Annotated in this window: 48 protein-coding genes and 2 tRNA genes (1 of these 50 cut by a window edge); 25 read left to right on the top strand and 25 right to left on the bottom strand. The window is 72.0% G+C overall.

Annotation, left to right across the window (positions count from 1 at the left end; genetic code table 11):
* The first annotated feature begins 39 nt into the window (after nt 1-39).
* The 16 genes from bchF (at nt 40) to P9K36_RS11140 (ending at nt 18,685) form a co-directional block, all read left to right on the top strand.
* A complete protein-coding gene (gene bchF, locus P9K36_RS11215; protein WP_043757056.1) occupies nt 40-546 on the top strand; it encodes a 2-vinyl bacteriochlorophyllide hydratase in 507 nt (168 codons plus the stop codon).
* The gene (locus P9K36_RS11210; protein ID WP_043757053.1) at nt 543-1,817 is read left to right on the top strand and encodes a ferredoxin:protochlorophyllide reductase (ATP-dependent) subunit N; all 1,275 of its coding nucleotides are present in this window, start codon (nt 543-545) and stop codon (nt 1,815-1,817) included. The genes bchF and P9K36_RS11210 overlap by 4 nt, the downstream gene beginning before the upstream one ends.
* Nucleotides 1,818-1,821: 4 nt before the next feature.
* Nucleotides 1,822-3,420, top strand: coding sequence for a ferredoxin:protochlorophyllide reductase (ATP-dependent) subunit B (gene bchB / locus P9K36_RS11205; RefSeq protein ID WP_111473997.1), 1,599 nt, complete (start codon nt 1,822-1,824; stop codon nt 3,418-3,420).
* On the top strand, nt 3,395-7,099 hold the full coding sequence (locus P9K36_RS11200; protein WP_111473998.1) for a magnesium chelatase subunit H: 3,705 nt from the start codon (nt 3,395-3,397) through the stop codon (nt 7,097-7,099). The genes bchB and P9K36_RS11200 overlap by 26 nt, the downstream gene beginning before the upstream one ends.
* Nucleotides 7,096-7,989: a ferredoxin:protochlorophyllide reductase (ATP-dependent) iron-sulfur ATP-binding protein gene (bchL, locus tag P9K36_RS11195; RefSeq protein ID WP_043346558.1), complete on the top strand. Its 894-nt coding sequence runs from the start codon at nt 7,096-7,098 to the stop codon at nt 7,987-7,989. The genes P9K36_RS11200 and bchL overlap by 4 nt, the downstream gene beginning before the upstream one ends.
* A 16-nt stretch (nt 7,990-8,005) precedes the next feature.
* Nucleotides 8,006-8,758 (top strand): magnesium protoporphyrin IX methyltransferase, encoded by a 753-nt coding sequence (bchM, locus tag P9K36_RS11190; protein WP_043757049.1) that lies wholly within the window; start codon nt 8,006-8,008, stop codon nt 8,756-8,758.
* The gene (locus P9K36_RS11185) at nt 8,755-10,185 is read left to right on the top strand and encodes a BCD family MFS transporter (RefSeq protein WP_043383090.1); all 1,431 of its coding nucleotides are present in this window, start codon (nt 8,755-8,757) and stop codon (nt 10,183-10,185) included. The genes bchM and P9K36_RS11185 overlap by 4 nt, the downstream gene beginning before the upstream one ends.
* 18 nt (nt 10,186-10,203) lie before the next feature.
* Complete coding sequence (gene puhA, locus P9K36_RS11180; RefSeq protein ID WP_043757045.1) at nt 10,204-10,983, top strand: photosynthetic reaction center subunit H; 780 nt, start codon at nt 10,204-10,206, stop codon at nt 10,981-10,983.
* A complete protein-coding gene (gene puhB / locus P9K36_RS11175; protein WP_043757042.1) occupies nt 10,980-11,630 on the top strand; it encodes a photosynthetic complex putative assembly protein PuhB in 651 nt (216 codons plus the stop codon). The genes puhA and puhB overlap by 4 nt, the downstream gene beginning before the upstream one ends.
* An 11-nt stretch (nt 11,631-11,641) precedes the next feature.
* A complete protein-coding gene (gene puhC, locus P9K36_RS11170; protein ID WP_052083600.1) occupies nt 11,642-12,136 on the top strand; it encodes a photosynthetic complex assembly protein PuhC in 495 nt (164 codons plus the stop codon).
* The gene (locus tag P9K36_RS11165) at nt 12,136-12,432 is read left to right on the top strand and encodes a hypothetical protein (RefSeq protein ID WP_020095258.1); all 297 of its coding nucleotides are present in this window, start codon (nt 12,136-12,138) and stop codon (nt 12,430-12,432) included. Before puhC ends, P9K36_RS11165 begins: the two co-directional genes overlap by 1 nt.
* A complete protein-coding gene (gene acsF / locus P9K36_RS11160; protein WP_043383098.1) occupies nt 12,429-13,517 on the top strand; it encodes a magnesium-protoporphyrin IX monomethyl ester (oxidative) cyclase in 1,089 nt (362 codons plus the stop codon). The genes P9K36_RS11165 and acsF overlap by 4 nt, the downstream gene beginning before the upstream one ends.
* Before the next feature lies 1 nt (nt 13,518).
* Nucleotides 13,519-14,313, top strand: a complete 795-nt coding sequence (gene puhE / locus P9K36_RS11155) for a putative photosynthetic complex assembly protein PuhE (protein WP_043383101.1) — start codon at nt 13,519-13,521, stop codon at nt 14,311-14,313.
* 112 nt (nt 14,314-14,425) lie between these two features.
* Nucleotides 14,426-15,643, top strand: coding sequence for a 5-aminolevulinate synthase (gene hemA / locus P9K36_RS11150; protein WP_043383104.1), 1,218 nt, complete (start codon nt 14,426-14,428; stop codon nt 15,641-15,643).
* A gap of 134 nt (nt 15,644-15,777) precedes the next feature.
* Complete coding sequence (gene bchI / locus P9K36_RS11145; protein WP_053608298.1) at nt 15,778-16,788, top strand: magnesium chelatase ATPase subunit I; 1,011 nt, start codon at nt 15,778-15,780, stop codon at nt 16,786-16,788.
* Between the two features lie 226 nt (nt 16,789-17,014).
* Nucleotides 17,015-18,685, top strand: coding sequence for a magnesium chelatase subunit D (locus P9K36_RS11140; RefSeq protein ID WP_278307281.1), 1,671 nt, complete (start codon nt 17,015-17,017; stop codon nt 18,683-18,685).
* 32 nt (nt 18,686-18,717) lie between these two features.
* On the opposite strand, the gene P9K36_RS11135 is transcribed toward P9K36_RS11140, so the two are convergent.
* A complete protein-coding gene (locus P9K36_RS11135) occupies nt 18,718-18,864 on the bottom strand; it encodes a hypothetical protein (RefSeq protein WP_164706391.1) in 147 nt (48 codons plus the stop codon).
* Nucleotides 18,865-19,083: 219 nt separating this feature from the next.
* Here P9K36_RS11135 and bchO point away from each other — a divergent pair, with 219 nt between their 5' ends.
* The 5 genes from bchO (at nt 19,084) to P9K36_RS11110 (ending at nt 23,876) form a co-directional block, all read left to right on the top strand.
* A complete protein-coding gene (bchO, locus tag P9K36_RS11130) occupies nt 19,084-19,992 on the top strand; it encodes an alpha/beta fold hydrolase BchO (protein WP_043383113.1) in 909 nt (302 codons plus the stop codon).
* 109 nt (nt 19,993-20,101) lie between these two features.
* Complete coding sequence (locus P9K36_RS11125) at nt 20,102-20,887, top strand: gamma-glutamyl-gamma-aminobutyrate hydrolase family protein (RefSeq protein ID WP_043757034.1); 786 nt, start codon at nt 20,102-20,104, stop codon at nt 20,885-20,887.
* 209 nt (nt 20,888-21,096) lie between these two features.
* Nucleotides 21,097-21,342, top strand: coding sequence for a ferredoxin (locus P9K36_RS11120; protein ID WP_111474000.1), 246 nt, complete (start codon nt 21,097-21,099; stop codon nt 21,340-21,342).
* Complete coding sequence (locus P9K36_RS11115; protein ID WP_111474001.1) at nt 21,342-22,613, top strand: FAD/NAD(P)-binding oxidoreductase; 1,272 nt, start codon at nt 21,342-21,344, stop codon at nt 22,611-22,613. Before P9K36_RS11120 ends, P9K36_RS11115 begins: the two co-directional genes overlap by 1 nt.
* A 9-nt stretch (nt 22,614-22,622) precedes the next feature.
* Nucleotides 22,623-23,876 carry a cytochrome P450 gene (locus tag P9K36_RS11110; RefSeq protein ID WP_111474002.1) on the top strand — a complete coding sequence of 418 codons (1,254 nt, stop codon included), beginning with the start codon at nt 22,623-22,625 and terminating at the stop codon, nt 23,874-23,876.
* A 40-nt stretch (nt 23,877-23,916) separates the two neighbouring features.
* Here P9K36_RS11110 and P9K36_RS11105 read toward each other — a convergent pair whose 3' ends face one another.
* Nucleotides 23,917-25,614 carry a methyl-accepting chemotaxis protein gene (locus P9K36_RS11105; RefSeq protein WP_278307096.1) on the bottom strand — a complete coding sequence of 566 codons (1,698 nt, stop codon included), beginning with the start codon at nt 25,612-25,614 and terminating at the stop codon, nt 23,917-23,919.
* A gap of 658 nt (nt 25,615-26,272) precedes the next feature.
* Between P9K36_RS11105 and P9K36_RS11100 the strand changes: the two genes are divergently transcribed.
* A complete protein-coding gene (locus P9K36_RS11100) occupies nt 26,273-26,863 on the top strand; it encodes a hypothetical protein (protein WP_043757028.1) in 591 nt (196 codons plus the stop codon).
* Here P9K36_RS11100 and P9K36_RS11095 read toward each other — a convergent pair.
* The 9 genes from P9K36_RS11095 to P9K36_RS11055 all read right to left on the bottom strand — a co-directional run bounded on the left by P9K36_RS11095 (nt 26,830) and on the right by P9K36_RS11055 (nt 37,850).
* On the bottom strand, nt 26,830-28,602 hold the full coding sequence (locus P9K36_RS11095) for a class I adenylate-forming enzyme family protein (protein ID WP_043757023.1): 1,773 nt from the start codon (nt 28,600-28,602) through the stop codon (nt 26,830-26,832). The genes P9K36_RS11100 and P9K36_RS11095 overlap by 34 nt on opposite strands.
* Nucleotides 28,599-29,369, bottom strand: coding sequence for an SDR family oxidoreductase (locus P9K36_RS11090; RefSeq protein WP_043757020.1), 771 nt, complete (start codon nt 29,367-29,369; stop codon nt 28,599-28,601). The genes P9K36_RS11095 and P9K36_RS11090 overlap by 4 nt, the downstream gene beginning before the upstream one ends.
* Nucleotides 29,370-29,589: 220 nt before the next feature.
* A complete protein-coding gene (locus P9K36_RS11085) occupies nt 29,590-30,366 on the bottom strand; it encodes an SDR family NAD(P)-dependent oxidoreductase (protein ID WP_043757017.1) in 777 nt (258 codons plus the stop codon).
* Between the two features lie 2 nt (nt 30,367-30,368).
* Complete coding sequence (locus tag P9K36_RS11080; RefSeq protein ID WP_043353020.1) at nt 30,369-31,427, bottom strand: phosphotransferase family protein; 1,059 nt, start codon at nt 31,425-31,427, stop codon at nt 30,369-30,371.
* The gene (locus P9K36_RS11075; RefSeq protein WP_043383145.1) at nt 31,424-32,659 is read right to left on the bottom strand and encodes an acyl-CoA dehydrogenase family protein; all 1,236 of its coding nucleotides are present in this window, start codon (nt 32,657-32,659) and stop codon (nt 31,424-31,426) included. Before P9K36_RS11075 ends, P9K36_RS11080 begins: the two co-directional genes overlap by 4 nt.
* Before the next feature lie 295 nt (nt 32,660-32,954).
* Nucleotides 32,955-34,460 (bottom strand): ATP-binding cassette domain-containing protein, encoded by a 1,506-nt coding sequence (locus P9K36_RS11070; RefSeq protein ID WP_043386826.1) that lies wholly within the window; start codon nt 34,458-34,460, stop codon nt 32,955-32,957.
* Nucleotides 34,457-35,377, bottom strand: a complete 921-nt coding sequence (locus P9K36_RS11065) for a branched-chain amino acid ABC transporter permease (RefSeq protein ID WP_043345981.1) — start codon at nt 35,375-35,377, stop codon at nt 34,457-34,459. The genes P9K36_RS11070 and P9K36_RS11065 overlap by 4 nt, the downstream gene beginning before the upstream one ends.
* Nucleotides 35,378-35,696: 319 nt before the next feature.
* The gene (locus tag P9K36_RS11060; protein WP_043386828.1) at nt 35,697-36,572 is read right to left on the bottom strand and encodes a branched-chain amino acid ABC transporter permease; all 876 of its coding nucleotides are present in this window, start codon (nt 36,570-36,572) and stop codon (nt 35,697-35,699) included.
* Nucleotides 36,573-36,590: 18 nt separating this feature from the next.
* Nucleotides 36,591-37,850, bottom strand: coding sequence for an ABC transporter substrate-binding protein (locus P9K36_RS11055; protein ID WP_043386830.1), 1,260 nt, complete (start codon nt 37,848-37,850; stop codon nt 36,591-36,593).
* A 314-nt stretch (nt 37,851-38,164) separates the two neighbouring features.
* On the opposite strand from P9K36_RS11055, the gene P9K36_RS11050 reads away from it, so the two are divergent.
* Nucleotides 38,165-39,190 carry a cyclase family protein gene (locus P9K36_RS11050; protein WP_043757012.1) on the top strand — a complete coding sequence of 342 codons (1,026 nt, stop codon included), beginning with the start codon at nt 38,165-38,167 and terminating at the stop codon, nt 39,188-39,190.
* Nucleotides 39,191-39,219: 29 nt separating this feature from the next.
* Here P9K36_RS11050 and P9K36_RS11045 read toward each other — a convergent pair whose 3' ends face one another.
* The 7 genes from P9K36_RS11045 to P9K36_RS11015 all read right to left on the bottom strand — a co-directional run bounded on the left by P9K36_RS11045 (nt 39,220) and on the right by P9K36_RS11015 (nt 45,677).
* The gene (locus P9K36_RS11045; RefSeq protein WP_043757009.1) at nt 39,220-41,232 is read right to left on the bottom strand and encodes an SDR family NAD(P)-dependent oxidoreductase; all 2,013 of its coding nucleotides are present in this window, start codon (nt 41,230-41,232) and stop codon (nt 39,220-39,222) included.
* A 101-nt stretch (nt 41,233-41,333) separates the two neighbouring features.
* Entirely contained in the window at nt 41,334-41,492 is a 159-nt protein-coding gene (locus P9K36_RS11040) for a hypothetical protein (protein WP_164706392.1), read from the bottom strand.
* Between the two features lie 106 nt (nt 41,493-41,598).
* Complete coding sequence (locus P9K36_RS11035; RefSeq protein ID WP_043757007.1) at nt 41,599-42,450, bottom strand: DUF1206 domain-containing protein; 852 nt, start codon at nt 42,448-42,450, stop codon at nt 41,599-41,601.
* A gap of 144 nt (nt 42,451-42,594) precedes the next feature.
* On the bottom strand, nt 42,595-42,936 hold the full coding sequence (locus P9K36_RS11030) for a hypothetical protein (protein WP_043345965.1): 342 nt from the start codon (nt 42,934-42,936) through the stop codon (nt 42,595-42,597).
* Nucleotides 42,937-42,985: 49 nt separating this feature from the next.
* Nucleotides 42,986-43,549: a Uma2 family endonuclease gene (locus P9K36_RS11025; RefSeq protein WP_043757005.1), complete on the bottom strand. Its 564-nt coding sequence runs from the start codon at nt 43,547-43,549 to the stop codon at nt 42,986-42,988.
* 371 nt (nt 43,550-43,920) lie between these two features.
* Entirely contained in the window at nt 43,921-45,111 is a 1,191-nt protein-coding gene (locus tag P9K36_RS11020) for a M23 family metallopeptidase (RefSeq protein ID WP_236961444.1), read from the bottom strand.
* 98 nt (nt 45,112-45,209) lie between these two features.
* Nucleotides 45,210-45,677, bottom strand: coding sequence for a peroxiredoxin (locus P9K36_RS11015; RefSeq protein WP_043386844.1), 468 nt, complete (start codon nt 45,675-45,677; stop codon nt 45,210-45,212).
* A 252-nt stretch (nt 45,678-45,929) separates the two neighbouring features.
* Between P9K36_RS11015 and P9K36_RS11010 the strand changes: the two genes are divergently transcribed.
* Nucleotides 45,930-49,310, top strand: a complete 3,381-nt coding sequence (locus tag P9K36_RS11010) for a DUF3971 domain-containing protein (RefSeq protein ID WP_100794085.1) — start codon at nt 45,930-45,932, stop codon at nt 49,308-49,310.
* 34 nt (nt 49,311-49,344) lie between these two features.
* On the opposite strand, the gene P9K36_RS11005 is transcribed toward P9K36_RS11010, so the two are convergent.
* The 3 genes from P9K36_RS11005 to P9K36_RS10995 form a co-directional block, all read right to left on the bottom strand.
* Complete coding sequence (locus P9K36_RS11005) at nt 49,345-50,919, bottom strand: TROVE domain-containing protein (protein ID WP_043756994.1); 1,575 nt, start codon at nt 50,917-50,919, stop codon at nt 49,345-49,347.
* Nucleotides 50,920-51,140: 221 nt separating this feature from the next.
* Nucleotides 51,141-51,272 (bottom strand) — tRNA-OTHER (locus P9K36_RS11000).
* Nucleotides 51,273-51,340 (bottom strand) — tRNA-Ser (locus P9K36_RS10995).
* Between the two features lie 646 nt (nt 51,341-51,986).
* Here P9K36_RS10995 and P9K36_RS10990 point away from each other — a divergent pair.
* On the top strand, nt 51,987-52,280 hold the full coding sequence (locus P9K36_RS10990) for a helix-turn-helix transcriptional regulator (RefSeq protein WP_043756991.1): 294 nt from the start codon (nt 51,987-51,989) through the stop codon (nt 52,278-52,280).
* A gap of 25 nt (nt 52,281-52,305) precedes the next feature.
* Here P9K36_RS10990 and P9K36_RS10985 read toward each other — a convergent pair whose 3' ends face one another.
* The 4 genes from P9K36_RS10985 to P9K36_RS10970 all read right to left on the bottom strand — a co-directional run.
* Entirely contained in the window at nt 52,306-53,079 is a 774-nt protein-coding gene (locus P9K36_RS10985) for a ferredoxin--NADP reductase (protein WP_043346916.1), read from the bottom strand.
* A gap of 314 nt (nt 53,080-53,393) precedes the next feature.
* The gene (locus P9K36_RS10980; RefSeq protein ID WP_043756987.1) at nt 53,394-54,344 is read right to left on the bottom strand and encodes a ring-cleaving dioxygenase; all 951 of its coding nucleotides are present in this window, start codon (nt 54,342-54,344) and stop codon (nt 53,394-53,396) included.
* A 291-nt stretch (nt 54,345-54,635) separates the two neighbouring features.
* A complete protein-coding gene (locus P9K36_RS10975) occupies nt 54,636-55,931 on the bottom strand; it encodes a pitrilysin family protein (protein WP_043756983.1) in 1,296 nt (431 codons plus the stop codon).
* 106 nt (nt 55,932-56,037) lie between these two features.
* Nucleotides 56,038-57,305, bottom strand: partial view of a pitrilysin family protein gene (locus P9K36_RS10970; protein ID WP_043346924.1) — the 3' portion only. The gene runs 142 nt beyond the window's last position; only the last 1,268 of its 1,410 coding nucleotides appear in the window; the start codon falls outside the window, past its right edge — the gene reads right to left on this strand; it ends in the stop codon at nt 56,038-56,040.

The raw sequence follows: 57,305 nt of genomic DNA, 5'->3' as shown, positions 1-57,305 counted from the left end.
CGGAGCCTTTGGCGCCGCCGAGCACCAGGGAGCGGATGCATGGGTCCCGAGGACCGGCCGGCACGACCGCTCTACACGCCTGCCGAACGGCGAAAGCGCGACTCTTCGCCCTGGACCCTGGTTCAGGGCGTGCTGGCGCCTCTGCAATTCGCGATCTTCCTGATCAGTCTCGTCCTGGTGCTGCGCACCCTCGCCACCGGTGCAGGTCAGTTCGCCGCTGAGATCTCGGTCGTCGTGAAGACCCTGGCGCTCTATGCGATCATGGTCACCGGCTCGATCTGGGAAAAGGCGGTGTTCGGGCGGTGGCTCTTCGCACCGGCGTTCTTCTGGGAGGACGTGGTCAGCATGCTCGTGCTGGCCCTCCACACAGCCTATCTCGCGGCTCTCATCACGGGCGCACTCAGCGGGCAGGCGCTGCTGCTGCTCGCGCTGGCGGCCTACGCGACCTACGTGGTCAATGCCGGCCAGTTCCTCATGAAGCTCCGCGCCGCCCGTCTCGAGGGCACCGGCAGCCGCGCACCGCGCCTCGCGGAGGCGCTGTCATGAACGCTCCCCTGATCCACCAGCCTCCCTGCGGCGGCATCGACCTGCACCAAGAGCAGGGGCAGAGGGCGGTGTTCTGCGGCCTCACCGGCATCGTCTGGCTCCACCGGAAGATCCAGGACGCCTTCTTCCTCGTGGTCGGCTCACGGACCTGCGCGCATCTGATTCAGTCCGCCGCCGGGGTGATGATCTTCGCCGAGCCGCGCTTCGCGACCGCGATCATCGACGAGCGCGACCTCGCCGGGATCGCCGACGCGAACGAGGAACTCGACCGGGTCGTGACCCGGTTGATCGAGCGGCGGCCGGATATCAAGCTCCTGTTCCTGGTGGGCTCCTGCCCGTCGGAGGTGATCAAGCTCGACCTGTCCCGGGCGGCGCAACGGCTGTCGGGGCGCCTCGCCCCCGTGCGGGTCCTGAACTACTCCGGCTCCGGCATCGAGACGACGTTCACGCAGGGCGAGGATGCCTGCCTCGCCGCCCTGGTGCCGGACCTGCCCCGCGAGGTCGAGACGGCCGCGCCGTCGCTCCTGGTCGTCGGGGCGCTGGCCGACGTGGTGGAGGACCAGTTTCTTCGGATTTTTGCCGCGATGGGGATCGGCGACGTCCGGTTCCTGCCCGCCCGCCGGGCCGACACGATGCCCTCGGTCGGGCGCAACACGCGCTACCTCCTGGCCCAACCGTTCCTGGCCGACACGGCCCGCGCCCTCGAAGAGCGCGGCGCCCGCCGGCTCCCGGCGCCGTTCCCGCTCGGTGCCGAGGGCACGACCGGATGGCTGCGGGCGGCGGCTGAGGCGTTCGGCGTCGCCGAGGCCGTCTTCGACCGGGCGACGGCCCCGGGCCGCACCCGTGCCGAGACCGCCCTCGCGCCCCATCGCGAAAAGCTCGCGGGCAAGCGCGTGTTCTTCTTCCCTGATTCGCAGCTCGAAGTGCCGCTCGCCCGCTTCCTCGCCCGGGAACTCGGCGCGGATCTCGTGGAGGTCGGGACGCCTTACCTGCACCGGGCGCATCTCGCCGCCGAGATCGAGCTGCTGCCCCAGGGTACGCGGGTGACCGAGGGCCAGAGCCTCGACGACCAGATGGACCGCTGCCGAGCGGCGCGCCCGGACCTCACGGTCTGCGGCCTCGGCCTCGCCAACCCGCTGGAGGCGGAGGGTCTGTCGACCAAGTGGTCGATCGAGCTGCTGTTCACGCCGGTACAGGGCTACGAGCAGGCCGGCGACCTCGCCGAGCTGTTCGTGCGCCCGCTCCGGCGCCGCGCCCTGCTGGAGGTGTAGCGCCATGCAGCTCACCCTCTGGACCTACGAGGGTCCCCCGCATATCGGCGCCATGCGCGTCGCAACGGCGATGTCCGGCCTGCACTACGTGCTTCACGCGCCGCAGGGCGACACCTACGCGGACCTGCTGTTCACGATGATCGAGCGGCGGGACGCCCGCCCGCCCGTCACCTACACCACCTTCCGCGCGCAGGATCTCGGCCGCGACACCGCCGAGCTGTTCAAGGAGGCGGTCGCCGCCGCGCACGCACGCTTCCAACCCCAGGCGATGATCGTCGGCGCCTCCTGCACCGCCGAGCTGATCCAGGACGATCCGGGTGGCCTCGCCAAGGCCCTCAACCTGCCGATCCCGGTGATCCCGCTGGAGCTGCCCGCCTACCAGAAGAAGGAGAACTGGGGCGCCTCGGAGACCTTCTATCGCCTCGTCCGGGCGCTCGCCGGTCCGCCGGCCCCGCGTCCGGCGCGCGAGCGCGGTCGGCGGCCGCTCTGCAACATCCTCGGGCCGACGGCTTTGGGCTTCCGCCACCGGGACGATCTGATCGAGATCCGACGTCTGCTCGACTCCCTCGGGATCGCCGTCAACATTGTCGCGCCGCTGGGAGCCTCTCCGGCCGACCTCGGCCGCCTCGGGGACGCCGATTTCAACGTCGTGCTCTACCCCGAAACCGCTCGGTCGGCCGCGGAGTACCTGAAGAAGAGCTTCGGGCAGCCATTCACGCAGACACTGCCGATCGGCGTCGGCGGCACCCGCCGGTTCGTCGCCGAGGTGGCGGAGATCGCGGGAATCGATCCGGCACCCGTGCTCGACGGCCCGGGCTCGCGCCTGCCCTGGTACTCGCGGTCGGTCGATTCGACCTACCTGACGGCCAAGCGCGTCTTCGTGTTCGGGGACGCGACGCATGCCATTGGCATCGCCCGGGTCGCGGCGCGCGAACTCGGCTTCACGGTGGTCGGTCTCGGGACCTACAGCCGCGAATTCGCCCGCGAGGTCCGCGCCGAAGCGGCCGAGCACGGGATCGAGGCGCTGATCACCGACGACTACCTCGACGTCGAGGCGGCGATCCGCGCGGCGGCACCGGAACTGGTGCTCGGCACCCAGATGGAGCGCCACGTCGCCAAGCGGCTCGGCATCCCCTGCGCGGTGATCTCGGCGCCGGTCCACGTCCAGGACTTCCCGGCCCGCTACGCGCCGCAGATGGGGTTCGAGGGCGCCAACGTCCTGTTCGACACCCTGGTCCATCCGCTGATGATGGGCCTCGAAGAGCACCTCCTCGGCATGTTCCGGGAGGATCCCGAATTCCACGACGGCGTCGGCCCCTCGCATCTCGGCGGCAAGTCCTTCGGGACTCCGGCGGACGGGGCGCTCGAGGCCGGAGAACGGGCGCCGGCCGACACCCCTCCGACGTCGGCGCCCGTTCCGATCCTGCTGGACAGGCCGGTCGCGACCGCGTGGTCGCCGGAAGCCGAGAAGGAACTGAGAAAGATCCCGTTCTTCGTGCGCGGCAAGGCCCGCAGCAACACCGAGACCTTCGCCCGGGAGCGGCACCTGCCGCTCATCACGATCGAGACCCTCTACGATGCCAAAGCGCATTACGGCCGCTAGGCCGCCGATCCGCGTCGTCATCGTCACGCTCGACAATCATTTGGCGAGCGCGGTGGAACGGGCGCGCCTGCGCCTCCGGTCCGAGATGCCGGGGCTGGTGCTGGGCTTCCACGCGGCAGCCGAGTGGGAGACCGATCCTGCGACGCTAGAGGCCTGCCGGGCCGACATCGCGCAGGCCGACATCGTGCTCTCGGCCATGCTGTTCATGGACGAGCATGTCCGGGCGATCCTGCCGGCGCTCGCGGCCCGGCGCGAGGCCTGCGACGCGATGATTGGCTGCATGTCGGCGGGCGACGTGGTGAAGACGACGCGGCTCGGCCGCTTCGACATGAGCGGCACCAAGCGCAGCGCCCTCGACTTCCTGAAGAAGCTGCGCGGCAAGCCCGGCCAGCAGGGCAATGCCGGCCGGCAGATGGCCCTGGTGCGCAAGCTGCCGAAGATCCTGCGCTTCATCCCGGGCTCGGCCCAGGACGTGCGCGCCTACTTCCTCACCCTGCAATACTGGTTGGCGGGCTCCGACGAGAACGTCGCAGCCCTGGTGCGTTTCCTCGTGCACCGGTACGCGGCGGGCGAGCGGGCGGCCTGGCGCGACGGGCCGGCGGCACCCGCGCCCCTCGACTACCCCGAGACCGGCCTCTACCACCCGCGCCTGCCCGGCCGAATCGGCGCGGACCCGTCTCGGCTGCCGCGAAGGGCCGACGCGACGGGCCGCGTCGGCCTCTTGGTGATGCGCAGCTACGTGCTCGCCGGCAACACCGCCCACTACGACGGCGTCATCGCGGCCCTGGAGGCCAAGGGCCTCGACGTGGTGCCGGCCTTCGCCAGCGGTCTCGACAACCGCCCGGCCGTGGATTCGTTCTTCATGCGGGATGGGCGCGCCTGCATCGACGCCCTCGTGTCCCTCACCGGCTTCTCCCTGGTCGGCGGCCCCGCTTACAACGATGCCGCTTCCGCCGAAGCGATGCTGGCCCGACTCGACGTGCCCTACCTCGCCGCCCAGGCGCTGGAGTTCCAGACGCTGGAGCAGTGGGAGGCGGGTGAGCGCGGCCTGTCGCCGGTCGAGGCGACCATGATGGTCGCGATCCCCGAACTCGACGGCGCCACCGCCCCGATGGTTTTCGGGGGCCGCTCCGCCGCGTCGGGCAGCGACAATTCCCGCGACATGCGGGTCCATCCCGAGCGGGCCGCGCGTCTCGCCGAGCGGGTCGAACGGCTGGTGTCCCTGCGCCGGACCGAGAAAGCCGAGCGCCGACTCGCCGTGGTGCTGTTCAATTTTCCGCCGAATGCCGGCGCCACCGGCACGGCGGCGTTCCTGTCGGTCTACGCCTCGCTCCTCAACACCCTGAAGGGCCTGGCGGCCGACGGCTACACCGTCGACGTCCCGGAGAGCGTCGATGCCCTGCGCGCAGCGATCCTTGAGGGCAACGCCAAGCGCTACGGCACTCAGGCGAATGTCCACGCCCGCATTCCGGCCGAGGACCATCTGCGGCGCGAGACTTACCTCGCCGAGATCGAGACCCAGTGGGGCCCGTCGCCGGGCCGCCATCAGACCAACGGCGCCGAAATCTTCGTGCTCGGAGCGCAGTTCGGCAACGTCTTCGTCGGAGTCCAGCCTGCCTTCGGCTACGAGGGCGACCCGATGCGGCTGCTGTTCGAGCGCGGCTTCGCGCCGACCCACGCCTTCTCGGCCTTCTACCGCTACCTGCGGGAGGATTTCTCCGCCGACGCCGTGCTGCATTTCGGCACCCACGGGGCGCTCGAATTCATGCCCGGCAAGCAGACCGGCCTGTCCGAGGCCTGCTGGCCGGAGCGGCTGATCGGGGCGCTGCCGAACGTCTACCTCTACGCCGCCAACAACCCGTCGGAGGGGACGCTCGCGAAGCGCCGCTCGGCCGCGACGCTGGTGAGCTACCTGACCCCGAGCCTCGCGGCGGCCGGGCTCTACCGCGGGCTGATCGACCTGAAGAGTTCGATGGAGCGCTGGCGCGGCCTCGACCTCGAAGCCGGGACGGAGCGGGAGAGTCTCGCCCGGATGATCCAGGACCAGGGCGCGGCCCTCGATCTCGTGGCCGCCGAGCCGGCCTGGACCGGCGATCTCGGCGCTCGGGTCGGCGCCCTCTGGTCCGCCGTGCAGGAGTTGGAGCAGACCCTGATCCCGCACGGGCTGCACGTGGTCGGAGCGGGGACGCCGGAGGTCGAGCGGGTCGACCTGCTCCTGGCGCTCGCCGAGTCGGCGCACGGCGTGAGTCCGGAGCGGGCCGGGATCGAGGCCCTGGTGGCCGGGCACGGCGTCGAGGCGGCGCTGACGGCCTCCGGCCTGTCCGCCGACGAGACCAGCCGCGCCGCCTTCGCGAGTCTGGCCGAGACCGACCGGCTGCTCGCCCGGGACCACGAGGTGCCGGCGCTGCTGCGGGCCCTCGACGGCCGCTTCGTTCCGCCGGTGGCGGGCGGCGACCTGCTGCGCAACCCTGCGATCCTGCCAACGGGCCGCAACCTCCACGGCTTCGACCCCTACCGCCTGCCTTCCGCCTTCGCGGTCGCGGACGGTGCCCGGCAGGTGGCCCGCATCCTCGAACGCTTCGCGGCCGACGGAAAGCCCTGCCCGGAGAGCGTTGCCCTGGTCCTGTGGGGCACCGACAACCTCAAGAGCGAGGGCGGCCCGATCGCCCAGGCGCTGGCGCTGATCGGCGCCGCGCCCCGCTTCGACGGCTACGGCCGCCTGAGCGGCGCCGAGCTGATCCCACTGGAGACCCTTGGCCGCCCGCGCATCGACGCGGTGGTCACCCTCTCGGGCATCTTCCGCGATCTCCTGCCGCTCCAGACGAAGCTCCTGGCGGAGGCTTCGTACCTCGCCGCCACCGCGGACGAGCCGCTGGAGCAAAACTTCGTCCGCAAGCACGCCCTGGCGATCCAGGCCGAGCAGGGCTGCGACCTGGAGACGGCGGCCCTGCGGGTCTTCTCGAACGCCGAGGGGGCCTACGGCGCGAACGTCAACCACCTTGTCGATTCGGGGAGCTGGGACGACGACGCCGAGCTGTGCGAGACCTTCTCGCGCCGCAAGAGCTTCGCCTATGGCCGCACCGGCCGCCCGGCGCCGCAACGCGCCCTGATGCAGGCGGTGCTGGCCTCCGTCGACATGGCCTACCAGAACCTCGACTCGGTCGAGGTCGGCGTCACCTCCGTCGACCACTACTTCGACGGCCTCGGCGGCATGGGCCGGGCGGTGGCCCGCGCCAAGGGCGAGTCGGTGCCGATCTACATCAGCGACCAGACCCGCGGGGAGGGGCGCGTGCGCTCCCTCGAGGAGCAGGTGGCGCTGGAGACGCGCACCCGCATGCTCAACCCCAAATGGTACGAGGGCCTGCTCGGCCACGGCTACGAAGGCGTCCGCCAGATCGAGACCCACCTGACCAACACGGTAGGCTGGTCGGCCACCGCCAACGCGGTCCAGCCCTGGATCTACGAGCGGATCACCGAGACCTACGTCCTCGACCCTGCCATGCGCGAGCGCATGGCGGCCCTCAACCCCACCGCCTCCGCCAAGGTCGCCCAACGGCTGATCGAGGCCCACCGCCGCGGTTTCTGGACTCCCAACGCAGAGATGCGCGACGCCCTCGACCGGGCCGAGGAGGAGCTGGAGGATCGTCTCGAAGGCGTCACCACAGGAGTCGCCGCATGAACATCGCCATCCGCAATCCGGTCGTCGCCCGGAAGGAAGAAGGCAGCGTCCAGGTCGCCCTGGACCCGGACCTGAAGATCGAGACCGCCAAGGTCTTCGCGGTCTACGGCAAGGGCGGCATCGGCAAGTCGACCACCTCGTCAAACCTGTCGGTGGCCTTCTCCAAGCTCGGCAAGCGCGTGCTCCAGATCGGCTGCGACCCGAAGCACGACTCGACCTTCACCCTGACCAAGCGCCTCGCCCCCACGGTGATCGACGCCCTGGAGGCAGTGAACTTCCATTCGGAGGAGCTGCGCGTCGAGGACTTCGTGGTCGAGGGCTATAACGGCGTCATGTGCGTCGAGGCCGGCGGCCCGCCCGCCGGCACCGGCTGCGGCGGCTACGTGGTCGGCCAGACGGTGAAGCTCCTCAAGGAGCACCATCTCCTGGAAGACACCGACGTCGTGGTGTTCGACGTGCTGGGCGACGTGGTCTGCGGCGGCTTCGCCTCGCCGCTCCAGCACGCCGACCAGGCGCTGATCGTCACCGCCAACGATTTCGACTCGATCTTCGCCATGAACCGGATCGTGGCGGCGATCCACGCCAAGTCGAAGAACTACCCCGTGCGCCTGGGTGGCGTCATCGCCAACCGCTCGGCCAAGACCGACGAGATCGACCGGTTCAACGACGCGGTCGGCCTGAAGCGGCTGGCTCATTTCCCCGACCTCGACGTGGTCCGCCGCTCGCGGCTCAAGAAGTCCACCCTGTTCGAGATGGACTCGTCCCCGGAGCTCGACGCCGTGACCGCGGAGTACATGCGGCTCGCCGAGACGCTGTGGTCGGGCGCCCCGCCCTGCGAGGCGGTCCCGATGAAGGATCGCGACCTGTTCGAGTTCCTCGGTTTCGATTGAGTTTGGGGTCCGACCGATGGCCAGCGCCAGCTACGACGCCCGCCGGGGCGAGTTGACCACCTACTTCGACCGCACCGCGGTCGAGGCGTGGTCGCGCCTGACCTCGGACGCGCCGGTGAGCCGCATCCGCGCCACGGTGCGGGCAGGCCGCGACGCCATGCGGGCGACGCTCCTCTCCTGGCTGCCCGCCGACATGACCGGCCTGCGCCTGCTCGATGCCGGCTGCGGCACCGGGGCGCTCAGCGTCGAGGCGGCGCACCGCGGGGCGGAGGTGGTGGCGATCGACGTCTCGCCGACGCTGATCGGGCTGGCGCAGGAGCGGCTGCCGGCGATCGCCGGGGCGGGCCGCATCGACTTCCGCGTCGGCGACATGCTCGATCCGGGTCTCGGCCGCTTCGACCACGTGGTGGCGATGGATTCGCTGATTCACTACCGGGCTGCCGACATCGCCCGGGCGCTGGCGGCGCTGGGTGCGCGCACCGACGGCTCGGTGCTGTTCACCGTGGCGCCGCGCACGGCCCTGCTGACTGTGATGCACGCGGCGGGCAAGTTCTTTCCCCGCAGCGACCGTTCGCCAGCGATCGTGCCGGTGACCGAGGGCGGCCTGCGCCGTCGGATGACCTCTGAAACAGCGCTCGACGCCTTCACCTGGGCGCGGAGCCACCGGATCAACAGCGGATTCTACCTGTCGAACGCGGTGGCGCTGACGCGCGCGCGCCCGTCCGCCTCTGCGGGATCGGGGGCGGCGTCGCCCGGGGTGCGGACATGAACGCCGCATCCCAGAAACTGACCCGCGCGCTGATGCGCCTCGGCCCGGCGATCCTCCCCTTCGCGGATGCCGCAACCGTCGAGCTGCCCCTCGGGCGCCTGCTTCGGCTCGCCCTGTTCCAAGTCACCGTCGGCATGGCGGCGGTGCTGCTGATCGGCACCCTGAACCGGGTGATGATCGTCGAACTGGGGGTGCCGGCCTGGATCGTCGCGGTGATGCTGGCGCTGCCGCTGATCTTTGCGCCCCTGCGGGCGCTGGTCGGCTTCCGCTCGGACACGCATCGCTCGCTGCTGGGCTGGCGGCGGGTGCCCTACATCTGGTTCGGCACGCTGCTTCAGTTCGGCGGCCTCGCGATCATGCCGTTCGCCCTGTTGATCCTGTCGGGCGACACCACCGGGCCGCTCTGGGTCGGCAACCTTGCGGCGGCTCTGGCCTTCCTGCTGGTCGGTGCCGGTCTGCACACGACCCAGACCGTCGGGCTGGCGCTCGCCACCGACCTCGCCCCCGCGCATGCAAGGCCGAAGGTGGTGGCGCTGCTCTGCGCGGCCCTGCTGTTCGGCATGATGGCGAGCGCCCTGCTGTTCGGCCTGTTCCTCGCCCATTTCTCGCCGGTGCGCCTGATCCAGGTGATCCAGGGCGCCGCCCTGGTCACCATCATCCTCAACGGGTTCGCCCTCTGGAAGCAGGAGCCGCGCGATCCCAATAGGACGCAGACGGCGCCGCAGCGCGACTTCCGGTCGTCCTGGCGGGCCTATGCGGGCGAGGGGACCGCCCGCCGTCGCCTCGTGGCGATCGGCCTCGGCACAGCGGGCTTCTCCATGCAGGACATCCTGCTGGAGCCCTATGGCGGCCAGATCCTGCACCTTTCCGTGGGCGCGACCACGGCCCTCACGGCGCTGCTCGCCGCGGGCGGCGGGCTGGGCCTGCTGGTTGCGGCGCGCTGGCTCGGCCGCGGGGGCGATCCGTTCCGGGTGTCGGCGGTCGGCGTCGGCATCGGCATCCTCGCCTTCTCGGCGGTGGTCTTCGCCGCGCCGCTGGCCTCGGCCGACCTGTTCGCCGCCGGCGTCAGCCTGATCGGGCTCGGCGGCGGCCTCTTCGCCCACGGCACGCTCACCGCCTCGATGAACCGCGCCGGCCCCGAGGATACGGGGCTGGCGCTCGGCGCCTGGGGCGCCGTGCAGGCGACCGCCGCGGGCCTGTCGATCGCGGCGAGCGGCCTCGTGCGCGACGTGGGCGGCGCCATCGCCCAGTCGGGGGTGCTCGGCGAGGGCATGAACGAGCCCGCGATCGGCTACCTCATCGTCTACCACATCGAGATCGCCCTGCTGTTCGCGGCGCTCCTCGCGCTGGGGCCGCTGGTGCGTGAGGACGCACGGACAGAGGATCGAGACCGCATCGCCAACGGCCTTGCCGGCCGGACGGCCTGACATTCGGGGAGGACAGCCATGCCAACCGGCGCACTTACGGGTTATGTCGACGTCGCCCAGGTCGTGCTCTACGCGTTCTTCATCTTCTTCGCCGGGCTGGTCTTCTGGCTGCGCCGCGAGGACCGGCGGGAGGGCTACCCGCTGGAGAACGAGGCCGTCGGCCGCCGCAAGGCGGACGATCCGATCCTGATCCCCCGGTCCAAGGCCTTCCATCTCCCCGGCGGCGAGACCACCTACGCACCGCAGGCGGTGCACGGCCGGGACGACATCGAGACCGGCATCCCGGCCCGCAAGGTCGAGCCCTGGCCCGGCGCTCCCTACGAGCGCACCGACACGTCGCTCCAGGCCGGCGTCGGCCCCGGCTCCTGGGTGCTGCGACACGACGTCCACGACCGGACCTGGGACGAGGAGATCCGCATCGTTCCCCTGCGGGTGGCGAAGAACTTCGTCATCCACGAAAGCGGCCCGAACCCGATCGGCATGACGGTGTTCGGCACCGACAACGCCGTGGCGGGCGTGATCAGCGACGTCTGGGTCGACCGCGGCGAGTCGCTGATCCGCTACTATGAGGTGGAACTCCCGGCGGGCGGCCGCCGGCTGATGCCGACCACCTTCTGCCGGGCCGGCGGCTTCACCAAGACGGTGACGACCGAGGCGCTGCTCGCCAGCCAGTTCGCCGACATCCCGACCACCCGCGATCCCGACAGCGTGACCTTCTTGGAGGAGGAGCGGATCGTCTCGTATTTCGGCGCCGGCACGCTCTACGCGACGCCGGCCCGGGCGGAGCCCCTGATATGAGCGGCGACTTTCTCCCCGAGGGCACCCCGCGGGGCCTGCCCGGTCCTCTGCCGGCGGGCGAGCGCATCCTGTGGCAGAGCAGGCCGACCACCTTGGGCCTGTTGGTCCGGGTGTTCCACGCCCGTCTGGTGATTGCGTGGTTTGCGGTCTGCGCCCTGGCCTTCGGCCTGGCGGCCGGTTCGCCCGCCTCGGCCCTGAAGGTGGTGGGACCGACCCTGGTGATCGGCGCGGGCGCCGTCGCGCTGCTCTGGCTGCTCGCATGGCTCACCCATCGGACGACGCTCTACACGGTGACCAACCGTCGTGTCGTGCTGCAGGCCGGCATCGCCCTGCCGGTGACCCACAACCTGCCCTTCGCGCAGATCGAGACTGCGGCCCTGCGCGCCTTCACGGATGGCAGCGGCGATCTCCCTCTGCAGTTGCGGCCGGGTATCCGCATCGCCTACCTTCACATCTGGCCGCATGTCCGGCCCTGGCGTCTCGCCCGGACCGAGCCCATGATGCGGTCCGTACCGGAGGCCGACGCCGCGGCGGCGCTGCTGGCACGGGCCCTCGCGGCCCATGCCGACGGCACCGCGCCGCCGGTTCGGGTGGCGCAGCTCGAGCGCGCGGACGAAAATTCCGGTCGCCTCGTCGCGGCCGAATAGGGAGGGGCACGATGGGCGAGCGGGCGGAGGGCGCCGGCCGGGCGATGGGGCCGGCGGGACCGGCACCGGCGCTGCTGATGGTCGGTGCGGGCGCACTCATGGGCTTCACCATGCTGGCGGTCCTGATCGGCCGGAGCGAGCAGGTCGGCCTCGTCGCACTGCCGCCCGCCAAAGCGGTGGCGCGGCTCGAATTCCGCGCCGAGGATCAGGTCGATGGCTCGATCGCCCTGCGGGACATCGCCGACCGGCACATCGTCGCCTGGATCCGCCCCGGCGAGGACGGCTTCCTGCGCGGGACCCTGCGGGGCCTCGCCCAGGCCCGCCAACGGGAAGGCCTCGGGCCCGAGCAACCGTTCAGCCTGACCCGCTACGAGGACGGCCGGCTCGCGCTCGCCGACGAGGCGACCGGCCGCCGGGTGCCGCTCGAGGCCTTCGGGCCGACCAATGCCGGCGCCTTCGCCCGGCTGATGCCCGCGCCGGGCGTACCCGCCACGGAGACGCGGTGATGGGCCTGTTCGGCAGCCGCACCGTCACCGTACCCTGCACGGTGGAGATCGAGCAGACCCCCGAGAGCCTGCACGCCCACGTGACCCTCGATGCCGGCTTCGAGATCGAACCCGGCGACGAGGTCCAGGTCCACGACGCGCCGACCTCGGTGCCCTACGGCGAGCGGCTGACCGTGCGCCGCACCGCCACGGTCACCCGGGCCGGGGCGCTGGAGCGGGCCTGGACCAAACTCATCGCCCATCTCGAGCTGACCGAACTCTACGAGGTCAGCTTTTCCGAGAGGAGGAAGCTGTGAACGCATCTGTCCCGCCGCCCTCCGGCCAGCCTGTCCCGAAGGTCCCGGTCAACGAATCGACGCGGGCCGCCCAGGAGACGACGTTCCTCAGCCCGCGCTTCTACACGACGGATTTCGACGAGCTCGATCGCACCGATGTCGAGCCCGTGCGCCGCGACTGGGATCTGCTCATTGCCGAGCTGCGCGCCGACCCGAACAAGCGCCACTTCACCCGCAACGAAGAGTTCGACTGCGACCTGTCGCAGATGGAGCCCGAATTGCGGAAGGAGTTTTTGGACTTCTTGGTTTCCTCGATCACGGCGGAGTTTTCCGGCTGCGTCCTCTATGCCGAGATGAGGAAGCGGGCAAAGAACAAAGATATCAAGGAATTGTTCGGCTTCATGAGCCGGGACGAGGCGCGTCACGCCGGGTTCATCAACGATACGCTCAAGGATTTCGGCATCGGCGTGGATTTGGGGTTTCTCACCAAATCCAAGAAGTACACGTTCTTTCGACCGAAATTCATCTTCTACGCCACCTACCTCTCGGAGAAGATCGGCTACGCCCGCTACATCACGATCTTCCGCGAGCTGGAGCGGCACCCGGAGCGGCGCATCCATCCGATCTTCAAGTGGTTCGAACTCTGGTGCAACGACGAGTTCCGCCACGGGGAGGCCTTCGCGCTCCTGATGCGCGCGAACCCGAAGCTGACGAGCGGCGTGAACCGCTACTGGATCCGGTTCTTCCTGCTTGCGGTCTTCGCCACGATGTACGTGCGCGACCATCACCGGCCGGCCTTCCACAAGGCGCTCGGGGTCGATCCCACCGACTACGACTTCAAGGTCTTCCGGATCACCTCGGAGATCTCCCGGCAGACCTTCCCGCTGGAACTCGACCTCGACAACCCGAAGTTCAAGGCGGGGCTCGACCGGCTGCTTGCCTGCTCGCGGGCGATCGCCGACGCCAAGGCGCGGGGCGGCGTCGTCGGCACGGTGCAGCACGGCGTGCAGGTGCTGCGGGCGGCCACGACCTTCGCCCGGCTCTATCTCCTCCCCGTCAAGGCCAACGCCCTGCCGGCCGACATCCGCCTCCAGCCGGTCTGGTAGCATGGGGACCTACGCCGCCCCGGTGGTCTACGCGGTCCTGCTCTGGTGGTTCTCTACCGGGCTGATCCTGCTGCTCGACCACGCCCCGCGGCGGACGCATGCGTGGAGCATGGCCGGGGCGACGCTGCTGCTCGCGGGCGCCCTGTTGGCGATCCGGTCCAGCGCCGCGGACACGAGTGCCACGGGGGCCTACACGGCCTTCACGGCGGCGCTCGTCGTCTGGGGCTGGCAGGAAATGAGCTACTACATGGGCTTCCTGTCCGGCCCCAAGCCGGCCGCCTGCGCGCCGGGGGTGCGGGGGTTCGACCGGTTCCTCGCGGCGCTCGCCACGAGCCTGTGGCACGAATTCGCCATCGTGATCGGGGGTCTGGCGGTCCTGGCCCTGGTCTGGGGCAGCCCCAACCGCTTCGCCCTGTGGACCTACGGCACCCTGGTGGTGATGAACCTCTCGGCGCGGCTCAACCTGTTCCTGGGGGTGCGCAACCTCCACGCCGAGTTCCTCCCGGACCATCTCGGCTACCTCGCCTGCTACCTGTCCCGGAAGCCGATGAACCTGCTGTTTCCGGTCTCCGTGAGCCTGGGGACCATCGCGGCGGCGCTGCTCGGACGCGCGGCCCTGGGGCCGGACCTGCTGGAGCACGAGCTGATCGGCCTCACGGTCCTGGCGACGCTCACGGCGCTCGCCACCCTGGAGCACTGGTTCCTGATGCTGCCGCTGCCCTCGGCGGAGCTGTGGCGCTGGAGCCTGCCGGCCCGGGCGCCCGGGGAAGCGGCCGGACCGCCGGATCACGTGTAGGCCGAGGGATCACGAACGGGCGACGCACGTCCACCAATCTGGAACTGGTCTTGTGCGAAGTCCGGTGTCACAGGCGGGATCAACCCGCAGGATTTGTTCGGGGAGAGGCGACATGGACTACGAGACCTTCTTCGGGGCTGAGATCGCCGGGCTCCACCGGGAGGGGCGCTACCGGGTCTTTACCGACCTCGAACGCCACGCGGGCAACTTCCCGCACGCCACGCACCACCATGCCGGCGGCACGCGTCCCGTGACGGTGTGGTGCTCCAACGACTATCTCGGCATGGGCCAGCACCCGGCCGTGACCGGCGCGATGCATGAGGCGATCGACCGCTGCGGCGCTGGCGCCGGCGGCACCCGCAACATCTCGGGCACCAACCACTACCACGTGCTCCTGGAGCGCGAGCTCGCCGACCTCCACGGCAAGGAGGCGGCCCTGCTGTTCACCTCCGGCTACGTGTCGAACTGGGCGGCGCTCGGGACCCTGGCCTCACGCCTGCCGAACTGCGCGGTCTTCTCCGATTCCGAGAACCACGCCTCGATGATCGAGGGCATCCGGTTCTCCCGCGCCGAGCGACACATTTTTCGTCATAACGACCCGGAGGACCTGAACCGCAAGCTCGCCCTGGTCGATCCGGCCCGACCGAAGCTCGTGGCGTTCGAATCCGTGTACTCGATGGACGGCGACATCGCCCCCATTGGAGAGATCTGCGACGTGGCCGAGGCCCACGGGGCACTCACCTACCTGGACGAGGTCCACGCGGTCGGCCTCTACGGCGCCCGCGGCGGCGGCATCTCGGAGCGGGACGGCGTCGCCCACCGGCTCGACGTGATCGAGGGGACGCTGGGCAAGGCGTTCGCCGTGCACGGCGGCTACATCACGGCCTCGGAGAAGCTCTGCGACTTCGTGCGCAGCTTCGCGTCGGGCTTCATCTTCACCACCTCCCTGCCACCCGCGGTGGCGGCGGGCGCGGCGGCGTCGATCCGCCACCTGAAGACGAGCGGCGAAGAGCGCGCCCGGCACCAAGAGCGCGTGGCGAAGGTCCGTCAGGCGCTGGAGGCCGCCGACATCCCGACCATGCCCAACGACAGCCACATCGTGCCGGTGATGGTCTGCGACCCGGTGCTGTGCAAGGGGATCTCCGACACCCTGCTCGACGAGTTCGGCATCTACGTGCAGCCGATCAACTACCCGACGGTGGCCCGCGGCACCGAACGCCTGCGGATCACCCCGTCGCCGCTGCACACGGATGCCGACATCGCCCGTCTCGTCGAGGCCCTGACCACGATTTGGGGGCGGATCGGGCTTCGGCAGAAGGCGGCGGAGTAAGGCGCTCTTCCCTCCCCCTTGCGGAGAGGGGTAGGGGTGGGGGTGGTGCAGACGGCACCGCCTCGACCCATCCTGCACCCCCCATCTCCGGCTCCTCCCCAAGCGGGGAGGAGAGGAGCCAGAGCCAGAGCCCCGTGCCCACCTTCCCCTTCTCGGCCATCGTCGGCCAGGACGAGATGCGCCAGGCGCTGCTGATCGCGGCGGTGGACCCGTCCGTCGGCGGCGTGCTGGTCTTCGGCGACCGCGGCACCGGCAAGTCCACGGCGATCCGGGCGCTGGCCGCCCTGCTGCCGCCGATGCGGGCGGTGGCCGGCTGCCCCTACAATTGCGACCCCGACAGCCCGGCCGCATCCTGCCCGCATTGCGCGGAAGGCGGCCCGCGAAAGAGTCACAAGACACCGGTGCCGGTGGTGGACCTGCCGCTCGGCGCCACCGAGGACCGCGTGGTCGGCACCCTCGATCTGGAGCGGGCGCTCGGCGCAGGCGTGAAGGCCTTTGAGCCGGGGCTGCTCGCCCGGGCCAATCGCGGCTTCCTGTATATCGACGAGGTGAATCTGCTCGAGGACCACCTCGTCGACCTGCTGCTCGACGTGGCGGCCTCCGGCGTCAACACCGTCGAGCGCGAGGGCCTGTCCTTGCGCCATCCGGCGCGGTTCGTGCTGGTCGGATCCGGCAACCCGGAGGAGGGCGAATTGCGCCCGCAGCTCCTCGACCGGTTCGGGCTGGCCTGCGAGGTCGTGACCCCGAAGGACATCCCGACCCGCATCGCGGTGGTGCGTGCCCGCGACGCCTACGAGCGCGACCCGGAGGGCTTCTGCGCCGCCCGCGCCCGGGACGAGGCCGCGATTCGAAAGCGACTCCTGCTGGCGCGGGAGCGCCTGCCGTCGGTCACCGTGCCGGATGCCGCCCTGGAGCGCGCGGCGCAGCTCTGTCTCACCCTGGGCACGGACGGGTTGCGCGGCGAGCTGACCCTGATGCGGACCGCCCGGGCGCTCGCGGCCCTCGATGGCGCCGGAGCCGTTACCGACGACCACCTCCGCCGCATCGCCCCGGCCGCCCTGCGCCACCGGCTGCGCCGCAACCCGCTGGACGAATCCGGATCCACCGCCCGGGTGGAGCGGGCGCTGGCGGAGATGTTTTCGTGACTGTCGCGCTGCCGGTCCGCCTGTCGTGGACCGGACGGACCGCGCCCGACCGGGTCGGGATGGCGCGCGGGTCTCCTCTCCCGTGCGGGAGAGGGACAGGGTGACGGACGTGCCCGATCCGGAAAGGTCTCCTCCCTCACCCCGACCCTCTTCCGCACGGGAGACAGGGGGCGTCGCGTCGCGTCCCGGGAAGGCCGAACCGGCGGCCCAGGGCGAGGACGCGCCTCTGCAGGACAGGCTTTTCAGCGCGTCGCATCCCTGGACCGACGCGCATCGCGCCGCCCGGCTCCTCGCCGCCGACCCGCATGGGCTCGGTGGCGCGGTGGTCCGCGCCCCTGCCAGACCGGAGCGCGAGCGCTGGCTCGAGACCCTGCGGGCCGCGTTGCCCTCCGGAACGCCCTGGCGGCGACTGCCGCCCGGCATCGGCGACGACAGCCTGCTCGGCGGCCTGGATCTCGCCGCGACCCTGGCGGCGGGCCGCCCCATCGCGCGGGCCGGTCTGCTGGCGGAGGCCGATGGCGGGATCGTCGTCGTCCCCATGGCCGAGCGCCTGCCGGCCGGCACCGCGTCCCGCCTCGCGGCCGCCCTGGATGCCGGCACCGCGGTGGACCGGCCGGCCCGATTCGGCCTGATCCTCCTCGACGAGGGCGAGGCGGACGAGACGGTGGCCGAGGCGCTGGCCGATCGCCTCGCCTTCCGGATCGACCTGAACGGCCTCGCGGAGCCTCCCCCGGCTGAGCCGGAACCCGTCTCGGACGCTCCGGAGCCCGATCCGGTCGGGAGCCTCTGCGCCCTGGCCGAGGCCTTCGGGATCGCGTCGCTGCGCGGCCCGATCCTGGCGGTGCGGGTCGCGCGCGCCCTCGCGGGCGACGGGCCGATCGGCCGGGCAGAGATCGTCGCGGCCGGGCGCCTCGTCCTGGCGCCGCGCGCCACGCGCCTGCCCGCACCGGAAGAGCCGCGCCCCGAGACCGCCGAGGCGCCACCCGCGGACGCGCCTCAGGAGCAGCCCAGGGCGGAGACGACGGATCCGTCCGCCGCGGAAACCCCCGACGACGTCGTGCTGGAGGCGGTGCGCGCCGCCATACCGCCGAACCTCCTCGACCAGTTGCTGGCGGGGGGTCGGCGGCTCACGGCCGCGAAGTCCGGCCGGGTGGGGCAGGCGGCGGCCGCCCGCACCGGGCGCCCGGTGGGCTGCCGGCGGGGCGATCCGCGGCGGGGACGCCTGGACCTGCTCGCCACCCTGCGAACGGCCGCGCCCTGGCAGGCCCTGCGGCGCACGGGGGAGGAGACGCGCCGCATCGTGGTGCGGCGGGACGATCTGCGGATCCGGATCCTCAAGCAGCGGACCGAGACCACCACGGTGTTCTGTGTCGATGCTTCGGGCTCGGCCGCCCTGGAGCGGCTGGCCGAAGCCAAGGGCGCGGTCGAGCTGCTGCTGGCCGAGGCCTATGTCCGGCGCGACCGGGTGGCGCTGGTGGCGTTCCGCGGCACCGGCGCGGAGTTGGTGCTGCCGCCGACCCGCTCGCTCACCCGGGCCAAGCGCGGGCTCTCGGGGCTGCCCGGCGGGGGCGGCACGCCGCTCGCGGCGGGGATCGATGCCGCGGTCGCGGTGGCGCTGGGCGTGCGCCGCGGCGGCAGCCGGCCGGCGATCGTGCTGCTGACCGACGGGCGCGCCAACGTCGCCCGGTCGGGGGAGGGGGGACGAGCCCGGGCGGGCGCGGAGGCCCTGCAGGCGGCCCGCACCTTGCGGGCGGCCGGGCTGGCGGCCCTGGTGGTCGATACGGGGACCCGGGGCGAGGACGCCCGGGCGGTGGCGGACGCGATGGGCGCCCGTTACCTGAAGCTGCCGCGGGCCGAGGCCGGTCAGCTCAGCGCAGCGGTGCGGGCGGCGCTCTGAGCGCCCCGCTCTTCAGCCCCGGGGCGGGGGTCTCAGAGGTCGCCGCCGATGCCGCTGTCGGCGAGGCGCTGGTGATGGGCGAGCCACGAGTTCAGCATCTCGCGGATGACGGCCTTGAGGCTCCAGCCGCCGGAGACCGGGGCGGCGATGTTCTGGGTCGAGGAGGTGAACAGGATCATGGCCTTCTCCAAAGTCCGGGGACGCGTGTTGCTCTTGCTCGCCCGTGATATGCCGCCGTTGTTGCGGCGCAGCAATCCGCTTCCTCTCACCGGTGGCATGCGGCCGCCGCATAGGATTATGCAGTGCTACGAAATACTTCCGGCCATGAACGATAGCACCGCCGCCGCCTCTGGCCCCTCCGGCCTCTCCGGTCATGCCGCATTGCGGGATGCGGACGCATGTTGACCGGCGTCGCGACCGACCGACCGGACTGGGCCGTGGAGGGTCGCGACTGGCCCCATCGGGAGGCCAGCCGCTTCGTGGAGGCGGCGGGCCTGCGCTGGCACGTCCAGGAATTCGGGTCCCCGGATGCCCCGACGCTGCTGCTCCTGCACGGGACGGGGGCGGCCACGCATTCCTGGCGCGGGCTGGCGCCGCTCCACGCCCGTGACTTCCGCGTCATCGCCCCGGACCTGCCGGGTCACGGTTTCACGGATCCCCTGCCCGACGCCGACCTGTCCCTGCCCGGCATGGCCCGGGCCGTGGCGGGCCTCGTGGCGGCGCTCGGCCGGCCGCCCGTCCTGGCGGCGGGCCACTCGGCCGGTGCGGCCGTGCTGGCACGGATGTGCCTCGACGGCGCCATCGCCCCGCGGCTGCTGGCGGCCTTCAACGGCGCCCTGGCGCCCTTGCCGGGGGCGGCCAATCTGCTGTTCCCCGGCATGGCGCGGCTCTTGTTCCTCAACCCGCTCACCCCGAAGATCTTCGCCTGGACGGCGGACCGCGCCGCGGCCAAGCGGCTGATCGAGGGGACCGGCTCGCGCCTCGACCCGGAGGGCGTCGATCTCTACCGGCGGCTCTTCGCCCGGGCCGGCCATGTCCGCGGTGCGCTGGGGATGATGGCGAACTGGGATCTGGCCGGCCTGCACCGGGCGCTGCCCGGCCTCGCGACCCGGACCGTGCTGATCGTCGGCGGCGACGACAGGGCCATCCTGCCGGACACCGCCTTCGCCCTGCGTGACCGCCTGCCCGACGCCCGCGTCCGCCTGATCCGGGGTCTCGGCCACCTCGCGCACGAGGAGGCGCCGGAGCGCGTGGCCGAGGTGCTGCGCGCGGAGGCTTTGGACGCGGGCCTTCTGTCGCCGCCGTGACCCGGACGGGACTGGCGTCGGCCTTGCGTGGGTCGTAGAGCCTGCCGCGGGCCGCAAGGGCCTGCCGCTTAGACAGCACAATTAGCCAGCACAAGGAGCAGCCGGGACGATGGCGAGACCCGTGATCGGCGTCATCGGCAATGCCCGCCTGATCGACAATCGGTTTCCGGCGCAGATCGTCGGCGAGAACAACATGCGGGCGGTGGCCGCGGTGGCGGGAGCCCTGCCGCTGATGTTCGCCGCCGCCCCGGCGATCACCGACCTCGGCGACCTCCTCGATACCGTGGATGGCATCCTGCTCACGGGCGGCCGCGCCAACGTCCACCCGACCCGGTTCAACACCGAGCCCTGCGCGGCGCACGAGCCCTACGACGAGGACCGCGACGCCGTGGCTCTGCCGCTGATCGAGGCCTGCGTGGCACGCGGGGTGCCGCTGTTCGGCATCTGCCGCGGCTTTCAGGAGATGAACGTCGCCTTCGGGGGCAGCCTGCACCCGGAGATCCGCGACCTGCCGGGCCGGCTCAACCACCGCATGCCGCGCCTCCCGAACGGCGAGATCCATCCGGACTTGGAGGTGATCTTCGCCGACCGTCACGAGGTCCGCCTGACGCCCGGAGGCGCCTTCGCCCGTCTCCTCGGACGCGAGACGATCCGGGTGAACTCCCTGCACGGCCAGGGCATCCTCGAACCGGGCGGACGGATCGTGATCGAGGGGGTCGCCGAGGACGAGACGGTCGAGGCGATCCGCGTCCGCGACGCGGCGGGCTTCGCCCTCGGCGTCCAGTGGCACGCCGAGCACGATCCGGCGACCAACCCGCTCAACCGCGCCCTGTTCGAGGCCTTCGGGATGGCCGCGGCGACGCGGCACCGGGCAAGGGTGGCCGGGGGGCGCTGAGGCGCGGCATCGGCCGCGGACGGCGATCCCCTGACGGGGCGCCGATGCGGCGGGCCCAGGGTACGTCCCCACCGGCGCGGCCTGATGAAGGGGGCGGCCGCCGTCTCCACGCAGCCAGAGGCTGCCAGGCATCGGCGTCCAGGGTCGGGCGAATCGGGCCGCGACGACGGCCCGCGGAACCCGCAGCGCCCGCCCGCGGTTGCCTCGCCATGTCCCCCTCTGCCGATGCGTCTTCCGGTCCCCCGTCCGGCCTGCGGGTGAGCGTCGATCTCAACCTGTGCCAAGCCTATGCCCAGTGCTGCTACGCGGCGCCGCGGCACTTCCGCATCGAGGGGCACGAGGCCCTGTTCTACGATCCCGCGCCCGCCGCGCAGGACCGGGACGACATCGAGCGGGCGCGCGCCGCCTGTCCGGTCCAGGCGATCCGGGTCGAGGATCCGGAGCGGGGCGCCTGATGGCGCAGCCCCCCGGGCGGGCCCTGATCGTGGGCGCCGGCCTCGCGGCCCTGCGCGGTGCCGAGTCCCTGCGCGCGGCGGGGTTCTCCGGCCCGCTCACCATCGTCGGCGACGAGCCCCATCCTCCCTACGACCGGCCGCCGCTGTCGAAGCATGTCCTGACCGGTGCCGTCGCGGCCGACGCGACGACGCTGCCGGGACGCCACGGCCTCGCGGCCGACTGGCAGCTCGGCACGGCGGCCGTGAGCCTCGATCGGCAAGCCCGCACGGTCCACCTCGCCGACGGGCGTGCCCTCCCGTACGATCGCCTGCTCATCGCCACCGGCACCCGCGCCCGGCCGTGGCCGAACCCCCACGAGGGCCGGCTCTCCGGCGTCTTCACCCTGCGCGGGCGGGACGATGCCGCCGCCTTGCGGCGCGCCCTGGCCGCCGGCCCGAGGCACGTTCTGGTGATCGGCGCGGGCTTCATCGGCTGCGAGGTCGCGAGCCTGTGCCGGCAGCTCGGCCTTCCCGTCACCCTGGTCGAGCCCGGCCCGACGCCCCTGTCCCGCGTGCTCGGCAGCACCGTCGGGGGGTTGATCGGCGCGATCCACGCGGGCCACGGGGTCGCGGTGCGCTGCGGCAGCGAAGTCGAGTGGCTGGAGGCGGAGGGCGGCCGGCTGGTGCGGGCCCACTTGGTCGACGGCGGCAGCATCGCGACCGACATCGCCGTCATCGCCCTGGGCGCGGTGCGCAACACCGACTGGCTCGAAGGGTCCGGCCTGTCTGCGGATTGCGGCGGGGTCGATTGCGACGCGCACGGCTATGTCCTCGACACCGACGGACAGCCCGATCCGCACATCGCCGCCGCCGGCGACGTGGCGCGCTTTCCCCATCCCCTCTACGGGGGCCGGCGCGTCGCCCTGGAGCACTGGAGCCACGCGGTGGCGCAGGGCATCCATGCCGGCCGGCTGCTCGCCGGCGCGGGACCCGAGGTGCCCTACGGCGCCCTGCCGACCTTCTGGTCGACGCAAGGAGACCTCGTGGTGAAATCCGCGGGTCTGACCGAGGGCGCCGACGCCGTGGCGATCACGCAGGGCGATGCGGCCGCCGGCCGCTTCGTCGCCCTCTACGGCCGCGAAGGACGCTGCATCGCGGCGGTCTCGGTGGATTCCGCCCGCTGGCTGCCGGCCCATGCCGAGCTGGTCGCCGCCCGGGCCCCGTTCCCGCCACGCGGCGCCGCGACCGACCGGCCGAAGGCCGTCACGATCCTCGAGCCGGGCTTGCCCTAAGGAAACCGCATGCCCGACGCCACCCTCCTCAATCAGGTCAAGGATTTCGCCAACCGGCCGAATCCCTATCCGATCTATGCGCGGCTGCGGGAGAACCCCGTCTCGCGCCAGGACGACGGCACCGAGGAGGGCACCTGGGTTGCGGCGACCCACGGCACCATCGCCAGCCTGCTGCAGGACCCGCGGGTCAGCTCCGAGACCCTGCCCCCAGCCGATCGGCCGCGTACCGGCAACCCCCTCACCGACCTGATCGTGAAGCCGCTCAAGGACTGGATGATGGACCGGCACCGGGTCTTCATCTTCCGCGACCCGCCGGACCACGATGCCCTGCGCTCGGCGGTGATGCACCAGTTCAGCCGGGAGCGCGTTCAGGCGATGCGCGCCCGCTCCGACCGGCTGGTCGCCGATCTGCTCGACGAGAAATGCGGCGCCCGGGAGATCGATGCGGTCGACGACCTCGCCTACCCGCTGCCCGTGACGGTGATCTGCGAGCTGTTCGGCGTGCCCCGGGAGGACGAGCCGAAGTTCCACGGCTGGGCGACGCAGCTTGCCACCGCGCTGGAGCCCGACAGCCTGTCCGATCCCGAGATCCGCGCCGAGAACAGCCGGACCTTCGACGCGATCGGCGGCTACATGGCCGACCTGATCAAGGACAAGCGGAAGCACCCGGGGGACGACATGCTGTCGGGGCTTGCCAACCACGCGACCCCGGCCGGGGTGAAGATGGGCGATTACGACCTGATCGCCACCTCGATCCTGATGCTGGTGGCCGGCCACGAGACCACCGTGAACCTGATCACCAACGGCCTGCTGACCCTGCTGCGACATCCCGACGAACTGGAGCGCCTGCGGCAGGATCCGCTCCGGGCCCCGCGGCTGATCGAGGAACTGCTGCGCTACGAGCCGCCGGTGCAGTTCCGGACGCGGCGGACGCTCTCGGCCATCGACATCGCGGGCGTGACGATCCCCGAGGGCGCCGACCTCGTGCTGCTGCTGGCCTCCGGCAACCGCGACGGGGCCGTCTTCCCGGATCCCGACCGGTTCGACCCCGACCGCGCCGGACTCCGCCATCTCGGCTTCGGCGGCAGCCTGCATTACTGCGTCGGCGCGCCCCTTGCCCGGTTCGAGGCCGAGGCGGCGCTGACCGCGCTTGCCCGCCGGCTCAAGGCGCCCCGGCTGATCGAGGACCCGCCGCCCTACCGGTCGGGCGCGGCGCTCCGCGGGCCCGAGCATCTGCAGGTGGCGATCGACGGGATCGCATGAGGCGCCGCCGGGCCGGCGGGGCGGCGGCGCCTGATGCCCGTCAGGCGGCCTTGACGGCGGCGAGGAAGGTCGTGACCTCCTCGCCGAGGCTCGCCGAGTAGCGGGCCAGTTCCTGCGCGGCGCTCAGGACCTGTCCGGAGGCCGTCCCGGTGTCGCGGGCCGCCTGCCGGACGTCGGCGATATCGGTGCTCACCGCCTGCGTGCCCTGCGCCGCCTGCGTGACGTTCCGGACGATCTCGCTGGTGGCCGCGCCCTGCTCCTCCATGGCGGCGGCCACGCTGAGCGCCACCGTGCGCATCTCGTCGATCGTGCCCCCGATCGTCCGCATCGCCTCGACCGCCTGCCGCGTCTCGGTCTGTATGGCCGCGATCTGCGCCGCGATGGTCTCGGTCGCCCGGGCCGTCTGCGAAGCGAGCGCCTTCACCTCGCCCGCCACCACGGCGAAGCCCTTGCCGGCCTCGCCGGCGCGCGCCGCCTCGATGGTGGCGTTGAGGGCCAACAGGTTGGTCTGCCCGGCGATCCCGGCGATCAGGCCCATCACCTCGCTGATCTGGTCGGTGCCGCGGGACAGCACCTGCATCAGGGCGTTCGTCTGGGTCACATCCGTGCTGGCCCGGTCGGCCATCGCGGAGGACTGGGCGACGCGGGCCGCGATCTCGTGGATCGAGGCGGCCATCTCCTCGCTGGCCGCCGCCACGGTCTGCACGTTGCTCGACGTCTGCTCGGAGGCAGCGGCCACGCGCACGGACTGGTCGGTGGTCCGCGCGGCCGTGCGCGTCATCTCCCGGGCGGTGGCCTCCATCTCCACCGCGGCCGAGGACAGCCCCTGCGTCAGCGCGCCGACCTGCGTGTCGAACCGGGCGGTGATCGCGTCCAGCATCTGGGCGCGGCGCATCTTCGCGTCGTTCTCCGCCACGGCGGCCGCGTCGGCCGCGCGCTTGGCGATCAGGGCGTCCTTGAACACCTGGACCGCGCGGGCCATGGCGCCGACCTCGTCGCCGCGCCGCTGGTCATCGACCGTCACCGCGAGATCGCCGTCCGCGAGGCCGCGCATCGCCGCGGTCAGGCGGGTGATCGGACGCGCCAGGCTGTTGCCGACGAGGAGGAGCAGCGCCAGGATCGGCAGGGCGAGGCCGGCGGACCAGACGGCGATGGTGACCGCCCGGTCGCGCACGGCCGCGTGGACATCGTCCCGGTACAGGCCGGTGGCGACGATCCAGCCCCACGGCTTGAACATCTGCACGCTCGCGACCTTCTCCACCGCCACGGACCCGCCGGCGCGCGGCTTCATGTAGTCGACGAAGCCGGAGCCGTCGCGCGTGGCGGTCTCGACCATCTCGGCGAAGTAGCGCTTTCCGCCGGGGACGTCGGTCTGGTCCACCACCCGCTTGCCGACGTTCTTGGCGTTGAAGGCGTTGGCGATCAGGTGACCCTGGGCATCGAGGACGAAGAAGTAGTCCTCGCTGCCGAAGCGCAGGGCGGTGATCGCCGCGAGGGCCACCTTCTGCGCCTCGGCGAGGGGCATCTGGCCCGCGGTGGCCTGCGCCTCGTAATGGCCGAGCAGGCTCTGCGCGACCTCGGTGAGGCGCTTCGTCATCAGGGCGCGATCCTCGAGCGCCGAGCTGCGCATGTCGACGTAGCTCAGCGCGCTCAGGGCGCCGATGGCCACGAGCACCAGGACCATCACGGCCGCCAGCTTGTGGCGGAGCTTGAGGTTGGCGAGACTGTGCCACGGCACGGCACGGTCGGCGGACGGGCGGCTGGTCTGGTTGGGAATCATCCGAGCACCGGAAGAGGACGCCTGCAGCCTGCCGGAACAGGGTCGCCGTCGGCGCTGCATCGGGCCACTTTCGCGCGATCGGGTTAGTAAATCGCAAAAATTCGCGACCGAGAGCCGGAACCATGAGGGCGGATGTCGAGAGGCGCCCCGTGAAAGCAGCCTATCTCAGTAAATTTACATAGATTAGTATCTAATTCTATTCGAGACGGGACAGCAACTCAACTGTTCACGGCTGTCCGGTCACGCTGTAGTGTACCCGCCTGAAGCAGCCCGTGTCCGGCCGCAGGGGCGAGCAGGCGGTCGGCCCGACGATCAGTCCGGTCTGCGCCACGAGCGCGAGCCTGTCCGGCCGCAGGATCCGTCATCGATCGGCAGGCTCCGATGGCGCCGGTCCGGCAGCGGCTCCCGGTCGGCAGGACCGCGACCGCCCCGACACGGATCGCCCCGACACGGATCGCCCCGACACGGATCGCCCGAGCGGAGCGTCATCGGTATTAAACGTGCTTCGACGATCTTCATGGAAATGCAGCGACGGAATTCCCCTGTGCGGCAGTTCGATCTATTGTTGCATCGCCTAGCGGATCAGTCGGGAACGCCGCGATTTCAGGAGGGCACCATGTTGCACGGTGCGCGAACGAGCCTCGCCGCCCTCATCCTGGCCCTCGGCCTGGGCGGCGCATCCGCCGAATCCGTGGCCACGACCTGGACGGACCCACCGGCCCACAAACCGGCCACCGAAAAGGCGCCGGCCGCGGATCAGAAGGCGGCGGCGCCGGCAACGGCCGCCTCGACCCCCGCGGCGGCGACGAAGGCCCGGCCGACGCCCGCCAAACGGACGGCCGTCGCGGCGCGGCGCGAGCCGGAGCGGAAGGCGGCACGCGGCCCATCATCGACCGCCAAGCGGTTCGCCGCCGCGCCGCGCCGGGCCCGCATCACCGCGGCGCCGGCCCGCATGATCCGCAGCGGCCCGCAGATCGCCGCGGCAGCGCCCCCGCCTCCGCCTGAGGGCTACGCGCGCTACCGCGCCTACAATTACGGGCCGGGCTATGGGTACGGCTACGCGCCGGACGACACCGACGACCGCCTCGATCGCCTGAGCAGCGCGCAGGCCGCCGGCTACGTCGTGGTCCGCCGCCGGACGGTGCAGTTCCCCGACGGCCGGACCCTGCGGGTCTACCGCCCGGACCCAGAGGGTGAGCCGTTCTGATCTGACACGCCTGCGAACACCGCCCGCAGGGGGGCCCTCAGAATCTTCCCGGCGGGGTTGCGCGGCAGGAGTTCGTCCCGGATCACGATCCGCACCGGGACCTTGAACGCCGCGAGCCGCGCGGCCGCGAAGGCGCGGATCTCCGAGGCGTCGGCACTCGACCCCTCCGCCAGAACCACGATGGCGCCCGGCTCCTCCCCGAGGGTCGGATGGGGCACCGGCAGCACCACGGCGTCGATCACGTCCGGATGGGCGTAGAGGGCGTTCTCGACCTCGCAGCAATAGATGTTCTCGCCGCCGCGGATCAGCATGTCCTTGATCCGGTCGACGATGGTCAGGAACCCCTCGTCGTCGGCGCGGGCGAGGTCGCCGGTGCGCAGCCAGCCCTCGGAGAGGGCCTCGGCGGTGGCCGTCGGGTCGTCCCAGTAGCCGCGGACCACGTTGGGGCCCTTCACGCAGAGCTCGCCGACCGTGCCCGGCGGCAGCACGTCCCCGAGGGGGTCGACGATCCGCACCTCGCAGACCGGCAGGGGCGGACCGCAGGACTCGGGATGCGCGAGGTAATCCTCGCCCTGGTGATGGGTGAAGGTCGCCGAGGTCTCGGTCATGCCCCAGCCGGTCCCGGGGACGACCTTCGGCAAGGCCTCGCCGAGCGTTCGCACGAGGTCGCCGGCGGCCGGGGCCCCGCCATAGGTGACGCCCTCGAGACTCGGCAGCGGCCGTCCGGCCTCCCGGGCGGCGGTGGCGAGCTGCCACGCGATGGTCGGGACGCCGCCCGCGCTGGTGCAGCCCTCCCGTTCGATCAGGTCGAGGGCCGCGTTCGCGTCCCAGCGGTGCATCATCACCAGCCGGTGGCCGCCGTAGAGCGCCGCCCCGAGGCTCGCGTGGCAGCCGGTGACGTGGAACAGCGGGATCACCAGCAGCGCCGCCCGCTGCGGCGCGGACGGGTCGGGCTTGGGCGGGCTCTCGCCCCGGCGCAGGGCGCTGCGCGCCGCCGAGTAGGGATAGGCCATCACCGTCGTGGCGGCCGCCCGGTGGGTGCCGACCGCCCCCTTGGGCTTGCCGGTGGTGCCCGAGGTGTAGAACAGCGTCGCGTCGTCCTCCGGACCAAGAGCGATGTCGGGCAGGGGCAGGTCGGGCAGGGCGGCCCAGTCCCGGACCGGCCCCACGATCTCGGCGAGCGGCGTCGCCCGGGGGTCCGGCTCCATCCGGGTGGTGAGGACCCGCTCCAGGGCCGGGCATTCGCCCAGATGCGGGGCGAGCCGGGCGAAGCGCTCGCCGTCGGCGATCAGCACCCGCGCGCCCGAATGCTGCAGGCCGTAGGCGAGCTCGGGCCCGGTCCACCACGCATTGAGCGGCGTCGCGATCGCCCCGGCGAGCAGGGCGCCGAAATAGCTCACCGGCCATTCGGGCAGGTTGCGCTGCGCGATGGCGACCCGGTCGCCCTTGCGCAGGCCGGCCTCCACCAGGGCCCGCGCCAGGGCGGTGGCGGCGCGGGCGAAGCCCGTGAAGGTCACGCGCTCGTCCTGATAGACAACGAAGGTCTTCTCTCCGTGCCCCCGGGCGATCCGGAACAGGTCGCGCAGGGTCGGCGGGGCCTTCTCCCAGATCCGGGTCGGCACGCCCCGGATCGGCACCGTGGCGATGGCGAAGGGTGCGCCCGGGGCGGTGAGCCGCGCCTCGGCCTCGCGGAAGGGCAGGGAAGGCCAGCCGGCGGGGATGCGGGGGTCGAGACTCATCGGGCGATGGTCACGCCGCCGTCGATGACCAGTGCCTGACCGGTCACGAACCGGCCCGCCGCGGAGGCCAGGAACACGGCGGCGCCGGCGATCTCGTCGGGCTCGCCAATCCGGCGCAGGGGCGCGGCGTCCGTGGTGGCGGCCAGCATCTCGGGATCCTCCCACAGGGCCCGGGCGAAATCGGTGCGGATCAGCCCCGGGCAGAGGCAGTTCACCCGCACGTTGGCGGGCCCGTACTCCACCGCGTAGTTGCGGGCGAGCTGGAGGTCGGCGGCCTTCGAGACGTTGTAGGCGCCGATCACCGGCGACCCTTTGAGCGCCCCGATGGAGGAGACGATGACGATCGCGCCGTCCCGCCGCGCCACCATGCCGGGGGCGACCCTCTGGATCAGCCAGTGGTTCGCCAGGACGTTGTTCTCGAGGATCTTCCGGAACTGCGCGTCGGAGATGCCGGCCAGCGGCCCGTAATAGGGATTGCTGGCGGCGTTGCAGACCAGCACGTCCACCGGGCCGAGCCGCGCCTCGGTCTCGGTGACCAGGGCTTCCAGCTCGTCCTTCACCGAGATGCTCGCCGGGATCGCCACGGCGCGGCCGGCGCCGTGCGCGGCCTCGATCTCGGCGACCACCGCGTCGCAGGCTTCGCGCTTGCGCGAGGAGATCACCACCCGGGCGCCGTGCTCGGCCATCCGCAGGGCGATCGCCCGCCCGATGCCCCGGGAGGAGCCGGTGATGAGCGCGACCTTGCCGGTCAGGTCGAACAGGGACATGGCTCGCCTCCGCGCTGCGCAGGGCCGGACACGCCCGCCAGCTTGGTTCCGCGGGATCTGACGGTCGCGACGCGCCCCCTCTCCCGCACGGGAGAGGGTTGGGGTGAGGGGTGCGCACTGTCCGGAAAGACCCGATCCCTCACCCTGTCCCTCTCCCCCACGGGAGAGGGGACCAGCGCCCCATCCGGCTGTCGACGATGTCTCCGGACGCCGCCCATCCTCACGCCCCCGCCCGCATCGACCGGCGCAGGCGCGCCATGCCGGCAAGCCACCGTTCGGGATCCTCGGCCCGGCGGCGGGCGTATTCGGCCACCTGCGGGTGCGGCAGGATCAGGAAGCGCCCCGATGCCAGCCCATCCAGGGCGGCCTCGGCGACGGCCTCGGGTGACAGCACGCCGTCGCGCGACGCGGCGCTGGCCGCCCCCAGCATGGCGGTGTCGACGCCTTGCGGGCACAGGGCGGCGACCCGGATCCCGTCCGCGGCATGGGCGATGGCGAGATGCTCCAGGAAGGCCAGCGCCGCGTGCTTGGTGGCCGAGTAGGTGGCGCTGCCGATCTGGCTCAAGAGCCCCGCCGCCGAGACGGTGCCGAGGAACGCGCCCCCGCCTCGGGCGCGCCAGAGCGGGACCAGAACCCGCGCCGCGTGGACATGGCCCATCACGTTCACCGACCACGACCGCGCCCAGCTCTCCGGATCGGCGGAGGTGGCCAGCTCCGGATCGGGGTCGCGCTCCAGGATGCCGGCATTGGAGCAGTAGAGCGCGATGGGACCGATCCCGGCCTCGATGCCTGCGAGGGCAGCGGCGACCGCCTCCGGGTCACCCACGTCGATGGCATAGGCCCGTCCGCCGAGTTCCACCGCCACGGCCTCAGCCCCGGCGCCGTCGCGGTCGAGGGCGACCACGGTCGCGCCCCGGGCCCGGGCCGCCGCGGCGAGCGCCCGGCCGATGCCCCGGGCGGCCCCCGTGACGGCGACGACGCGGCCGGAAAACTCCATGCTCAGGCCCCCGCCCGCTCGGCGAAGCCCCAGGCCGCTTCGGCAAGCTTCGGGACGCGTGCCGCCATGGCGGCGGCGTGCTCGCTCGCGGCGTTGCCCGCCTTGGCGCGGGCGGCCACACCCTGCAGGATGCCGACCAGCCGGAACAGGTTGTAGGCGAAGTACCAGTCGAGGTCGGGCAGGCTTTTCCGATCCGCCGCCCGGCAGTAGAGCGCCACCGCCTCGTCCCGTGTGGGAATGCCCAAAGCCGGCAGGTCGAGCCCGCCGAGCCCGCTGCGCCCGTCGGCCGGCAACTCCCACTGCATCAGCAGGTAGCTGAAATCGGCGAGCGGGTCGCCGAGCGTCGACAGCTCCCAGTCGAGCACCGCGCTGACGCCGCCGTCGCGGGAAAAGATCAGGTTGTCGAGGCGGTAATCGCCGTGGACCACGCAGGCGCCCTGCTGCTCCGGCACGGTCCGAGGCAGCCACGCGATCAGCCGCTCGACGTCCTCCAGGCGCCCGTCCTCGGCGGCGCGGTACTGGCGGGTCCAGCGGTCGACCTGCCGGGCGAAGTAGTTGCCGGGCCGGCCGTAATCGGAGAGCCCCGCCGCCTCCGGGTCGATGGCGTGGAGGCGGGCGAGCGTCGCGATCATGCCGGCGTAGTGGCGGTGGCGGGCATGGGGATCGAGGCCCGGCAGCGCCCCGTCCCAGTGCACCGCGCCGTCCACCGCCTCCATCACGTAGAAGGCCGCGCCGATGATGTCCGGGTCCTCGCACAGCGCGAAGGGCCGCGGCACCGGGAAACCCTCGCCGTAGAGGGCGCCGATCACCCGGAACTCGCGGTCCACCGCGTGCGCGGAGGGGAGGAGCGGGCCGAAGGGTTTTCGCCGGAGCACGTAGGCCTGGGCGGGCGTGTCGAGCCGGTAGGTCGGGTTCGACTGACCGCCGCGGAACTGCCGCACGGTGAGCGGGCCGGCGTAGCCGCGGACGTGGCCCTCCATCCAGGCGGCGAGCTTCGCCTCGTCGATCCGGTGGCGCGGCTCGACCGGCTTCACGCCGGAGAAGACATCCGCGTCGCTCATGCGCCCTCGCGGGCATTGGTGTAGCGCCCGAATTCCAGCCGGGCGATCGAGCGGTTGTGGACCTCGTCGGGCCCGTCGGCGAGCCGCAGGGTGCGGATATGGGCGTACATCCTGGCGAGCCCGAAATCCTCCGAGACGCCGGCCCCGCCATGGGCCTGGATCGCGTCGTCGATCACCTTCAGCGCCACCCGGGGCGCCGCGACCTTGATCATGGCGATCTCGAGCTTGGCGCCCTTGGCGCCGACCTTGTCCATCATGTCGGCGGCCTTCAGGCAGAGGAGGCGGGCCATCTCGATGTCGATCCGCGCCTCCGCGACCCGCTGCTCCCAGACCGACTGCTCGGAGATCCGCTTGCCGAAGGCGACCCGGGACACGAGGCGGCGCGCCATGGCCTCCAGGGCCACCTCGGCGGCCCCGATGGTGCGCATGCAATGGTGGATCCGGCCCGGCCCGAGCCTTCCCTGCGCGATCTCGAAGCCGCGGCCCTCGCCCAGGATCAAGTTCCCGGCCGGCACGCGGACATGCTCCAGCACCACCTCGCCGTGGCCCTTGGGGGCGTCCTCGTAGCCGAAGACCGGCAGCAGCCGCTCCACCCGCACCCCCGGCGTGTCCATCGGCACCAGGATCTGCGTTTGCTGCCGGTGGCGGGGGGCGTCCGGGTCGGTCTTGCCCATCAGGATCGCGATCCTGCAGCGCGGGTCGCCGACGCCGGTCGACCACCACTTGCGGCCGTCGATGACGTAGTGGTCGCCGTCCCGGCGGATCGACGTCGCGATGTTGGTGGCGTCCGAGGAGGCGACCTCCGGCTCGGTCATCAGGAAGGCCGAGCGGATCGCGCCGGCCATCAGGGGCCTGAGCCACGCCTCCTTCTGGGCGGGGCTGCCGTAGCGGTGCAGCACCTCCATGTTGCCGGTATCGGGCGCCGCGCAGTTGAAGACTTCCGAGGCGATCCCGACCCGGCCCATCGCCTCGGCGCAGAGCGCGTAATCGAGGTTGGTGAGGCCGGCGCCGCGGTATTCCACCGTGTCGTGCTCGGGGGAGGGCGGCAGGAACAGGTTCCACAGGCCCTCGGCCTTCGCCCGGTCCTTCAGCCGCTCCATCGTGGGCGAGGGGGCACGGCTCTCCGTCCGCTCGGCCGCGACCGCGGCGGTGGCCGGCAGGATCTCGGCGGCGATGAAGGCGCGGACGCGGTTCAGCCAGTGCGTCTGGGACTGGGAGAGGTTGAAGTCCACGGTGTCCGCTCCCTAGGGTTTTCCTGCCGGCCAGCGCACCAAGCTGTGCGAGCCGGCTGCCCGCCGTCCCACTGCCTTCACCCGCGGCGCGACGGGCCCCCTCTCCCGTGCGGGAGAGGGTTGGGGTGAGGGACGAGAACTCTCAGGATCAAGCAACCCAGCGACGCGCGTCCCTGGCGCGCCGCCTCCGGACAGACCTGATCCCTCACCCTGTCCCTCTCCCGCACGGGAGAGGGGACCTGCGCTCCAACCCGAATCGAACGTGGATCTTGATCGACCCGGATCACGCCACCCCTCACAGATAGGCCGATCCCATCTCGCTGGCGAAACGCTGCGGCGGCCCCTCCCAGACGATCCGCGCCTGCTCCAGCACGTAGACCCGGTCGGCGTGCGGGAGCGCGAAGGTGACGTTCTGCTCGCCGAGCAGGACCGTGATCGGCGTGGTCTGCCGCAGCTTCTCCAAGGCTTTCGACAGCAGCTCCAGGATCACCGGGGCAAGGCCGAGCGTCGGCTCGTCGAGGATCAGGAGGCGCGGCCGCATCATCAGCGCCCGGGCGATGGTCAGCATCTGCTGCTCGCCCCCCGACAGGGTGCGGGCGCTCTGCGTCTCGCGGGCCTTCAGGATCGGGAACAGCTCGTAGAGCCAGTCGCGCTGCCTGGCGCTCTCGGCCTTGGGGAAATGCTGACCGCCGAGGTCGAGGTTCTCGCGCACGCTGAGGTCACCGAACAGCTCGCGGGTCTCGGGCACCTGGACGATGCCGGCCCGGGCGATGGCGGCGGGCTTCATCGTCGCGAGATCCCGGCCGTCGAACCGGATCGTGCCGGTATGCGGCACGAGGCCCGAAATGGCGTTGAACAACGTGGTCTTGCCGGCGCCGTTCAGGCCCACCACCGAGACGAACTCGCCCTCGTGGACGTGGATCGAGGCGGCGCGGAGCGCCTGCGCCTTGCCGTAGAGCACGTCGACACCCTCGACGGTCAGCAGCGAATCCGGCTTGAACGCGGCTTCCGGCCGGGCCGCCGTCTCGATGCTGCCGCCGAGATAGACCCGGCGCACGGTCGGGTCGGCCATCACGGACTCGGCCGAGCCCTCGGCGATGCGCTCGCCGAGATACATGGCGAACACCCGGTCCACGAGGGCCGAGACGCTCTTCACGTTGTGGTCGACGAGGAGCACGGCCTTGCCCTCGTCGCGAAACCCCCGGATCAGCTCGGAGAAGGCCGCGACCTCGCCGCCGGTCAGGCCCGCGAAGGGCTCGTCGACCAGCACCACCCGGGGATCGCGGGCGATGGCCTTGGCGAGCTCAAGCCGGCGCAGATCCGCGAAGGGCAGGGTGCCGGGCCGCCGGTCGACCACGGCGCCGAGGCCGACGCGCTCGGCGATTTCTTTCGCGCGCCGCGCGACGTGGGGATCCGCGACCAATCGGATCAGGCTGTCGGGCAGGAGCGCGAGGCTGATGTTCTCCAGCACGGTCTGCCGCTGGAGCGGCCGCGCGTGCTGGAACACGAGGCCGATCCCGGAGCGCGCCACCCGGTGGGCCGGCATCCCGCCGATCTCGGCGCCGTCGAGGCGGATCGAGCCGGCGCTCGGCCGCTCCAGCCCCATGATCAGCTTCATCACGGTGGACTTGCCCGAGCCGTTCGGGCCGATCAGGCCGAGGATCTCGCCGGGCCGCAGGTCGAGATCGACCTCCTTGACGGCGACGAGGCCGCCATAGCGCTTGGTCAGGCCGCGCACGGTGAGGCAGGGCTCGGCCAGGACGGGCGACACGGCCGGCGGGGGTGCCACGGCGACGGTCATCGGGCGCTCCGGAAGGAGGCGAGGCCGAGGAGCCCCGAGGGCACGAACAGGATCACCAGCAGCGCCACCGCCGAGACCACGAAGGTCGAGAGCCCGCCGAGCGGGCGCAGCAATTCGCCCGCCGCGATCAGGAACACGGCGCCGAGCGCCGCGCCCACGATGGTGCGGCGGCCGCCGAGCACCGCCGCGATGATCACCTGCACGCCCACCGACGTGTTGATCAGCGTGCCCACCGAGGCGGTGCCCATGTAGAAGACCACCAGCCCGCCCGCGAGGCCCGAGAAGGCGGCGCTCACCGCGAAGGCCGCGAGCTTGTGCTTGGCGACGTTGAAGCCGAGCGCCCCGGTCACCACCGGATCCTGGCCGGCGGCCTGGAGGATCAGCCCCGCGGGCGAGCGGGCGATGGCCGTGAGGATCAGGCCGGAGACCGCCATGAAGCCGAGCGCCAGCCAGTAATTGGTGTCGGCGTCGATGGAGATGACGTCGGGGACGGTCAGGCCGATCTCGCCGCCGGTGAGGCCGGAGAAGACCACGATCATGTTCTGCAGGAGCAGCACCGCCACCAGGGTGATCAGCCCGAAATAGGGGCCGCGGACCTTCAGCGCCGGCAGCGCCAGGGCGAGGCCGCCGACCACGGCGAGCACGGTCCCGGCCGCGAGGCAGTAGGGGATCGGCAGCTCGTAGCGGTTGTTGAGGATGCCGGCGCCGTAGGCCCCGAGCCCGATCAGGAAGGTCGGGCCGAAATTCACCTCGCCGGCGAAGCCGAAGAGGAGGTCCCAGGCCATCGAGAACACGCCGAAATAGTAGGCGATCGTGAGCAGGCCCAGGATGTAGCCGGAGACATACCAGGGGAGGGTGGCGGCGGCCGCGACGGCGAGGATCGCGATCCAGAAGCCGGGGGTGGTGAGGAGCTTCATGGATGAGCCGCACCAGGATTGATGATCAGGGCTTCAACGCTGATGAGGGAACGCGACGCGCCCCCTCTCCCGTGCGGGAGAGGGTTGGGGTGAGGGACGGGACGCGTCAGGCTGGAGCACGTCTTCGACGCGCGTTCGCGTCCCGCCTTCTCCGGGCGCCGCACGCCCCTCACCCTGTCCCTCTCCCGCACGGGAGAGGGGACCCGCGTCTCGTCTTGCGGCCGCCGCGGCGGCGCACACGCCGTTCGAATCCGGGAGCCAGCACAGGGAAGGGCGTTCATCACGCGCCCGGCGAAGACTCTGATCTCGAGGACCGCCATCAGCGCCGCCCCAGCAGGCCCTGCGGGCGCAGGTACATGACGGCGACGAGCAGCAGCAGCGCCGGGATGACCCGGTAGGCCGGCGAGATCAGGTAGGCGGTGGCGGTCTCGAGGTAGCCCACCACGTAGGCGGCGATCAGCGAGCCGGTGACGCTCCCCAAGCCCCCCAGCACCACGATCGAGAAGGCGCTCGCGGTGAGCGGCCCCACCGAATACGAAGACACCCCGAGGAACATCCCGAGCAGCACCCCGGCGATGCCGGCCAGAAGCCCGTAGATCGCCCAGACCGCGACGTAGATCTTCGCCATGTCGTGGCCGAGCAGCGTGACGCCGCGCGGGTTCATGGAGGCGGCGAGCAGGACCTTGCCGGCCCGCGCCCGGTTCACGAACAGCCAGAGCAGCCCGATCACCACCCAGCAGATCAGCGCGGTGAAGAGCTCGTTCTTCGGCGTGCGGACGCCCGCGATCTCCACCACGCCCTCGATGAGCGGCAGCACGGTCTTCGGGTTGTCGGTGAAGAAGTAGGCCACCAGCTCCTGGATCATGATCCCCCAGAGCAGCGTGCCGGTGAGCACGAAGATTTCCTTCTCTTCGCGCGGGATCGCCCGGCTGCGCTCGATCGGCGCCACGACGGCGAAATAGGTGACGAGGGCGCCGGCGAGCCCGCACAGCACGCCGATCGCCGCGCCCGCATAGGAGCCGAGCCCGAACAGGGCCGAGGCCGCCCAGGCCGCCACCGCGGCCATGACCATCAGGGCGCCGTGGGTCAGGTTGAGGACGCCCGAGACCCCGAAGATCAGGGTGAAGCCCATCGCGCCGAGGGCGTAGAGGGCCGAGATCGCGAAACCGTCGACGAGGATCTGGAGGCCGATCATCGCGCTCTCCCTGTCCGCCTACGGGACCGCCGCCTTCACCGCAGGGGGCAGGATCATGGTCCCGTTGGCGGTCGCCGCCGGCCAGATCGCCACCTGCTTGCCGTTCTGCCACTGGCCGAGGACGCTGGTCATCAGGCCGGGGCCGTACTGGATCGAGTGGGTGAACGGGTCGTCCTTGCCGTAGAACTTCAGGTGCCCGACGGTGCCGACATAGTCGGTCTTCTCCAGGGCCTCGACGAGCTTGTCGGCCTCCGTGGAGCCCGCCCGCTTGATCGCCTCCGCGGTGTAGTAGACGGCGTCGTAGGCCATGAAGCCCGCGTAGGAAGGCGCCCCGCCGAAGCGCTTGGTAAAGGCCTCGGAGAACGGGATCGTCTTCTCGGTGAGCGCCACGCCCGGCAGCGCCACGCTGTCGAACAGCACGCCCTGCGTGCCGCCGTTGGTGTTGGCCCAGAAGGTCGAGGAGGTCGCCTGGCCGCTGATGCCGGTCATGGCGATCGGCACCTGCTGATTCTGCCACTGCACGGTCGGCTGCACGCCGACATGGGCGATGCCGGTGACGATCAGGTCGGGCTTGGCCGCCTCGATCTTGTTGTAGATCGGCGTGAAGTCCCCCGTGTCCGGCGAGAAGCGGACATGCTCCACCACCTTGAGCCCGGATTTCGGCAGGCATTCCTGGTAGGCGGCGTCGAGCGGCCGGGTCCAGGCGGCGTCCTCGCTCATGATCGCGGCGGTCTTGGCCTTGAGCGTCCCGACCAGCACCTCCTTGGCCGAGTCGCAGACCGCCTGCGCCAGGGCGTGGGAGGTCAGATAGCCGTGGAAGGTGTACTTGTTCCGGGCGTAGTCCTTATGGACGTTCACGCTGATCTCGTTGGAGGCCGCGCCGGGCGTGATCATCGGCGTCTTGAGCCGCGCCGCCCAGGGCATCAGCGCCAGCACGACCTCCGAGATGTAGCTGGCGATGACGACGTTGACCTTGTCCTCGGAGACCGCCCGCTGGAAGGCGCGGACCGCGTCGGAGGCGGAGGACTTGTCGTCGTAGGTGACGACCTGGATCTGGCGCCCGTCGATCCCGCCCTTGGCGTTGATCTCGTCGGCGGCGAGCTGGACCGCCTGCGGGATCGAGGCCCCGGCGACCGACTGCGCCTCGGCGATCACCCCGATCTTGATCGGATCCGCGGCCCGGACGGGCCCGGCGGCGACCAGCCCCGCCGCGATCAGCGCGGGCAGCATGCGCCGAATCGGGGCAACCCGAGCGGCGGCGCGCACGGTCTCGGACATCGGCGCTTCCTCATCCCAGTGCCCGAATTTTATATTCGCGGGCTTGGGGAGGGACTGTACCCGCGCTCCGACGGATCACAAGGGGCCGATCGGGACCGGCCGGTGACGTTTGCACCGAGTCGTTTTCCGCCCGGGGTATCGCGGCGCGCCGCCGCGTCCTAGGCTCGCCGCGGCCCTGCGAAGCGCGGGCCCGGCGGCCTCGAAGAAGGGCACAGTCTGGTGAGGAACGCACGCTCGGCCGCGGCCGGGGTTCGCCCCGGACCGCGGCCCTGGAGCCTCGGGAAGCGGCCGGCGCGGGCAGGGGGACCACAGGCATGACCCTGCGCTGGACCCGGCGGCCCGAGGGCTCGACCTGGGGGGATTTCGGCCCCGACGACGAGCTGGGGCGCCTGAACCTGCTCACCCCCGAGAAGGTGCTGCAGGGCGTCGCCGAGGTGCGCGCGGGCCTGACCTTCTGCCTCAGCCTGCCGCTGGACCTGCCGGGCGGCAACGTCCTGAACCCGCGCCGCCACCCGCCCCAGATCACCCCGACCCGCCGCGCCGACGGCCGGCCGAACATGAACTTCCCGGTCTGCGAGGAGGTCGACGGCGCCACCGACGTGATCTGCGACGACCGGGCGCTGATCCACCTGCAATACTCGACGCAGTGGGACTCGCTCGCCCATGTCGGGTCGCTGTTCGACGCGGACGGCACGGGCGCGACGCCGACCTACTACAACGGCTTCCGCGGCGGCCGGGACATCGTCGGTCCGAGCGCGCCGGAAGCGGCGGATCAGCCGTCCCGGGCGAAGCGCCTCGGGATCGAGCGCTTGGCCGAGGCCGGCATGCAGGGCCGCGCCGTGATGATCGACCTGCGCGCCCATCTCGGCGACGCCAAGACCAAGGTGGGTTACGACCAGCTCGCCCGGATCCTGGAGGCCGATGGCGTCGTGATCGAGCCCGGCGACATGGTCTGCCTGCATACGGGCTTTGCCGAGCGGCTGATCGCCATGGGCGGCGATCCGGACCCGAAGCTGGTCCACAATCTCTGCGCCGGCCTCGACGGGCGGGACCCGCGCCTCCTCGACTGGATCACCCGAACCGGGCTCTGCGCGCTGATCGCCGACAACTACGCGGTGGAGGCCTACCCGGCGGGACCCGGTCCCGCCTGCTGCGCGACGCTGCCGCTCCACGAGCACTGCCTGTTCAAGCTCGGGGTCAATCTCGGCGAACTGTGGCACCTGACGCCGCTGGCCGCGTGGCTGCGCGCCCATGGACGGAGCCGCTTTTTGCTCACAGCCCCGCCGCTGCGCCTGCCCGGCGCGGTGGGCTCGCCGACGACGCCGATCGCCACGGTGTGAGCACCGGGCGGCCTCAGATGCCGACCGGATCAGCCGAGGGCGGCGGGCGCGGCGGCGGCGCGCGGCGGATCGCCGACCGGCTCCGCGGCCGGCTCCGCAGCCGGCTCCGCGGCTTCCTGGGGCGGCCCGGGACGGAGGACGGCGCGCTCGCGGAAATGCGGGATGGCCGCCTCGAACACGGCCTCGGCGGCGGCCCGGTCGCCCGCCGCCACGGCGTCGCGCAGCCGCACCACCCAGCCGTCGAGCCGGGCCCGGTCGGCGAAGACCGGCCGCGCCGCCATCACGCCGTCGATGCCCGGCAGGGCGATCCGGGGCTCCTCGCGGGCGAACAGGATCTCGTTGAGCCGCTCGCCGGGCCGGGCGCCGGTATAGGCGATCTCGATCTCCGCGCCGGGCTCGAAGCCGGCCAGCCGGATCATCCGCTCGGCGAGGTCGGCGATCCGCACCGGCTGGCCCATCTTGAGCACGTAGACCGCGGCACGCTCCGCGCCCGCCCGGGCCTCGCCGTCGGCATGCGAGGCCGCCGTCAGCACGAGGTCGCAGGCCTCGCGCACGGTCATGAAGTAGCGGACCATGTCGGGGTGGGTGACGGTGACCGGGCCGCCCCGGGCGATCTGCGCCTTGAACACCGGCACCACGGAGCCGGCGGAGCCCAACACGTTGCCGAAGCGCACGGCGATCAGCCGGGTCGCGTGGTTCGGCCTGACCGATTGTTCGGCATCGAGGGCCTGGGCGACCATCTCGGCGAAGCGCTTGGTGACGCCGAGCTGCGAGACCGGCTCGATCGCCTTGTCGGTGGAGATCATCACGAGCGCCCGGGCGCCGGCCGCCACCGCGGCCTCGGCCACGTTGATCGAGCCGAACACGTTGGTCTTGATGCCCTCCTGCCAGTCCCGCTCCAGGTAGGGCACCTGCTTGAGCGCGGCGGCGTGGAGCACGTAGTCCGGCCGGAACGCCGCGATCACCGCGTGCGTCCGCTCCCGGTCGCGGATATCGGCCAGCACGCCGGTCACGTCCGCCTCCGCGGCCAGGATCGCGGGGTGGCTGAGGATGCCGTGGAGGGCCGGCTCGGAGGATTCGAGCACCAGCACGGCGGCGGCCCCGAAGGCCACGGCCCGCAGGCAGATCTCCGAGCCGATCGAGCCGCCGCCGCCGGTGACCACGACCCGGCGTCCGGCCAGGAACGCCTCCAGGCGCGGGCGGTCGATGGCGACGGTCGGCCGCAGCAGCAGATCTTCGATCTCGAGCGGCGCCAGTTCCGGGCCCTGGACGCCCTCGCCGAGACCGACGACGCGGGCGAGGGGCAGGCCGAGGCGCCGGGCACGGGCGATCAGGTCGTCGGGGGCCGCCTCGGGCACGAGGGCGCTCGGGGCCGCCACCAGCCGCCGCACCGGCGCGCCGCGGTTCGCGAGGTCGGCGACCACGCGCTCAAGATCGGGGAACCCGCCCAGAACCGGCACGCCGCGCATGAACTGGCCGCGCTCGTCCGCCCGGGGCGACAGGATGCCCCGCGGGGCGAGCTTCTTCACGGAGCCCGTCTCGATCGCCCGGAGCAGCACGTCCATGTCGGCGCCACGGCCGAGGAGCAGGGTCGGGACGGTGGCGGCCCGCGCGCTCGTCTGCCGGGAGCGGGTATCCTTGAGGTAGCGGAACGCGAGCCGGGTACCGCCCAGGAAGAAGATCTGCAGGACCCAGTACAGCAGGATCGCGATCTTGCCGAAGAAGTAGAAGCCGTACAGGTCGGACGAGACCAGGACCCAGTCGGTCACCAGGAGCGCCAGCGCCAGGACGCTGGCCGCCCGGACGATGCCGGCGAGATCCTGCAGCGAGGCGAAGCGCCACTTGGTCCGGTAGAGCCGGAACCGGCCGTAGACGAGGCCTGCGAAGACCAGGAACGGCGGCAGCAGCAGGGGCAGGGCGTGCAGGCGCTCGGCGAGCATGCCGCCCTGGAAGCGGAACAGGAAGGTGAGCACCACGGCGGCAGCGGTCGCCGCGAGGTCGTGGGTCACCATCACCGCGGTCTTGTAGAGGCGCTGCTGCATCGGGTGCCGGATGGGATGCCGCGGGGTATCCGCCGCGGCACCGGCCCTGTCAACGCGCCGCTCCGGCCCCGCGCCACACGGACGCGCGACCGCTGGGCGTATTACCTGCCGAGACTGCCGCCGAACCCGGATTTGAAATTCTTCTGATAAGTGCGCCCTTTCACCGGGTCGGCCTTGTCGACCATCAGAATTTTGACGCGCTCATTGAAGTCTTCCGTGGTCACGGTCTGTGCCCGACCGGTGATCAGAATTCTAGCCATCTTCGCCTCCGCAACATCGCCCAGGGCACAGGATCGCGCGGAGGGTCTGTTTTACTTGGTGTGTGGCCAGCCGATTACAATCGGAGCAGCCTCAGAATTGCCAGGCTTAGGTCAGCGCCCGGGCCGCGGCGCCGGCCGCATCGTCCACACGGTCGATGTCCGGGGCCTCGATGTGCCGGTACCGCGCCTGAATCAGCCCGAAGGCACCGAAAGCCGCGTGGCCCGCCGCGGCGAGCCCGAGCAGCACCCAGCCGTAGGGCTGCGCCCGCAGCAGCGCGAAGGCCTCGGACAGGCCCTTGGCATCCGAGGAGCGCTGGTGCCATGCCGCGGCCACGAGGAACCCGCCGATGATCAGGAAGGCGAGGCCCCGCGCCGCGTAGCCGAACCGGCCGATCGGGCCGGCCCAGCGGTCACGGGCTTGCGGGTCGATGGCGAGTCGGTCGGTGACGTCGCCGCGCCAAGCCTTGCCGAGGAAGCCGAAGCCGCCTCCGACGACCGCGAGGCCGACGAGGGCCACGAGCCAGCGGCCGAAGGGCTTGCTCAGGAGCCACGCGGTCCCGTCATGCACGCCGTCGCCGCCGCTCATGCCCAGGCCGAGGCTGAGCGAGGCCGCGCTGGCGGCGAGACCGAGATAGAGCACGGCGCTGATCAGGTGGGCGCCGCGCACGGCGAGGCCCTTGGCCGAGGTGCCCCGCCGGTCGGCATCCGTGATGCCCTCGACGAGGCGCCAGAGGGCGAATCCGGCGAGGCCCAGGGCGATCAGGCCGACGATGGCCGCGCCGAACGGCCCGGCCATCACGGCGCGGAGCGCGTCCTTGCTGTCCCCGGCCCGCCCGCCATGCCCCAGGGCCGCCAGCAAGGCGAGGCCGCCGACCAAGATGTAGACGACACCGCGGGCGCCGTAGCCGAAGCGGGCGATGCGCTCGATCGTGTTGCGGCCCCCGGGAAGCGTCCTCATCGGCAGACCTGGGAAGCCGGGATACGGATGTTCGTCACGGGCTGCCTCGATGAGCGACGTCCTGAGCGACGTCCGGTGACGCTGCGCCTCGTCAACGCCCGGCGGCCCGCGCGCGATCCGTTGCCGGCGCAGAGTTCCGGCCGCCTACATCGGCGTCCGCTCGGCCCGGCCCGTGAGCGCCACGTAGAAGCCCAGCCCGTCCTGGGCCGGGAGGGTCTGCAGGCGCTCGATCAGGCCGCGGCGCTTCGCGTCGAGGAGCAGGCGGCCGGCCGGCTGGAACAGGGTCTCGCCCCCGCCCTCCGGCGGCGGATCGAGCCGGATCGCCACGGTCTTGCCCTTGGCGAAGCGGCTGCGCTCCAGCATGTCCTTGAGGGAGGCCTCGGCGGTCGCCCGGTTGGCGCCGCGCAGGTCGAGCACCGACTCAGCGTCGGTCACGCCGAGGGAGCCGCGCAGCTTGGCCGCGTAGAAGTCTTCGAAATGGGGCAAGTCTCGGTGCCTTGATGCGTCGCCGTTCGATCAGGTGGGGTGCGGGCGCTCAGAAGGCGAGGCCGCGGTAGATGTCGCGCACCGGCACCGCCCCGTCGAGTTCCGGCAGCGGCACGGTGCCGTCGAGCCCGAGGGCCGCGACGCTCCGGTCGTCCCCCGCGCGCCGCCAGACCTCGACCCGTGCCGCGTCGGAATAGACGATCGGCAGCACCGCGAGGCGCGGCACGGTCCGGCAGGTATCGATCTTGCGGCCGCGGTCGAGCCTCATGGTCGCGGGAAGGAGCACCTCGGCGACGAGAAGCGGATCCGTGGCATCGCCCTCCGGCAGGGGCGGCCCGGCCCGCACCACCACATCGGGGACCGTCGCGAAATTGTCCCTCGCGGCGCGGGGGATCCCGAGATCCGGCATGGTGCGGCAGCCCCTGCCGTCCGCGAGATCGCCGATTCGTCGGATCAGGTTGGCGACGATCGCCCGATGCCGCTCCCGCAGCGGCGCCATCAGCACGGGTCCGCCGTCGGGCAGCTCCCGACGCTCGTGCGCGGGCCGGCTCTCCACCCAGAGCCTGAACTCGGACACATCCATCCGCGCGTCGCGCTTCGCGGTCAGAGCCATCGCCGATCCCCGATCCCGACCCGATCGTAGCACCGGGGCGGCCGGCCGCAACAGCGCCGCCTCAGAAGGTCATCCGGGCGCGTCATCGTCGATCGCGGCGCTGCGGATCGCGAGATCCGGATAGGCGCCGCCGCCCCGTTCTCGGGCCATCGCGTCGAGACTTCGGGCGACCGTTGAGAACGATCAGCCGCGCGCGCGGCGGCGCCCTCAGCACCGTCGAGGACGTCCCCGCGCCCCTCGTCCCAGCACGGCTTCCGCCATCGCATGTCCTCGGCGACGCCCATGCGCGCGTCGCGCTTCACGGCCAATGCCATGGCGGCCTCCGAGCGCGACGCGGAGGCTCGCACGATGCGGCCCTCCAGGGGGCGGACTCAGTCGGCTCCGAGCCGGGCCGTCGCGACGGTCGCGCCGGCGTCCAGGAAGCGCTGCGGATCCACCGGCGCGCCGTCGATGCGGGTCTCGTAATGGAGATGCGCCCCCGTGGAGCGCCCCGTCGAGCCGACCGAGCCGATGACGTCGCCCGCGGCCACGCGCTGCCCCGGGCGCACCCCGATGCGGGCGAGATGGCCGAACCTGGTGGTCAGGCCGTGGCCGTGGTCGATCTCGACCATGTTGCCGTACCCGCCCGCAGCCTCGGCGGTGACGACCCGGCCCGGCGCGGTGGCGCGGGCGGGCTCGCCGTACTCCGCCTTCAGGTCCAGCCCGGTATGCAGGGCGAGGCCGCGGGTGAAGGGGTCGAGGCGCGTGCCGAACGGGCTCGACACGATCGAGGCCCCCCGGATCGGACGGGCCAGGGGCAGGGTCGCGGCGACCCGGCGCAGGCGCTCGCCGTCGTCGAGCGTCCGCCGGGCCAGCGCGAGGCCCTCCGCGAAGCCGCTGCCGTCCAGGGCGCGGCCATTCAGGGGGACCAGCGGGCCGCCGAGTCCGGCGGCCGGCACGGCCGCATCGAAGCGGTCGGGATCGAGGCCGGTGCGGCCGATCAGGCCGCGCAGCCCCCGCACCGCGTCCCCGGCCTGGGCGGACAGTCGGGCGAGGCGCTCGCCCTGGGCCGCCTGCAGGCCGTCGAGCCGGGCCTCCAGCCGGATCAGCCCGGTCTCCGCCTCGCGCGCGCTCCGGCGGGGCAGGGGCTCGATGGCGGACCGCGCCGGAGCCGGCCCCTCGGTCGGACGCAGGAGAAGCCCGTCATAGCCGCCGCTGCGCGGTCCGTCGGACCGGTCGGGCAGGGCGCCGGTGGTGGAGGGCTCGGACAGGGCCTGCCGCTCGAGGTCGCCGAGAGCCGCGGTGCGCCGCTCCAGCTCGGCCTGGCGCTCCAGGGCGGCCGCGACCCGTTCGGCCAATCCCGCCTCGCTGCCCACCCTGTCGCGCCGGTCGCGGTCGAGGCGGTCCTGCAACTCGCCGATGCGCGCCTCGTAGGCGTCGCGCAGGGCGGCCTGCCGGGCGACGAAGCCGGCGAGCACGTCGTCGTGGAACACGATCAGGTAGGAGGCGCCGAGCGCCCAGACCAGCGCCAGGGCGAGGCCGGCGGCAAGCCAGGGGGCCGGCCGGCGCGGCCTGGGAAGCATGTGGAACTTCGGAGGATGCATCGGGACGGCCCCGGGGGAGCCGCCATTCAGACCTCAGTAGGGTTAAGGATCCGTCGCGGGCCGGGTCGTCCGGCCGGTCAGGGCAGGGCGCGGGCGGCCGTCAGCACGGCCTCGGCATGCCCCGGGACCTTCACCTTCGGCCAGATCTTCGCGATACGCCCCTCGCGGTCGACCAGCACGGTGGTGCGCTCCACGCCCATGTACTTGCGCCCATACATGCTCTTCTCGACCCAGACGCCGTAGGCTTCGAGCACGGCCTTGTCCTCGTCGGCGGCGAGCGGGAAGGCGAGTCCGTACTTGCCGCAGAACTTGTCGTGGCTCTTCACCGGGTCCGGCGATAGGCCGACGACCTTGGCGTCCGCCTCCGCGAAGGCCGGCAGGAGACCGTTGAAGTCCTGCGCTTCCAGCGTGCATCCGCTCGTGTCGTCCTTCGGGTAAAAGTAGAGCACGACTTTGTGACCTTTGAGCGCGGACAATCCGACGCGCCCTCCGCCCGAGGCGGGAAGGTCGAAATCGGGGGCGAGATCCCCCTCTGACAGCGGCATCGTGCCTTCCTTTCGGCCGATTGATGATGTGCAACCGATCTCGTGCGCGGCCTCAAGCGATTGCGCCGCGCACGTCCGAGCCAAGCCCGGAGTCGCCGCCGCTGTAAAGCGCGGGCGTGCTTCGATCCACCGGCCGCGGTGCCCGAGGGTGCCGCGCGCAGAGCCCCCGGAACAAGGGTCCCGATGGCGGACGAGACAACGTCGGCAGGCAGGCCTCGGGGGCGGGCGCGGCGCGTGGGTGGCTTCTGCCTCGTGAGCGCCCTCGCGCTGGTGCTGCTCCTCGGCGCCGGTGTCGGCCTCGTGGCCCTGCGCCTGTCGAACGGGCCGCTGCAGATCGACGGCCTGTCGCGCCGCGTCGCCGCCGCCGTGGCCGAGCGGATCGGGCCCGGCTGGAGCATCGGGCTGCGCGGCAGCAGCCTGGAGCTCGACCGCGAGAACGCCCTGAGCCTGCGCTTCTCCGGCCTCGACATCCGCAACCCGCAGGGCGACCTCGTGGTCCGTGCGCCCCTGGCGCTCGTCAGCCTCGACCTCTGGGGACTCCTGCGGCTCAACGTGCAGCCGCGCTCGATCGAGTTCCGCGAGACGCAGACCACCGCGCTGCTGCACCGGGACGGCTCCATCGCCTTTGCGGCCTCGGAGGCCAACCACCCGGTCGATATCGCGCCGCACACGCCGCCGAGCGTGGACGGGGTGCGCGGCACCGTCTCGCCGCTCTCGGCCGCGATCGCGTCGATCTTCGGTGTCGTCCTCGATTCGGGCGGCGTGGTCGGCGCCCTCGACCGCGCCCGCGTCACCGACGCGCGCCTGCGGCTGATCGACGAGGACGGCCACGAGCGCGCGGTCTTCGCGCGGGTCAACGGCCTGTTCGGGCGCGATCCGGTCAACGGGACCCGGAACTTCGAATTGCGGCTCGACGGTCCGCACGGCGAGTGGCGCTTCGGCGGCACGCTGCGCGACGGCGCGGACGGGCAGGAGCGCTCGGGCGTCATCACCCTCGACGACCTGCCGGTCACGGATCTCCTGCTGCTCTCGGGCCAGTCCGGCATGCCGCTGACCACGGACCTGAAGGTCTCGGCTCGCGCCGACGTGAGCCTGACGGCCGGCCGCATCCGGACCATGAACGCCAAGCTCCATACCGGCGACGGCACGTTCCTGATCGAGGAGAAGGACTTCAACCCCGTCACCGTCGAGAGCCTCGACGCGTCCCTGGACTGGGACGAGGCCAACCGGGTCATGTCGCTCACCGGCCTGGATTATCGCGGGGCCGGCAACGCCGTGCACCTCACGGGGACGTGGAAGGGCAACCCCGCCGACGCGAGCATGGCCTGGACCGCGACCCTCGCGAGCCGCGACGCGACCTTACGCGGGGCGACCCCGCAGGACGCGCCGGTGAAGATCGACGCCCTGGACGCGCAGCTCTCCGGCCGCGACGGCGGGATCGCCATCGACGCGCTCACCCTGTCGGGCCCCGGCGTGAAGGGCTCGATCACCGGCACGATCGGCACCACCGCCGACGACGGCGGCCTGACCCTCCACCTCGCCGGGCACGACGGCGAGGTCCGCACCGGGCTGCGGCTCTGGCCGGAGCACATCGCGCCGCCGGCCCGCACCTACCTGGTGGACCAGCTCCGCCGGGGCCGGGTCGATTCCGTCGACATCAAGGTGAGGATGTCGGGCTCGGTCCTGGCCGCCGCGACCCGGGGCGACCCGGCCCCGGACGACGCGGTCCATATCGACTTCCACGTCTCGGACGCGGCCATCGACGTCACCGCCGACGCTCCGCCGGTCACCAAGGGCAACGTCACCGGCGTCATCACCGGGCGCTCGACCACGGTGCGCAACGTGACCGCCGAGGTCCACGGGCCGGACGGGCGCGGGCTCGCCATCACGGACGGCAGCTTCGTCATCCCGCAGATCACGCCGGACCGGGTCGTGGCGCAGATCGGGATGCGGCTCTCCGGCGGCGCCGACGGCATGGCCTCCGTGCTCCAGGCCAAGCTGTTCAAGAGCGTGATGAGCGTCGACCTCGACCCCGCCACGATCAAGGGCAGCGCCGACCTGCGCGTCGACTTTCCCCTCGATCTCAAGCACATCCCCGACCTGCCGGACCTGCCGGTGACGCTGATCGGCACGCTCGCCGACCTCTCGGTCGACAAGGTGATGGGCCGGGATAGGCTCGAGTCGGGCAAGTTCAACCTCGCCTACGACCGGGGTGCCTTCACGCTGAAGGGCGACGGCCGGGTCGCGGGCGCCCCCATGTCGGTCGACCTGCGCCAGCCGAAGGTCGGGCAGCCCGGCGAGGCGGTGGTCAACGTCTCGCTCGACGAGGCGGTCCGCGGCCGCAAGGGCCTGCCGACCGCGCCGCAGCTCACCGGCACGATCCCGGTCCGCGCGGTGGTGCCGATCGGCCGGCCGGGATCCGGCAAGCCACCGATCCGGGTCGAGGCGGATCTGGCCAAGGCCGGGATCGACGGGCTGATCCCGGGGCTCACGAAGCCCGCGGGCAAGCCGGGGCGGCTCAGCTTCACCCTCGTCGACAGCGGCCAGAGCTTCGACCTGCGCGACTTCGCCCTCGACGCGGCCCCCGCGAGCGCGCGCGGCACCGTCTCGATCACGCCCGAGGGCGGCCTGGAGCGGGCGGATCTCACCAACGTCAAGCTGTCCCCCGGCGACGACCTGCGCGTGAGCCTCGACCGGACCGGCGGCGGCTACAAGGTCGTGGTCCGGGGCGCAGTGGTCGATGCAAGGCCGTTCCTGAAATCCCTGGGCGCCCCCGATCCCAAGGGCGGCCGGGATGCGAAGGACGCGAACCCGAAGGATGTCGATGCCGACATCCAGGTGCCCATCGTCACCGGCTTCAACGAGGAGGCCCTGACCGGCGCCACCCTGAAGCTCGCCCTGCACGGGAAGACGCTGCGGGCCGCCACCATCACCGGGCGCTTCCGCGCGGCGCCCTTCGCCGCCACGGTCACGCGCGGCGAGCGCGGCGTGCCGACGCTCGCGGTGGACTCGGCCGATGCCGGCGCGACGCTGCGGTTCGTCGACGTGTACCGGCGCATGTATGGCGGCCGGCTCAATGCCGGGATCGGCCTCAACGACGGTCCGCAATCCGGCGTCGTGCAGATCCGCGACTTCATCCTGCGCAACGAGCCGGCGCTGTCGAGCATCATGGCGCAGGGCCCGGAGCCGACCGACACGGAGACGGCCCGCGGCCGCCGGGTCGCCCCGGGCCGGGGGGCGGGCGACGTCACCTTCGATCGCATGCGCGCAAACTTCGTGCGCACCGGCACCCGCGTCGATTTCAGCGACGCGGCGATCTCGAACGCCGCCATGGGCTTCACCCTGTCGGGCTGGCTCGATACCGGCCGCGAGCGCACCGACATGACCGGCACCTTCGTGCCGCTCTACGGCCTGAACAACGTGGCCTCGCAGCTGCCCCTGCTCGGGCCGCTTCTCGGGGGCGGGCACAACGAGGGCCTGTTCGCGGTCAATTTCCGCGTCTCCGGCAAGCTCGCCTCGCCGGACGTGAGCGTGAACCCGCTCTCGGCGATCGCCCCGGGCTTCCTGCGCAAGCTGTTCAGCGCCGGCGGCGGCCCCTTCGCGGACGGGATGCAGGGGGTCCCGCAGCAATAGGGCGGGCAGCCCGGAAGAGCCGCCCGCCCCAGTCTCACGCGCGGATGAAATCCGCGATCACGGCCGGCGCCGCCGCGTCGAAGCCGACCACGTCGAGCATGCCGGGATCCGCCGGGTCGGCGATGCTGAAGCCGTTGGAGACCAGCCCCACGACCACCAGCTTCGCCGGGATCCCGGTCTTCTCCCGGTACGCCCGCAGGGCCTGGACCGGGTGGACCGACCCCGCCCAGGTCTCCGAGTCCGTGTAGACCACGAACGCGTCGGCCTTCACGCCCCGCTCCAGCGCCCAGCGCATCGGCAGGGCGCAGTCGGTGGCGCCGAACGGCAGGTCGGCGGTCGCCCGCACCGCCTGATCGAGCCGCATCGACGGGCCGATCGCCAGGGGCGTCAGACCGTCGGTGAAGCCGAGCACCTGCCAGTGCTCCTCCGTCGCCGCGGTGACGAGCACCATCGCGGCGGCCGCCTCCCGGGCCGTGAGCGTCGAGCCCGCGACCGTGCTGGCGCCCATCGAACCCGAGACGTCCAGCGCCAGCACGAGGCGCCGGCCCGTGGGCTCCACCGCGCTGAACGCCGTGTAGAACGCGGCGTTCAGCGCCTCGACGATCGCGGCCACCGGCTCCCAGGCGAGCGTGCCCCGCTGACCGCGCCCGGAGGCGTAGGTCTTGAGGGCGAGCAGCAGCGCCATCGGGTGGAGGCGCGCCCGGAGGATGCGCTCCCGGTCCGACAGGACCGACCGGACATGCTCGGTGCCCTCCGAGAAGGGCGCGAGCACCCCCGCGGCCGTCAGGCGGCCGAGCTGGCGCACGAGGGCTCCGACCGGCATCCGCTCGATCAGGGCCTCGTTCACCGCGCGGCTGCCCATCAGCCCGGTCGGCAGCGCCTCCCACGGCAGGCCGTGCGAGCGCACCAGGGCGGCGGCCACCGCCCCGTCGATGCCCTCCGTCTGCACCTGCGCGAAGGCGTGGACGATCCCGGGGGCGGCCTCGGTCACGGTGCCGCGGCAGATCCAGTCGAACAGCGCCTTCCGGGCGGGCTCCTCCGTCTCCGGATGGGCCAGCCGCAGCAGGTCGCGGTGCGACCAGCCCTGACGGGCCCGGTACTTCACCGCCTGGAAGGCCAGGGCCTCCACGGGCTTGGCGCAGTACCAGCCGCCGACGGCCCGGCGCAGGCCCCGGCCCCAGCCGCGCATCGCCTCGACGGACGCGGCGAACTGGAACAGGTGCGTGCCGGTGCGGCAGACCCGGGGCAGGGCCGCGAGCGCCGCGCGCCGGGTCGCCAGATCCGCCGAAGCGGCCGCCAGCGCCAGGGCGAAGATCGCCGGATCCTGCTTCGGAGCCCGGCCGCCCTCGCTCACCGCCACGATGGCGGCGACCGCGCGGGCGCCGTCCTGCGCGATGCACCGCTGCACGGAAGCCGCGTTCTCGGCGGTCAGGGCGCGCGGGCTCGCGTAGTACGAGCCGCCCTCGGAGCCGAGCACCAGGAAGCGGTCGAACCGCGCCCAGTCGCCGACCGCGAAGGCGTGGCCCCCGGCGGCATTCGGCACCGTGCCGGGGATCGGCTCCGCCTGCGGGGTGGCTCGGAGCCGGAACATCTGTGCAAGCTTCGTCATGGCGGGCTCCTCTCTGTCTCTCCTCTCTCCATCGCGGCCGATCGCCGGCCGGTGGCGCGTTTCGGCGCGCGCGGACGGGCGGGGGACGCGGCCGCAGCGCATCGTCCTCCGCCGCTGCCGGGCGGCCGGTCTCTCGTGTCGTCGGGGGCGGGTTTCCGTCCGGCTGCGGGCGTGGCGGCGACGAAGGGCTTGTCCGATGCTCTGCTTGAGCGACGGGCCTGACGGCCCGGCGGGACTTGCACCCGCACCCCTCGGATCCCGAGAACCTTCGTCTTCCGGCCCGCGTCCGGGCGATGCAGTCGTGGCGTGAGGAACGGTGTCTGGGCGCTCTATCCGGGCTGAGCTACGGGCCTCGCGGCCCGGCGGGATTCGAACCCGCGACCTCCTCCTGCGTCAGGATAACCGTTCCTCTCCGGCCCGCATCGTCGGTCGGGATCCGCGCACGGTCGGCTCCACGGTCGTCTCGCGGGGCCCTGCGGTCGTGGTGTCGGGGACGGGCATGAGCTCCGGCGACCTCGCGGCCCCCGGCGGGGATCGAACCCGCAACCTCCGCGGGACAAGCCCGCGGCGCTCTACCGATGATAACCGTCCCCTGCCGGCCCGCAGGGTCCTCGAGACGCGCGTGGGAACCGCGTCGGCGGCGCCGGGCTCCGCCCGGACGCGCTCAGCCTCTCGGGCCGAGAGCCCCGCGATACGACCGTAACGGTCGCATCAGCCCGGGACGGGCGAACGCCGCGACGCCGATTCCGTCGTGCTGTTTCATGCCAGGCTCCGTCCGAACGGGGCTGCGGGTGACGCGGGCGTGTCGATGAGGCTCGGGGGGATCCGTGACAGGGATAACCGAGCGTCTCCGGCCCGCGCCGGTGAATATCAGAGGTCTGCCGGTCATGTCCGATCGAGGCGGACTGGGCGTTTCACCCCCGCGGCTCGCCGGCCGCGGACGTCCCAAGGGTGCGATAACCTCGGATCACCGGCCCGGCAGGCCGATGGCGGGGTGGATACGGCCGCGCTCGACCTGCGTCAACCAGAAACTTGAAAATTCTTTCAGTTCGGGCGATGCCGGAGCCATGATCACTGCCGCCCAGATCCGCGCCGGCCGCGGACTTCTCAAATGGACGCAAGGGGTTCTCGCGAGCCGCGCCGCGGTCTCCGTCGTCACCCTGAACATGATCGAGAGCGAACAGGTCCAGCCCCGCAACCGGACCCTCGCGGCGATCCGCACGGTCCTCGAAGGGGCGGGCATCCGCTTCGTCGGCGACGATCAGGAGGGATACGGGGCGATCCTGCGCCCCGCCCCCGCGACCGGATCCGGGGACGCGCAGGCACAGAAAAGCCCGGCGCGGCGGACCGCACCGGGCTGAACCCGAAACCGACCTGCGCGGCGGGCTACTTCTCCACGAAGGCCTTCTCGATCACGTAGTGACCGGCCTCGCCGTGGTTGCCCTCCTCGTAGCCGCGGCCCGAGAGCAGCTCGCGCGTGTCGCGGATCATGTCGGGGCTGCCGCACAGCATGAACCGGTCGTTCTCGATCGACATGTCCGGCAGGCCGATATCTTCGAACAGCTTGCCCGAGACCATGAGGTCGGTGATCCGGCCGCGATTGCGGAACGGCTCGCGGGTCACGGTCGGGTAGTAGATCAGCTGGTTCGAGATCATCTCCCCCAGGAATTCGTGCTTCGGCAGCGTCTCGGTGATGGTCTCGCCGTAGGCGAGTTCCTGCACCTGCCGGCAGCCATGGACCAGCACGACCTTCTCGAAGCGCTCGTAAGCCTCCGGATCCTTGATGATCGACAGGAACGGCGCGAGCCCCGTGCCGGTGCCGAGCAGATAGAGGTTCTTGCCCGGCAGGAGGTTGTCGAGCACCAGGGTGCCGGTGGGCTTCTTGCCGACGATGATCGGGTCGCCGACTTTGAGATGCTGGAGCTTCGAGGTCAGCGGGCCGTCCTGGACCTTGATCGAGAAGAACTCCAGCTCCTCCTCGTAATTGGCCGAGACCACGGAATAGGCGCGCAGCAGCGGCCGGCCCTCGACCTCCAGGCCGATCATGGTGAACTCGCCGTTGCGGAACCGGAACGCCGGGTCGCGGGTCGTGCGGAACGAGAACAGATTGTCGGTCCAGTGGTGGACCGACAGGACGCGCTCCTCGTAGAACTTGCTCATCGACGGATCAGCCCTCGAATCCTCTGATGCTCGGCTCACGGTCCCGACGATTCGGGGGCCGTGGTTCGGCGGATCCCCGCCGCCCCGCTCGGGCGGGGGTGGATCCTCGACGAGAGAGCCCGCCCGGATCCGGATGACACACGCGCGCTGCTTCTTTCGCAGTTGCAGCACGCCCGTCAAGGCGCGCCGGGATCACACTCGCGAAAGAAGTGAACGGCCTGGAATCGTTCGAATATTTAGCGTCTTCGCGGAAGGTCTGCAGCACCGCTCCGGACATGGGAGGGTTGCCGCCCGCCGGGCCTCGCGCGGCGCGATCAGCCGGCGGTTCCGGGGTGGAGCGGCTTCAATCCCGCCTCGATCTCGGCCCGGCGCGGCTCAAGGAACGGCGGCAGGGCGAGGCGGTCGCCCAGGGTCTCCAGCGGCTCGTCCGCGGTGAAGCCGGGCCCATCCGTGGCGATCTCGAACAGGATGCCGTTGGGCTCGCGGAAGTAGAGGCTGCGGAAGTAGTAGCGGTCCACCGGCCCGCTGGTCGGAACCCGGGCGGCCTTGAGCCGGTCGGCCCAGCCGCCGTAATCCGCATCCGGGATGCGGAAGGCGACGTGGTGAACCGCGCCCGCGCCCTGGCGGGCCGGCGCGGACCGATCGGCCAGGAGCTGGACCTCCGCGGCCGGGCCGCCGGGCCCCATGGCGTAGACCGCCACCGGCCCGTCGCCCGTCTCGAAGACGCGGTCCCGACGCATGCCGAGCACCTCGGTCAGCACCGCGGCGGTGCGGGCCGGGTCCGGCACCGAGAGCCGGATCGGGCCGAGGCCGCGAATCTGGTAGGCCGCCGGCACCGGCGAGCCGTCCCAGGGATGCTCCGGCCCGGTCCCGCCGTCATCGACCAGGGCGAGGCGCTGACCCTCCGGATCCTCGAAGTCGAGGGTGAGGCGCCCGTCGCGCAGGGCGGGCTCGGCCTCGACGATCCCGGCCTCGCGCAGCCGGGCGTGCCACCAGGCCACCGCGCCCTCGCCGGGCACACGCAGATGCGTGCGGGTGATGCTGTTGGAGCCCCGCCGTTCCGGGGGCGCCGGCCAGTCGAAGAAGGTGATGTCCGTGCCGGGGCTCGCCAGCCCGTCCGCGTAGAACAGGTGGTAGGCCGAGACGTCATCCTGATTCACCGTCTTCTTGACGAGGCGCAGGCCCAGCGTCCCGGTGTAGAAGGCGACGTTCTCGGCCGCGCGGGCGGTCACCGCCGTGAGGTGATGGAGGCCGGTGAGGTGCATGTCGATCCGGGGGTTGACGCCGATGCGTCTCAGGTAGGGATCCCCGCCGGCACTGCGAGCACCGAGGCTTCCGGGCCGATCGACATCGCGTCGGAAGGCGCCTCGTCCGGGCGCAATCCGGTCCGGAGATGCCGACGCCGTGCGCGGGGACTGGGACAGGTCTTCCAGCCAGCCGTGCGGGCCCTGGACAACACCTGGAGGCTGAACGATCGACGATCGTTCAGCCTCCAGGATGAAGGGTTGGAGCGGACGGCCTCGCGGTCGACCGCCGCGATGGTCCGCTCCGAAAGCTCAGAGCCCGACCGGACGGCCGGCGGCGACCACCAGCATCTTGCCGTCCGCGAAGGTGCGGGCGGCGGCCCGGCGGATATCCGCCTGGGTCACGGCCGAGACCATGGCGTTGCGGCGGGCGATGTAGTCCATGCCGAGCTCCTCGAAGGCGATCTGCACCAGCTGGTGGGCGATCTTGGTCGAGGTGTCGAAGCCCAGGGCGTAGGAGCCGGTGAGGTAGTCCTTGGCCTTCTGCAATTCGTCGTCGTCCGGCCCGTCGGTGATGAGCCGGCCGATCTCGTCGCCGATCACCGACAGCGCCTCGCCGACGCGCTCGTTCTTGGTGGCGGTGTAGCCCCAGGTCATCGCGGCGGACCGGTGGCTGACCAGGGAGGTCCCCACCGAGTAGGCCAGCCCGCGCTTCTCGCGCACCTCCTGGAACAGGCGGGACGTGAAGGCGCCGCCCCCGAGGATGTGGTTCAGCACGTAGGCCGGGATGAAATCCGGGTCCCGCCAGGGCACGCCGGCCATGCCGAACCGGATCACCGACTGGGGCACGTCGAGGTCGACGACGATGCGGCGGCCGAGATCCTGGACCTCGGTCCGCGGCACCGCCTTCAGCGCCCCGGCCTCGGGGAGCGCCCCGAAGGCGCGGTTCAGACCCTCGGCGAGTTGCTCCGCCCCGATGGCGCCGACGGCCGCAACCTTGACCCGGCCGCGCCCGATGATGCGGGCATGCATCTCCAGCAGGTCCTCGCGGGTGATCGCCGCGACGCTCTCCACGGTGCCGGAGGAGGGTCGGGCGTAGGGGTGGCCGGCGAAGGCCTCCTTGAAGAAGCGCCGCGAGGCCAGGACGCCCGGATCGTTCTGCTGGTAGCGCAGGCCGGCGATGATCTGGGCCCGAACCCGCTCGATCGCGTCCGGATCGAAGCGGGGCTTGGCCAGCGCCAGGGCGAGGAGGGCGATGCCCTCGTCGGCATGCTTGACCAGCATCTTCAGCGAGCCGCCGACCGCGTCGGCGCCGGCATGGAAGGACAGTTCGATGGCCCGGGCGGCCAGCCGCTCCTGGAACAGATCGGAGGTGAGGTCGCCCGCCCCTTCATCGAGGAGCCGCGCCAGCATCTGGGCGCAGCCGGCCTTGCCCGCCGGGTCCTGCGCGGCGCCGCCCTCGAAGGTGAAGGCGAGGGCGATCATCGGCACCACCGGCGATTCGACGTGCCACGCCTCGATGCCGGGGGCGGTCGTCACCGGCAGCGCCGTCGTGGGCGACGTGGCGGCGGGGGCGGCGGTCTCGACCAGAGTCTCGGCCAAGCTCATGGGAACCTCTTGTCTCTTTCTCGGGCGACGGCGGAGCGGGCCAAGGCTCCCGTTCGGCACACGCCCCGTGCCGGCCCTCCGAGGGCCGGGCGGGACGCGCCCGGGGCTACTCGGCGGCCATCGCGACCGGGGCGTCCGGATCCTGCGCCTTGGTCAGGTAACCGGTCACCGAGCGGGCCGGCGTCAGCCAGCGCTCGGCGGCGGTCTTGAGGCGGTCCTGCGTCACCCCCTCGATATCGGTCGGCCAGCGGCGGACCTCCTCGATGGTCTCGCCGATCGCGAGCGCAGACCCGTAGATGCGCGCCAGCGACGACTGGCTGTCGGAGGAGTACACGGTCTCGGCCACGAGGCGGGTCTTGGCCCGCTCGATCGCCTCGGCGTCCAGGGCCTCGGCGGGCGCGCGGCGCAGCACCTTGTCGACGGCCTCCTCCAGCTTCTCCAGCGGCACGCCCTCGGCGGGCACCGCGTAGACGGAGAAGCGGGTGTCGTCGATCGCCGAGCCCATGTACCAGGCGCCGGCATTCACCGCGAGGCCGCTCTCCATGACCAGCTTGCGGTAGAGGTAGGAGGTCGAGCCGCCGCCCAGCACCTCGGCGAGGAGTTCCAGGTCGTGGCAGCCGCCGTCGCGGGCGGTGATGCAGGAGGGCGTGAGGTAGAGCCGCTGCAGGGTCGGCTGCTCCACCTTCGGGTCGGCCACGGCGACGCGGCGCAGCGCCTTCGGCTCCGGCTCCCGCGCACGCAGGCGCTCCGGCCGGGCGCCCTGGGGCGTCACGCGGCCGTAGGTGTCCTCGGCGAGGCGACGCACCTCGTCCGGGGTGACGTCGCCCGCGACCACCAGGATGGCGTTCTCGGGGGTGTAGAAGCGCTTGTAGTAGGCGAGCGCATGCTCGCGGTTCAGGCCCTCGATCTCGTGCATCCAGCCGATGATCGGGATGCCGTAGGGATGGTGCACGAACAGGCCGGCGGCCATCGCCTCGGAGAGCTGCGCGGAGGGGTCGGTCTCGACCCGCATGCGGCGCTCCTCCAGCACCACGTCGCGCTCGGGCGCCACGACGGCATCGTCGAGGACGAGGCCGCTCATCCGGTCCGCCTCGAACGCCATCATGGTGCCGAGATGATCCCGGGCGACCCGCTGGAAATAGGCCGTGTAGTCGTAGCTGGTGAAGGCGTTCTCCTGGCCGCCCAGGCCCGACACCGCCTTGGAGAAGGCCCCGACGGGGTGTTTCTCGGTGCCCTTGAACATCAGGTGCTCGAGGAAGTGGGCGATGCCCGACTGGCCGAGGGGATCATCGGCCGAGCCGTTGCGGTACCAGATCATGTGGGTGGCGACGGGGGCCCGGTGGTCGGGGACGACCACCACGTCGAGGCCGTTGT

The sequence above is a fragment of the Methylobacterium sp. 391_Methyba4 genome, from assembly GCF_029691625.1.
Taxonomy (GTDB): domain Bacteria; phylum Pseudomonadota; class Alphaproteobacteria; order Rhizobiales; family Beijerinckiaceae; genus Methylobacterium; species Methylobacterium fujisawaense.
The sequence above is the reverse complement of the archived record's forward strand: the minus strand, read 5'-3'. Positions and strand labels throughout refer to the sequence as shown.

Coding starts and splice junctions, on each gene's coding strand:
- puhA (WP_043757045.1), top strand. CDS start 10,204: ATGCCAACCGGCGCACTTACGGGTTATGTCGACGTCGCCCAGGTCGTG.
- P9K36_RS11065 (WP_043345981.1), bottom strand. CDS start 35,377: ATGAAGCTCCTCACCACCCCCGGCTTCTGGATCGCGATCCTCGCCGTC.
- P9K36_RS11080 (WP_043353020.1), bottom strand. CDS start 31,427: ATGAGCGACGCGGATGTCTTCTCCGGCGTGAAGCCGGTCGAGCCGCGC.
- P9K36_RS11005 (WP_043756994.1), bottom strand. CDS start 50,919: ATGACGAAGCTTGCACAGATGTTCCGGCTCCGAGCCACCCCGCAGGCG.
- P9K36_RS11120 (WP_111474000.1), top strand. CDS start 21,097: ATGTCCCCCTCTGCCGATGCGTCTTCCGGTCCCCCGTCCGGCCTGCGG.
- bchL (WP_043346558.1), top strand. CDS start 7,096: ATGAACATCGCCATCCGCAATCCGGTCGTCGCCCGGAAGGAAGAAGGC.
- bchB (WP_111473997.1), top strand. CDS start 1,822: ATGCAGCTCACCCTCTGGACCTACGAGGGTCCCCCGCATATCGGCGCC.
- puhB (WP_043757042.1), top strand. CDS start 10,980: ATGAGCGGCGACTTTCTCCCCGAGGGCACCCCGCGGGGCCTGCCCGGT.
- hemA (WP_043383104.1), top strand. CDS start 14,426: ATGGACTACGAGACCTTCTTCGGGGCTGAGATCGCCGGGCTCCACCGG.
- P9K36_RS11025 (WP_043757005.1), bottom strand. CDS start 43,549: ATGGCTCTGACCGCGAAGCGCGACGCGCGGATGGATGTGTCCGAGTTC.
- P9K36_RS11115 (WP_111474001.1), top strand. CDS start 21,342: ATGGCGCAGCCCCCCGGGCGGGCCCTGATCGTGGGCGCCGGCCTCGCG.
- bchF (WP_043757056.1), top strand. CDS start 40: ATGGGTCCCGAGGACCGGCCGGCACGACCGCTCTACACGCCTGCCGAA.
- P9K36_RS11200 (WP_111473998.1), top strand. CDS start 3,395: ATGCCAAAGCGCATTACGGCCGCTAGGCCGCCGATCCGCGTCGTCATC.
- P9K36_RS11095 (WP_043757023.1), bottom strand. CDS start 28,602: ATGAGTCTCGACCCCCGCATCCCCGCCGGCTGGCCTTCCCTGCCCTTC.
- P9K36_RS10990 (WP_043756991.1), top strand. CDS start 51,987: ATGATCACTGCCGCCCAGATCCGCGCCGGCCGCGGACTTCTCAAATGG.
- P9K36_RS11125 (WP_043757034.1), top strand. CDS start 20,102: ATGGCGAGACCCGTGATCGGCGTCATCGGCAATGCCCGCCTGATCGAC.
- bchM (WP_043757049.1), top strand. CDS start 8,006: ATGGCCAGCGCCAGCTACGACGCCCGCCGGGGCGAGTTGACCACCTAC.
- P9K36_RS11210 (WP_043757053.1), top strand. CDS start 543: ATGAACGCTCCCCTGATCCACCAGCCTCCCTGCGGCGGCATCGACCTG.
- P9K36_RS11035 (WP_043757007.1), bottom strand. CDS start 42,450: ATGAGGACGCTTCCCGGGGGCCGCAACACGATCGAGCGCATCGCCCGC.
- puhC (WP_052083600.1), top strand. CDS start 11,642: ATGGGCGAGCGGGCGGAGGGCGCCGGCCGGGCGATGGGGCCGGCGGGA.
- P9K36_RS11085 (WP_043757017.1), bottom strand. CDS start 30,366: ATGGAGTTTTCCGGCCGCGTCGTCGCCGTCACGGGGGCCGCCCGGGGC.
- P9K36_RS11045 (WP_043757009.1), bottom strand. CDS start 41,232: ATGCAGCAGCGCCTCTACAAGACCGCGGTGATGGTGACCCACGACCTC.
- puhE (WP_043383101.1), top strand. CDS start 13,519: ATGGGGACCTACGCCGCCCCGGTGGTCTACGCGGTCCTGCTCTGGTGG.
- P9K36_RS11055 (WP_043386830.1), bottom strand. CDS start 37,850: ATGTCCGAGACCGTGCGCGCCGCCGCTCGGGTTGCCCCGATTCGGCGC.
- P9K36_RS11020 (WP_236961444.1), bottom strand. CDS start 45,111: ATGCTTCCCAGGCCGCGCCGGCCGGCCCCCTGGCTTGCCGCCGGCCTC.
- P9K36_RS11040 (WP_164706392.1), bottom strand. CDS start 41,492: ATGGCTAGAATTCTGATCACCGGTCGGGCACAGACCGTGACCACGGAA.
- P9K36_RS11060 (WP_043386828.1), bottom strand. CDS start 36,572: ATGATCGGCCTCCAGATCCTCGTCGACGGTTTCGCGATCTCGGCCCTC.
- P9K36_RS11110 (WP_111474002.1), top strand. CDS start 22,623: ATGCCCGACGCCACCCTCCTCAATCAGGTCAAGGATTTCGCCAACCGG.
- P9K36_RS10985 (WP_043346916.1), bottom strand. CDS start 53,079: ATGAGCAAGTTCTACGAGGAGCGCGTCCTGTCGGTCCACCACTGGACC.
- P9K36_RS11135 (WP_164706391.1), bottom strand. CDS start 18,864: ATGATCCTGTTCACCTCCTCGACCCAGAACATCGCCGCCCCGGTCTCC.
- P9K36_RS11165 (WP_020095258.1), top strand. CDS start 12,136: ATGGGCCTGTTCGGCAGCCGCACCGTCACCGTACCCTGCACGGTGGAG.
- P9K36_RS11090 (WP_043757020.1), bottom strand. CDS start 29,369: ATGTCCCTGTTCGACCTGACCGGCAAGGTCGCGCTCATCACCGGCTCC.
- P9K36_RS11050 (WP_043757012.1), top strand. CDS start 38,165: ATGACCCTGCGCTGGACCCGGCGGCCCGAGGGCTCGACCTGGGGGGAT.
- P9K36_RS11070 (WP_043386826.1), bottom strand. CDS start 34,460: ATGACCGTCGCCGTGGCACCCCCGCCGGCCGTGTCGCCCGTCCTGGCC.
- bchO (WP_043383113.1), top strand. CDS start 19,084: ATGTTGACCGGCGTCGCGACCGACCGACCGGACTGGGCCGTGGAGGGT.
- P9K36_RS11015 (WP_043386844.1), bottom strand. CDS start 45,677: ATGCCGCTGTCAGAGGGGGATCTCGCCCCCGATTTCGACCTTCCCGCC.
- P9K36_RS10975 (WP_043756983.1), bottom strand. CDS start 55,931: ATGAGCTTGGCCGAGACTCTGGTCGAGACCGCCGCCCCCGCCGCCACG.
- P9K36_RS11100 (WP_043757028.1), top strand. CDS start 26,273: ATGTTGCACGGTGCGCGAACGAGCCTCGCCGCCCTCATCCTGGCCCTC.
- P9K36_RS10980 (WP_043756987.1), bottom strand. CDS start 54,344: ATGCACCTCACCGGCCTCCATCACCTCACGGCGGTGACCGCCCGCGCG.
- P9K36_RS11185 (WP_043383090.1), top strand. CDS start 8,755: ATGAACGCCGCATCCCAGAAACTGACCCGCGCGCTGATGCGCCTCGGC.